The 57671-nt window shown below is 46.6% G+C and carries 38 protein-coding genes (2 of these 38 running past the window's edge); 23 read left to right on the plus strand and 15 right to left on the minus strand.

Annotated elements, in window-relative coordinates; genetic code table 11:
* Window positions 1–216, plus strand: the 3' portion of a protein-coding gene (locus K2Y22_12985) for a TetR/AcrR family transcriptional regulator (protein ID MBX9879368.1). The gene continues 411 nt to the left of window position 1, outside the view; only the last 216 of its 627 coding nucleotides appear in the window; its start codon lies beyond the left edge, outside the window; the stop codon is at window positions 214–216.
* 51 nt (window positions 217–267) lie between these two features.
* Here the strand turns inward: K2Y22_12985 and K2Y22_12990 are convergent, their stop codons facing one another.
* From K2Y22_12990 to K2Y22_13005, 4 genes are all read right to left on the minus strand, one after another.
* Entirely contained in the window at window positions 268–1014 is a 747-nt protein-coding gene (locus K2Y22_12990) for a succinate dehydrogenase/fumarate reductase iron-sulfur subunit (protein ID MBX9879369.1), read from the minus strand.
* Window positions 1007–2827, minus strand: coding sequence for a fumarate reductase/succinate dehydrogenase flavoprotein subunit (locus K2Y22_12995; GenBank protein ID MBX9879370.1), 1821 nt, complete (start codon window positions 2825–2827; stop codon window positions 1007–1009). The genes K2Y22_12990 and K2Y22_12995 overlap by 8 nt, the downstream gene beginning before the upstream one ends.
* A 1-nt stretch (window position 2828) precedes the next feature.
* Window positions 2829–3608 (minus strand): hypothetical protein, encoded by a 780-nt coding sequence (locus K2Y22_13000; GenBank protein ID MBX9879371.1) that lies wholly within the window; start codon window positions 3606–3608, stop codon window positions 2829–2831.
* A 174-nt stretch (window positions 3609–3782) separates the two neighbouring features.
* Complete coding sequence (locus K2Y22_13005) at window positions 3783–4103, minus strand: TMEM14 family protein (GenBank protein ID MBX9879372.1); 321 nt, start codon at window positions 4101–4103, stop codon at window positions 3783–3785.
* A 313-nt stretch (window positions 4104–4416) separates the two neighbouring features.
* Between K2Y22_13005 and K2Y22_13010 the strand changes: the two genes are divergently transcribed.
* Genes K2Y22_13010 through K2Y22_13020 form a run of 3 tightly spaced genes read left to right on the plus strand, consistent with a single transcriptional unit; the run spans window position 4417 to window position 6964 of the window.
* Complete coding sequence (locus tag K2Y22_13010; protein ID MBX9879373.1) at window positions 4417–4932, plus strand: GNAT family N-acetyltransferase; 516 nt, start codon at window positions 4417–4419, stop codon at window positions 4930–4932.
* Window positions 4933–4945: 13 nt separating this feature from the next.
* Entirely contained in the window at window positions 4946–5809 is an 864-nt protein-coding gene (locus tag K2Y22_13015; GenBank protein MBX9879374.1) for an alpha/beta hydrolase, read from the plus strand.
* Between the two features lie 9 nt (window positions 5810–5818).
* Window positions 5819–6964 carry a lysophospholipase gene (locus K2Y22_13020; protein ID MBX9879375.1) on the plus strand — a complete coding sequence of 382 codons (1146 nt, stop codon included), beginning with the start codon at window positions 5819–5821 and terminating at the stop codon, window positions 6962–6964.
* 108 nt (window positions 6965–7072) lie between these two features.
* Here the strand turns inward: K2Y22_13020 and K2Y22_13025 are convergent, their stop codons facing one another.
* Complete coding sequence (locus K2Y22_13025) at window positions 7073–9346, minus strand: aconitate hydratase (protein ID MBX9879376.1); 2274 nt, start codon at window positions 9344–9346, stop codon at window positions 7073–7075.
* Between the two features lie 76 nt (window positions 9347–9422).
* Complete coding sequence (locus K2Y22_13030; protein MBX9879377.1) at window positions 9423–9908, minus strand: dual specificity protein phosphatase family protein; 486 nt, start codon at window positions 9906–9908, stop codon at window positions 9423–9425.
* Window positions 9909–10003: 95 nt separating this feature from the next.
* Here K2Y22_13030 and K2Y22_13035 point away from each other — a divergent pair, with 95 nt between their 5' ends.
* Window positions 10004–10426 carry a GNAT family N-acetyltransferase gene (locus K2Y22_13035; GenBank protein ID MBX9879378.1) on the plus strand — a complete coding sequence of 141 codons (423 nt, stop codon included), beginning with the start codon at window positions 10004–10006 and terminating at the stop codon, window positions 10424–10426.
* A 3-nt stretch (window positions 10427–10429) separates the two neighbouring features.
* Here K2Y22_13035 and K2Y22_13040 read toward each other — a convergent pair whose 3' ends face one another.
* Window positions 10430–11218: a class I SAM-dependent methyltransferase gene (locus tag K2Y22_13040; GenBank protein ID MBX9879379.1), complete on the minus strand. Its 789-nt coding sequence runs from the start codon at window positions 11216–11218 to the stop codon at window positions 10430–10432.
* Window positions 11219–11307: 89 nt separating this feature from the next.
* On the opposite strand from K2Y22_13040, the gene K2Y22_13045 reads away from it, so the two are divergent.
* The 5 genes from K2Y22_13045 (at window position 11308) to K2Y22_13065 (ending at window position 15664) form a co-directional block, all read left to right on the plus strand.
* Complete coding sequence (locus K2Y22_13045; GenBank protein MBX9879380.1) at window positions 11308–12615, plus strand: MFS transporter; 1308 nt, start codon at window positions 11308–11310, stop codon at window positions 12613–12615.
* Window positions 12575–13549, plus strand: coding sequence for an aldo/keto reductase family protein (locus tag K2Y22_13050; protein ID MBX9879381.1), 975 nt, complete (start codon window positions 12575–12577; stop codon window positions 13547–13549). Before K2Y22_13045 ends, K2Y22_13050 begins: the two co-directional genes overlap by 41 nt.
* 17 nt (window positions 13550–13566) lie before the next feature.
* The gene (locus K2Y22_13055; GenBank protein ID MBX9879382.1) at window positions 13567–14187 is read left to right on the plus strand and encodes a hypothetical protein; all 621 of its coding nucleotides are present in this window, start codon (window positions 13567–13569) and stop codon (window positions 14185–14187) included.
* 95 nt (window positions 14188–14282) lie between these two features.
* Window positions 14283–15158 (plus strand): DUF2807 domain-containing protein, encoded by an 876-nt coding sequence (locus tag K2Y22_13060; GenBank protein MBX9879383.1) that lies wholly within the window; start codon window positions 14283–14285, stop codon window positions 15156–15158.
* Complete coding sequence (locus K2Y22_13065) at window positions 15158–15664, plus strand: HEAT repeat domain-containing protein (GenBank protein ID MBX9879384.1); 507 nt, start codon at window positions 15158–15160, stop codon at window positions 15662–15664. The genes K2Y22_13060 and K2Y22_13065 overlap by 1 nt, the downstream gene beginning before the upstream one ends.
* Window positions 15665–15670: 6 nt before the next feature.
* Here the strand turns inward: K2Y22_13065 and K2Y22_13070 are convergent, their stop codons facing one another.
* Entirely contained in the window at window positions 15671–16105 is a 435-nt protein-coding gene (locus K2Y22_13070; GenBank protein MBX9879385.1) for a hypothetical protein, read from the minus strand.
* 15 nt (window positions 16106–16120) lie between these two features.
* On the minus strand, window positions 16121–16330 hold the full coding sequence (locus tag K2Y22_13075) for a ribbon-helix-helix domain-containing protein (GenBank protein ID MBX9879386.1): 210 nt from the start codon (window positions 16328–16330) through the stop codon (window positions 16121–16123).
* Window positions 16331–16815: 485 nt separating this feature from the next.
* On the opposite strand from K2Y22_13075, the gene xth reads away from it, so the two are divergent.
* The gene (xth, locus tag K2Y22_13080; protein ID MBX9879387.1) at window positions 16816–17595 is read left to right on the plus strand and encodes an exodeoxyribonuclease III; all 780 of its coding nucleotides are present in this window, start codon (window positions 16816–16818) and stop codon (window positions 17593–17595) included.
* 114 nt (window positions 17596–17709) lie between these two features.
* Here the strand turns inward: xth and K2Y22_13085 are convergent, their stop codons facing one another.
* Window positions 17710–19635, minus strand: coding sequence for an acyl-CoA/acyl-ACP dehydrogenase (locus K2Y22_13085; GenBank protein ID MBX9879388.1), 1926 nt, complete (start codon window positions 19633–19635; stop codon window positions 17710–17712).
* Between the two features lie 141 nt (window positions 19636–19776).
* On the opposite strand from K2Y22_13085, the gene K2Y22_13090 reads away from it, so the two are divergent.
* Entirely contained in the window at window positions 19777–20208 is a 432-nt protein-coding gene (locus tag K2Y22_13090; protein MBX9879389.1) for a DUF393 domain-containing protein, read from the plus strand.
* The gene (locus K2Y22_13095) at window positions 20201–21043 is read left to right on the plus strand and encodes a tetratricopeptide repeat protein (protein ID MBX9879390.1); all 843 of its coding nucleotides are present in this window, start codon (window positions 20201–20203) and stop codon (window positions 21041–21043) included. Before K2Y22_13090 ends, K2Y22_13095 begins: the two co-directional genes overlap by 8 nt.
* A 73-nt stretch (window positions 21044–21116) precedes the next feature.
* Here K2Y22_13095 and K2Y22_13100 read toward each other — a convergent pair whose 3' ends face one another.
* Entirely contained in the window at window positions 21117–22286 is a 1170-nt protein-coding gene (locus K2Y22_13100) for a tetratricopeptide repeat protein (GenBank protein ID MBX9879391.1), read from the minus strand.
* Window positions 22287–22392: 106 nt separating this feature from the next.
* Between K2Y22_13100 and K2Y22_13105 the strand changes: the two genes are divergently transcribed.
* The 6 genes from K2Y22_13105 to K2Y22_13130 all read left to right on the plus strand — a co-directional run bounded on the left by K2Y22_13105 (window position 22393) and on the right by K2Y22_13130 (window position 29711).
* A complete protein-coding gene (locus K2Y22_13105; GenBank protein MBX9879392.1) occupies window positions 22393–23274 on the plus strand; it encodes a helix-turn-helix transcriptional regulator in 882 nt (293 codons plus the stop codon).
* 34 nt (window positions 23275–23308) lie between these two features.
* Entirely contained in the window at window positions 23309–23728 is a 420-nt protein-coding gene (locus tag K2Y22_13110) for a hypothetical protein (protein ID MBX9879393.1), read from the plus strand.
* Between the two features lie 227 nt (window positions 23729–23955).
* Complete coding sequence (locus K2Y22_13115; protein MBX9879394.1) at window positions 23956–24366, plus strand: hypothetical protein; 411 nt, start codon at window positions 23956–23958, stop codon at window positions 24364–24366.
* An 11-nt stretch (window positions 24367–24377) separates the two neighbouring features.
* Window positions 24378–24620: a hypothetical protein gene (locus K2Y22_13120; GenBank protein MBX9879395.1), complete on the plus strand. Its 243-nt coding sequence runs from the start codon at window positions 24378–24380 to the stop codon at window positions 24618–24620.
* Between the two features lie 216 nt (window positions 24621–24836).
* Window positions 24837–26297, plus strand: coding sequence for a S8 family serine peptidase (locus K2Y22_13125; GenBank protein ID MBX9879396.1), 1461 nt, complete (start codon window positions 24837–24839; stop codon window positions 26295–26297).
* Window positions 26298–26558: 261 nt separating this feature from the next.
* The gene (locus K2Y22_13130; protein ID MBX9879397.1) at window positions 26559–29711 is read left to right on the plus strand and encodes a hypothetical protein; all 3153 of its coding nucleotides are present in this window, start codon (window positions 26559–26561) and stop codon (window positions 29709–29711) included.
* A 96-nt stretch (window positions 29712–29807) separates the two neighbouring features.
* Here the strand turns inward: K2Y22_13130 and K2Y22_13135 are convergent, their stop codons facing one another.
* Window positions 29808–30602 (minus strand): hypothetical protein, encoded by a 795-nt coding sequence (locus K2Y22_13135; protein ID MBX9879398.1) that lies wholly within the window; start codon window positions 30600–30602, stop codon window positions 29808–29810.
* A gap of 355 nt (window positions 30603–30957) precedes the next feature.
* Between K2Y22_13135 and K2Y22_13140 the strand changes: the two genes are divergently transcribed.
* Together K2Y22_13140 and K2Y22_13145 are read left to right on the plus strand one after the other, a co-directional pair.
* On the plus strand, window positions 30958–41664 hold the full coding sequence (locus K2Y22_13140) for a hypothetical protein (protein ID MBX9879399.1): 10707 nt from the start codon (window positions 30958–30960) through the stop codon (window positions 41662–41664).
* Between the two features lie 120 nt (window positions 41665–41784).
* Complete coding sequence (locus tag K2Y22_13145) at window positions 41785–42996, plus strand: hypothetical protein (GenBank protein MBX9879400.1); 1212 nt, start codon at window positions 41785–41787, stop codon at window positions 42994–42996.
* On the opposite strand, the gene K2Y22_13150 is transcribed toward K2Y22_13145, so the two are convergent.
* Window positions 42947–43996 carry a tetratricopeptide repeat protein gene (locus K2Y22_13150; protein ID MBX9879401.1) on the minus strand — a complete coding sequence of 350 codons (1050 nt, stop codon included), beginning with the start codon at window positions 43994–43996 and terminating at the stop codon, window positions 42947–42949. The two genes, K2Y22_13145 and K2Y22_13150, sit on opposite strands and share 50 nt — an antisense overlap.
* Before the next feature lie 153 nt (window positions 43997–44149).
* Here K2Y22_13150 and K2Y22_13155 point away from each other — a divergent pair, with 153 nt between their 5' ends.
* On the plus strand, window positions 44150–45349 hold the full coding sequence (locus tag K2Y22_13155; protein ID MBX9879402.1) for a hypothetical protein: 1200 nt from the start codon (window positions 44150–44152) through the stop codon (window positions 45347–45349).
* 153 nt (window positions 45350–45502) lie between these two features.
* Complete coding sequence (locus tag K2Y22_13160) at window positions 45503–56182, plus strand: hypothetical protein (protein ID MBX9879403.1); 10680 nt, start codon at window positions 45503–45505, stop codon at window positions 56180–56182.
* A 3-nt stretch (window positions 56183–56185) separates the two neighbouring features.
* Here K2Y22_13160 and K2Y22_13165 read toward each other — a convergent pair whose 3' ends face one another.
* Both K2Y22_13165 and K2Y22_13170 read right to left on the minus strand, forming a co-directional pair.
* Entirely contained in the window at window positions 56186–56602 is a 417-nt protein-coding gene (locus tag K2Y22_13165) for a hypothetical protein (protein ID MBX9879404.1), read from the minus strand.
* A 68-nt stretch (window positions 56603–56670) separates the two neighbouring features.
* Window positions 56671–57671 carry the 3' portion of a hypothetical protein gene (locus tag K2Y22_13170; protein ID MBX9879405.1) on the minus strand. Its footprint extends 19 nt past the window's final position, so 1001 of the gene's 1020 nt are visible here — the last part of the coding sequence; the start codon falls outside the window, past its right edge — the gene reads right to left on this strand; it ends in the stop codon at window positions 56671–56673.

A 57671-nucleotide genomic window follows, 5' to 3' on the forward strand; every position in this document is an offset into this window, starting at 1 on the left:
CAACGAGGTGTGGCCAATGGTGAGTTTCGCAAGCTGGATCCGGTACATACTACGGTAAATATCATTGGTGTGTGTTCGTTCTATTTTCTCGTACGCGAGAATATGAAACATCTCTGGCATCCGACAGCAGATCTTTTAGATCCGGAAATGATTCAACAACACATAAGTGAAGCTATAGAATTTATTCTGGCAGGCGTTCGGCAAACTAATAAGTAGAAGCGCCTATTATTGACCAAATCTCACGGCGCTGTATCTATCCAGTTGTCTCTAAACCAGCTGTTTCTTTTTACCAAAGATTTTGTTCCAGATCATCATGACCGGATCATAAAACTCATCAACTACGCGTTCCTTGAGAGGAATGATGGCGTTGTCGGTGATGTGAATTTCTTCCGGACAAACTTCCGAACAACATTTTGTGATATTGCAGAAACCTATTCCTTCTTGGTCTTTGATGAATTCAGCGCGGTTCAATGTATCCATCGGGTGCATTTCGAGTCCGGCTGTTCTAACAAGGAAACGCGGTCCAAAAAACGCATCCTTGCGATCGTGGTCTCTCAGCACGTGACAAACGTCCTGGCAAAGGAAGCATTCAATACATTTGCGGAATTCCTGAACGCGCTCAATATCTTCCTGGTAAAAGGTCCAATCAGCATCAGGCGCCGGAGTAAATCCTGGAATGCGCTTATTTACTTCGTAATTCCAAGATACGTCTGTAACCAAATCTTTGATTACAGGGAATGTATGCAATGGTTCAACCCGAATTTCCTCGCCGTCAGCAAAGTGATCCATACGAGTTTTGCACATAAGACTCGGACGGCCGTTTACTTCAGCGCTGCAAGATCCGCATTTGGCGGCTTTGCAGTTCCAACGCACGGCAAGTTCAGGATCTTCATGGGCTTGGATGTAGTGTATGGCATCGAGAACTACCATGCCTTCTTCGATAGGCACCTTGTAGGTTTTAAATTCGCCCGTGTCCTTATCACCACGAAAAACGGATAGTGTCGCTTCACGCATGTGCAGGCTCCTTCTTAGCAAATAGTTTCTTCAAATCTTCAGGCATCTCATTTAACGGTGATTCTTTAAGAGCCATTTTGCCGCCCTCTAAAGAACTAGAGTAATTGAACTTGCCAAAATCAGCCTCTGTATTTGGATAATCGAGACGACTGTGAGCACCGCGACTTTCCTTTCTTAGCAGTGCAGCTTTAGCAATTGCCTGTGAGCAAATAAGCATCGTCTTCAAGTTCAAGGCAAGGTGCCAACCTGGATTAAACAGTTTGGTGCCTTGCGCTTTGGCATTATCGACTTCTGCTTGCAGTGCTTCCAATTCGGCAATTCCTTGTTTCAAGTCATTCTCTTCACGGAAGATGCCTACATACTTGCTCATGATTTCATGTAGCTTCGTTTGCACATCGTATGGATTCAAGCCGTTTGCGCGCTTGAATGGTGCTTCCAATTCTTCAATAGCTGCGGTGATATCAGCCTCATTGATCTTCGGTTGCCCGCCGATTTTCTTAGCAAATTCCGCGGCACCGGCTCCGGCACGTTGACCAAAGACTATCAAATCGGACAATGAATTTCCGCCCAGCCTATTAGAGCCATGCATGCCACCGGCAACTTCGCCTGCGGCAAATAAGCCCGGAACACGTGTACCGGCAGTGTCAGCATCAACGCGAATGCCACCCATGATGTAGTGCATTGTCGGTCCTACTTCCATAGGTCCGGCAGTGATATCTACATCAGCCAATTCCTTGAACTGGTGATACATACTGGGAAGCTTTTTCTTGACGCGCTCGGAATCTTGATAGCTGATATCCAAGAAAACGCCACCATGTGGTGAACCACGTCCTTCCTTTACTTCCGTGTAGATAGCGCGAGCTACGTTGTCTCTTGTGGATAATTCAGGTGGACGGCGATCATTTGTCTTTTCACCCTTCATTGCCGCATCAACCCAACGTTTCGCTTCTTCCTCGTCAGCAGCGTATTCATTACGCCTGTCTTCAGGCAGATATTTCCACATGAAGCGCTCGCCTTTGTTATTACGCAGAATTCCGCCTTCACCGCGCACAGCTTCTGTTACTAGAATTCCTCTCACGCCTGGCGGCCAGACCATGCCTGTTGGGTGGAATTGCACGAATTCCATGTCAATTAGATCAGCACCGGCCTCGTAAGCCAGACCTTGACCGTCACCTGTGTACTCCCATGAGTTCGACGTCACAGGGAAAGAACGACCAACACCGCCAGTTGCTAAAACTACTGCTTTAGCTTTGAACAATACATATCTGCCGTCTTGACGGAAATAGCCAAATGCTCCGGCAATTGTGTCGCCGTCTTTCAGCAATTTACTGATGGCGCATTCCATATAGACTTTGATACCCTGGTGCACGCCTTGATCTTGCAGAGTGCGGATCATCTCAAGACCGGTACGGTCACCGACGTGACAGAGTCGCTTATATGTATGACCACCAAAGGCGCGCTGCAGAATTTTGCCATTTTTGGTTCTGTCGAAGACAGCACCCCAGTGCTCAAGCTCGCGTACGCGATCAGGAGCTTCTTGCGCATGCAATTGAGCCATGCGCCAATTGTTGAGCATCTTACCGCCCATCATGGTGTCGCGGAAGTGTGTTTCCCAGCCATCAGCCGAGTCCACGTTACCTAGTGCAGCTGCTACACCGCCTTCAGCCATAACAGTATGCGCTTTACCCAAAAGCGACTTACAAACAAGACCTACAGACAAGCCCTTTGCCGAAGCTTCAATTGCCGCTCTCAGTCCGGCGCCACCAGCGCCGATAACCAGAACGTCATGTTCATGTGTTTCGTAATTTGCCATTTTAGAAAAGCCTTATATCAGTAAATAAACCGCTAGCAACAGAGCGCACGTAGAAGTCCGCAAAGCCAACTGAAAATAGCGAGCACCAAGCCCAGAACATGTGGTGTTCATTGAGCTTAGTCACCCTTTCCCAAATCTTGAAGCTTTGCTTAGACGTTGCCGAGCAAGAGAAGCAATCCAACCTTCCGCCTACCAAATGTCTCCATGCATGACAGCCGAAACTGTATAACGAAAGCAACATGACGTTTGCAACCAAAACTAAACTGCCGACGCCGACACCAAAGTGTCCGTCGAAATTGAAAGCAATAATTGCGTCATACCAGAGAAACGCCAGAACAATTGTCGCCAGATAAAAGAAATAGCGATGCAAATTTTGCAGTATGAAAGGGAAAGAGGTTTCACCACAATATTTCTCGCCACCGAAGTGACCGACAGAACATCCCGGCGGATCAGCAAAGTACGCTCTGTAATAAGCCTTGCGATAGTAATAGCAAGTAGCACGAAATCCTGCCGGTATCCAGAGAATAAATGCAGCAGGCGGTACATAAGGAATAATTGCCGCAGGCAACATCTTCACCAAATCAAGCATGAATTTGGGAGAGAAAAATGGCGACAAGTATGGTCCCCATTCGTAGTAGTTATTTTCAAATACACGAAAAGTTGCGTAGACGATAAACAAACCAAAACCAATTGCCACAAGCATTGGTTCAATCCACCACGCGTCACGTCTTGCCGTAACCCCAAAGCCCTCGGGTTTTACGACATCTTTTGTTGCTTCCATATTTCATTTCCCTTCAGCGAACAAATTTCGCGCGCAAAAACCGGAGCACTAAGCCAGTCCGCATTTAAACGCAATCAAATTATAGCTAAATGAAGATGCCAGGTGGGTTCGCTTACTGTTGTCAGCAAGGAACAAATAGGCGAATTCTCGTTAAGGCTTTGCTATCTGCGCAAGCTATGAACCAGTTACCGCCATGGTGATAACGACAACAGCAAGTGAACATAGTAGTATCAAAAGTCCAGCAGGCATAAATTTGCGGCTTTTCGTAAAACGAAAATAGAACATTACTGTAAGTAGAACCGACAAAACATCAGCAGTGATCAATGCTATCTTTGCATCTGTTTGACTCCACGTATAGCAGCCGGCTAACAGACCAGAACTAATTATTCCGGAGATTAGAGATGGCTTACTTTTGGCTTTTATAAAACCGATTATTCCACCTATAAATATGAATACGGCAAGAACGATCACCGTAAGTTTCGCTATCTCAACCACAATTACTCTCCGTTGTATCGAATTACAGTCATCCTGAGGAGCAGCACAGCTGCGACAAAGGATCTCGCTACTTAAGATACGAGATTCTTCGCATCGGCGCCAGCGCCTTTGCTCAGAATGACGTACAGGTGGTTGCAAATATGGTGGCACAATACATGCAAAGGGTGCGTTGCACGAATTTATCTGCAAGACACTATTCATGCCGATTTCGGATTATTTTTGTGTTATCATATGGCGGATTGAAGGTTATAATTCTTCCAAAGCAATATCTTTGGTGCCCCTTCAATATTGCTTCTAGATATAGAGGTGAACCATGACAAATTTAGTCTCAAGAAAAGCCGACCAGATTGTCATAAGAGAAGCAGCTGTAAGTGATTTAGCTGCAATAAATTGGATTTACAACTTCTGGGTTGGTCAATCAACCGCCAGTTTTGATACCAGAGAAATGGCCGAAGCTGAGCGTTGGAATTGGTTCAACGAACACGAAAGACAAGACTTGCCTGTTCTAGTTGCTGAAGCAAAAGGACAAGTCGTCGGCTGGATAAGCCTTTCCTACTATCATGCACGTTGCCGCGATACGGTAGAAGCATCCTTGTATATACATCCGCAGCATCGCAGCCGCGGTACAGGCAAAAAGCTCATGGCTGAACTCATGAAGCGTGCCGAGCAAAACAAGTATCACAGCGTGATAGTATTGATCTGTACTGAAAATTTAGCCAGTCTCAGATTGATTCGTGACTTCGCTTTTGAAAAAGTCGGCACTATTGCCGAAATGGGACGCAAATTTGATCGCTGGCTTGATATCGCAGTCTTCCAGAAAATCATTTAAAAGCGGCAAGATAATGAACCTATTGACCAAAACACCGTTAGCCGGACTAGCACTGGGAGCGTTGTATTTGGCACTATCGCCGCGTGTTGCAGTACCGGTCTATAAACCGGTACTGTTTCGTCCTGATAGATATCCCAACGGCGAATACCATCTTGAATCCTTGAGCGGGATTAAGCGCGAAGATGTATTTTTCCCTTCTACAAACGGCAAAACTTTGCATGGCTGGTTTTTTGAAACACCAGGCGCCGATAAAACTATTCTCTTCAGTCATGGCAACGGTGGTAATCTCGCCACGCGTACAGGCTTAGTGGGCGCACTTCTAGAGACCGGTGCTTCTGTGTTCATCTACGACTATCAAGGCTATGGTCGAAGTGAAGGTACACCAAACGTCAAACGCATTTGCCAGGACGGACTGTCCGCCTATCGCTTTTTGACTAAGGAAGTCGGCATTGATAGCCGCGACATCATCAATTACGGGGAATCACTTGGATCAGGTGTTGCTAGCTATCTAGCGCTGAATGTTCCAACGGCAGCTCTTGTTCTGCAGTCAGGTTTTTGTTCATTAGCTCGCATCGGTAAAGAACACGTTCCTTTGCTGCACGTATATCCGGATTGGCTATTTCCACAGCCGGCACTAAACAATTTAGCCACAGTCAGAGGCAAACACCAACCACTTCTGATTATTCACGGTATGAATGATGAGACGGTACCTTTTGCACACGGGCAAGAGTTGTTTGCTGAGGCAAGCGAGCCAAAACGCTTCGCCGTTTTGCCTAATGCAGGACACATCAACATGTATGAAGTTGATCGTCAGCTCTACATAAATGCAGTCAAAGAATTTCTAAATTCGCTTAGAGCGGCAACCGTTACCGTATAGGAAATAACAATGGATTCAAGTAAGAAAGCATTGATTCAATCAGTGTTGGCATTTTGTTTGGGCGCAGCACTCTGCATAATTGTCATGAATTTCCTTACGCCAAAGACGGCAAAAGACTCGAGCTCCGAAACGAATCGAGTAATAGAGACGACAAAGACCACACAACAAGTAACTCCTGAGAAAAAAACGGCCCCTGCCAAGCCGATTACAAAAGAACAAACCAAAATAACAAGTACAACCAAGGCAGTTAGTTCCGAGAAGACCACGCAAATAGCTTCAGTAACACTTCCGGCAGGTCCCATTGAGCAACCTCCCGCTGCTATTCGCGGTTCGATGAAACAAGTTGACTATGAAATACCAAGTAAATTTAGCTGCTGGATGTCTTCAGGCACCCCTATAAAAGGTGTTCTCATCTGCATACACGGGTTTGGCTTGTACAGCGAAGCCTTTCAGGCACTTGCCGATCGCGTTTGTCCAAAAGGATACGTTGCATATTCTGTCGACGCACGCGGATTCGGGCGATACATAAAGAAAGACAGGACGGCGGACTTTGAGGGTTCAGTTACCGACGTTGCTCAGCTTATACAACTCGTACACAAAACCTATCCTGGCAAACCGATTATCCTCATCGGTGAATCTATGGGCGGCGCAATAGCCATTCAAGCAGGTTCACAGCATCAAAACGAAATAGCGGGCATTATTGCGTCAGCACCAGGTGATGTCCGTTATAAGCAAGTCAAAATGGATTTGAAAGTAGGACCAAAATTACTCTTGAGTCCCAATAAGAAACGCGACTGGGGCGATGAACTGATGGAAATGGCTACATCGAACCCGAAACTTATCGCAAAGTGGCAGGCTGATCCACTTGTACGTCAGAAGCTAGCGCCAAAAGAGCTTCTCGGATTCCAGAAATTCATGGGCAATACGAGCGATTTCGCCAAGCAAATTCACACAACACCGATACTCTTTTTGCATGGCGGACATGACAAATTGACCAAGGTAAAAGGAACTATCGAGCTATACAACGATGTTCCGTCTTCCAAGAAAGACCTGTTCATCCTCGGACAAAAGGACCATGTCATGCTTGAAGAGGGTCAGTTCGACGACACAACAATTCGTCTACTCGAGACCTGGTTAGCCAACGCCCCGAGATAGCATAAGGGCGCATGCAATGCGCCCCTACGTAGAACCAATAAAACAAATTTGTAGATGCGTCGGCGAGTCAAAAGTTGTAGGGGCGCATTGCATGCGCCCGATAAGGTTCTAGACCTTCATCTCTTGGCGTTGACGAATCAAGTTGAGCGCAGAGCCGGCTCTGAACCAGCCTATTTGCTCTTCAGTCATCGTGTGCTTCACATTTATCTTCTTCGTTGAGCCATCAGCCTTTTGAATAATTACTTCGACTAAGCTATTCGGCGCAATTTCTTCAATACCAACAACACTTAAACGATCTTTGGCATCGATTAACTCGTAGTCCTTAGGATCGCTGAACGTGAAAGCAAGGATGCCCTGCTTCTTCAAGTTGGTTTCGTGAATACGAGCGAAACTGCGTGCAATTACAGCCTTACATCCGAGGAATCTCGGCGACATAGCTGCGTGCTCACGGCTTGAGCCTTCACCATAGTTTTGATCACCTATGGCAATCCAACCCATGTGCTCAGCTTTGTAGTGGCGAGCAATGGCTGGAAGTGGTTTTTCCGTGCCATCCAACACATCAAAGCCTGTTCCAGGTTCCTTAGCAAAAGCATTGTTTGCGCCGGTAAACATGTTGTCGGATATCTTGTCCAAATGTCCGCGATAACGCAGCCAGGCTCCTGCCGGTGAGATGTGATCAGTTGTGCACTTGCCCACAGCCTTTAGAATCACCGGCAATTTGTCAAAGTCTTTGCCATCCCATTCAGTGAATGGCTCGAGTAATTGCAAACGCTCACTGTCAGGTTTAACAGCAACACTTAATTTGTCGCCATTGTCTGCAGGCGCGATATAGCCTGAATCTTCACTGATGAATCCGTTACCCGGCAATTCCGGAGCTTCCGGTGGTGTCAATGTGACTTTCTTGCCGCCTGACGCTTCCAATTGATCTTTCAACGGATTGAAAGCAAGCGAACCGGCTAGAGCAAACGCCGTCACAATTTCCGGGCTACCGATGAATGCCAATGTATTGGGATTGGCATCGTTACGACGAGGGAAGTTGCGGTTAAACGATGTGATAATCGAGTTTGTCTCACCTTGTTTGATATCTTCACGCTTCCACTGCCCAATACATGGTCCACATGCATTAGCTAATACTGTTCCACCGATACCGGTCAATGTTTCCAGCTGTCCATCACGCTTGATTGTCAGATTAATCTGCTCAGATCCAGGCGTAATCAGGAATCCACATTTGACCTTAATGCCGGCTTCTCTAGCTTGCTCAGCAACATTGGCTGCTCTACTCATATCCTCGTAAGACGAGTTTGTGCAGCTTCCGATGAGCGCATATGTCAGCTTCTCCGGATAACCTTTCTCTTTTATCTCTTTAGCGAATTCAGAAATTGGTCTAGCCAAATCAGGTGTGTGAGGTCCGACAACATAAGGCTCTAACTTATCCAAATCAATTTCAACAACTTGGTCGTAGAACGCTTTTGGATCTTTTTCCACTTCAGGATCTGCAACGAGAAACTCGGCATACTCTTCAGCGAGCTTAGCCACATCTGCTCTGCGAGTAGCTTTCAGATAGGTGGACATTCTGTCGTCAAATGGGAATAGCGAACAAGTTGCACCAAGCTCAGCACCCATGTTGGTGATTGTGCCCTTACCAGTGCAGCTGATTGATTTTGTTCCTGGTCCGAAGTATTCAATGATTGCCCCAGTTCCGCCGGCAACAGTCAGAATTCCTGCCAATTTCAAAATCACATCTTTCGGTGATGTCCAGCCGTTTAATTTTCCCGTGAGTTTGACACCAATTACTTTTGGCCAACGCACTCCCCAAGGCTCGCCTGCCATCACATCGACAGCGTCAGCTCCGCCGACACCGATGGCGACCATTCCTAAACCACCGGCATTAGGAGTGTGCGAGTCGGTACCAATCATCATGCCGCCAGGGAAAGCGTATTGTTCCAAAACTACTTGGTGAATAATACCTGCACCTGGCTTCCAGAAGCCGATACCATGTTTTTCAGAAGCTGTTCTAAGGAAGTTGTAGACTTCAGCGTTTTCCGAAAGAGCATTTTCCAAATCTTTGTCTGCACCAACACGAGCCAAGATAAGGTGGTCGCAATGCACCGTTGTCGGCACAGCAACTCTTTTCAATTTGGCTTGCATGAATTGCAAGAGAGCCATTTGCGCTGTGGCATCTTGCATAGCAACGCGGTCTGGACGTAAGAAAGTATATGTCTCACCACGCTTGAGACCTTCTTCGGGCCATCTATCAAGGTGAGCTGTAAGAATCTTCTCAGTGAGCGTTAAAGGACGCTTCAAGCGCTTGCGAGCATCTTCATGCTTTGCAGGCAGGCTCTTGTACACATTTTTGATGTCATTGATATTGAAAAACGTCATGATGATCTCTCTACTTACGGTGAGACGTTGGAGCTGCCCAACCGGCAGTTCCACAACAGGTCTATTTTACCGCTAATTACTTGATCCAACCCTTGCGAATGAGCATTCCATAGGCAGAAATAACGAATTCATAATGAAACATCCAGAGCTGATGCCAGCCTCCGGCGCGCATTTCAGCAAATGCATCGTTGACATCCCAGCCTTCCCTGAGCATGCGGAAAATGCCGCATAAGATGCCGGTCCTGTCCGCACCGTGCAAGCAATGCACAAAAATGGGTCTTTTCTCCGGATCATCGACAATTTCCAAAAAGCGCTTCACTTCTTTGTAGGTAGGGCTTTTCATATATGTCATCGGAATACTTTCAAACTGCATGCCGAGCTTTTCTACTATGGCTCTTTCCGTCTCTATTAGTCTTCTAGTTGAACGAAGGTTGATAACCGTCTTAATTCCACGGTCCGCCAGAGACTGGTACTGCGACTCAATAGGCTGCCCGCCTCGGAAGAGCCAGTCATTTACTTGTTTGAAATTCCTGATGTCAATAGCCACTTTATTCGAAATCATGGAAACTCCTGCTTAGACCAACATTCCCAGATTCGGCAATGTCTATATAAAACCGACAAGATTTAAAACTTCCAGGCGCTGGGAAAATAAGACTTATGACTGAAGCAACACTTTCAATTGAAGACAACCCAAGCCCAGCTGATTTGCAGCAAGTTTGGGACATGCTCATCTCCCACAACACAGCGCAAGCAGGTCCGGCTAATTTTCAAAAAATATGCATTTTGGCGCGTGACGCAAACAACCAAATTATCGGTGGAATGAATGGCTATACGTTTTGGAATTGGCTCTTCGTTGAAAACTTGGCAGTTGCGGAAAATCAACGAGGACAAAATCTCGGCAGTAAAATCCTGAAAGCAGCTGAAGCAGAAGCAATACGACGTGGCTGCAAGGCGGCTTATCTGGACACTTTCAGCTTTCAAGCCTTACCATTCTATGAGAAGCAAGGCTATCGTGTCTTTGGCACGCTCTATGATTTTCCTAACGGTCATCACAAGTACTTTGTCACCAAGCAACTTTAGTAATTACTTTCTTTGTGCAAAATACACTGAAGTGATGTACTTCATAACGACTTGTCCGTCTTTCTGACTTTCGCCAAACAAAGCACTCAGGTCTTGATTCAATTTCAAAAAGAGTTCGCCGGCTTTTGGCACGTATGATGCAGAAGCGGCGCGTCCCAATAATCCTGCCTCATCCATCTCTTGTTGATTTTCAAAATCAACCTTGCCTGCTGACTGAAAAAGACTGCTTTCCAGTAAATCAATTCCGGAGTAACCACGCTTCATTTCCACGGATCGAGCATCCGGGATTTGATGCAATACATTGGAATAAAGACGAGTAAATTCATCGCGATCATCTCTTTCGTTCCATACAAGAAAACAAAAGCCCTTTGGTTTCAAGATGCGCACAAATTCCTTTAGCGTAGGTTCGGGTTGAAACCAGTGAAATGCTTGTGCAGCCAAAACAGCATCGGCAACTCCGTCTTCCAAACCCGTATGCTCCGACGATGCATTTATGTACGACAGCCATTCAAATTTGCTTTTGGAATTCTCCTCAATTGCTTGCTCACGCATATCATCGTTTGGATCAACTCCAATTGTCGGTATTTTCCGCTCGGCAAACAAACGCGATGAAATTCCTGTGCCGCAACCGACATCAACCAGAAGAGACTTTTCATTCAAGTGGGACTTTTCAACAATAAAATCAATCGCTTCATCCGGATACGTCGGTCGTGCCTTGGCGTAAATTTGCCCAAGACCTGTAAAGCGTCCTTTGGGATCAAACTTTGAATTAGATAGCTTATCGTCAGACATTGTCACTCCCGCCACAAAAATTGCTCTCACCAGTATTACATATTTGCAGGGGCGCGCCGCACGCGCCTTCTTCCTGTTAAGATGAGCGCGTGAAGGAAAGAAAGCCCAGCATTTATATACCGACTCTCTATCTTGCTGAAGGATTGCCCTACACGATAGTCAACAGCATGTCGGTTGTGTTTTTTAAAAATCTCGGCTTGTCCAATGAGCTAATTGGCTTGACAAGCTGGTTGGCATTGCCTTGGACAATCAAATTATTTTGGGGACCATTTGTTGATTTGATTGGCACTAAACGCAAATGGATTCTTACCTGCCAGCTTATGCTCACTGTACTAACCGGCTTCCTTGCGTCAGACGCATTGACGTCTAACGCAATTCCTTTGGCATTTTTTGTGTTTGCAGTGATGGCATTTGTCTCGGCGACGCAGGATATTGCCATCGATGGTTATTACATGGAGGCTCTGACAGGCAAAGAGCAAGCCTACTTCATAGGTATTCGTAGTGCTGCCTACAAAGTAGCCTGGCTTCTGGGCTCAGGCGGCTTGGTTTTTCTTGCTGGAAAACTCGGTGAATTTTTAGGCGTGCAAAACGGCTGGGCGATATCCTTTGCAACCAGCGCTGTTCTCTTTCTTGTGCTCTTAGCCTTTCACTCTTTCTATTTGCCTCACCCCAAGCAAAAATCAACTGAATCAATCGGCGTCACTCCAAGTGTTTTTGGTCGCGTGTTTTCCACCTACTTCCAACAGCCGGCAATTCTGCCGATAGTTTTGTACATACTTACATTTAGGCTGGGCGATGCGCTCATGTTGAAAATGGCGCAACCGTTTCTTCTTGACCCGATAGAAAAAGGTGGACTGGCTATTTCCACAGCCGATGTCGGAATTATCTACGGCACTGTTGGAATGCTATTTCTAATTGCCGGTGGCATTCTTGGCGGATTTCTTGTTTCAAAAGACGGACTAAAAAAATGGCTGTGGCCGACAGCATTGATTCAAAACTCGGCAATACTTCTATATTGGTTACTTGCGCTCTACAAGCCGGGTTTGACAGGCGTAGCAGTTGTAAATTCAATTGAACAATTCTCTTACGGCCTGGGCGTGTCTGCTTATACGGTATTTTTGCTTACAACAGTGAAGCAAGAATTCAAAGCGGCACATTACGCAATTGCCACAGGCATGATGGCGCTGGGACTGCTCGTACCTCAGTCGATAAGTGGCTATTTGGTAACTTGGCTTGGTTATACAAATTTCTTTTTATTGAGTTTTTGCGCGGCCATTCCTGGTATTATCACGATCTTCTTTTTGCCGCTAAACAAAATTCCGGAAACAACAACTCAATCTGTTGAAGGAGAATCTCATGGAATACAGGAAGTTAGGGAAGTGGGCCCTTCGTGTTAGTGAAATAGGCATTGGCAGCTGGCTAACCTATGGCGGCAGCGTCGACAAAAAACAATCTATTCACTGTTTGCATCATGCCTTTGAGCAAGGCATCAACTTCTTTGACACCGCAAATGTGTACGCTCACGGTGAATCGGAAAAGGTTGTCGGTGAAGCAATAAAACATCTCGATCGCGACGACATTGTGCTTGCCACAAAAGTCTATTTCCCCATGGGCAATGGACCAAATGACGGCGGACTGTCGCGTAAGCATATTTTTGAGCAGTGTCATCACAGCTTGAAGCGTCTGGACACAAGCTACATTGATCTCTATCAGTGTCATCGCTTTGATCCAAACGTGTCGATGGAAGAACTTGTGCGCACGATGGATGATTTAACACGACAAGGAAAAATACTTTACTGGGGAGTCAGTGAATGGCCCGCTGAAAAAATTGTCGAGGCAGTTGAAGTTGCATCGAAACTAAACGCACCGCCACCTGTTTCCAATCAACCTTTCTACAACATGCTGGGAAGATCTATAGAAGAATCAGTTATTCCAACGTGCGAAAAATTAGGTTTGGGACAAGTTGTTTTCTCCCCTCTGGCGCAAGGTGTTCTAACCGGCAAATACAAGCCTGGACACAAACACCCGACAGATAGCCGAGCGGCAGATCCCAGACAAAACGCGTTTATGGTAGGCCGTGACTTAATGTCTGATGCCACACTGGAAAAAGTCCAGCAATTGGCTCTAATTGCCAACCAATTGGGTATTTCGAACGCCCAGTTGGCTCTTGCCTGGTGTTTGCGCCTAGGCAATATCAGCAGCTGCATCATTGGAGCGACAAAAACAAGCCAAATTGATGATAATGTCAAAGCCAGCGGTATCAAATTGTCTCAAGATGTCCTCAAACGAATTGATGATATCGTGAGCGCCAACTATGCTGGAATTAGTTAACTCTTGGAGGAGAAATAATGGCTGTAACAGTAAAACGAGCCTCTATGTGGCGTAAGGAGATAACCAATAAACCAGGAACTCTGGCAGACTCTCTAAAAACGCTATCCAAGTCAGGCGTCAATCTGCAAACAGTTATGGGTTATGTTTATCCAGGACAACCCAAGAAGGCTGCAGTTGAGGTTTACCCGGTTTCCGGTTCCAAGGCAGTGAAAGCGGCCAAATCTTCCCGCTTCAAGGCAGGCGAAGTGCACTGCCTATTAGTCGAAGGCGACGACAAGATTGGTCTTTGTCACAGAATGGCTGAAGCCATCTCGGATGCAGGCATCAATTTGAATTTCGTTGTTATCCAAGTATTCGGCAGAAAATATTCCGGTTGGTTTGGCTTTAAGACAGAAGCAGATGCTGCCAAGGCAGTACCCATCATTAAAGCCATCAACATGGGCACATCTTTGCCAGGTACGAAAAAACCGGCTAAGAGAAAACCATCGAAAGTCAGAAAAGCTGCTAAAAGAGCTGGAGCTAAAGTTATCAAACTAAGTTCGGCTAAGAAGCGCAAAAAAGGTACTACCGCAAAAGCAGCTATGAGACGGACAGCCGGCAAGAAAAAGACCAAGAAAAAGACCAGCAAGCGCAGATAAAGCCAGCTTAGACAATTAAACAAGGGGATGGTTTTGACGACAGCAAATAAATCATCCCCTTGTTATCATTAAGGAAACAATTGGAGGCAGCGGCGATGTTTCGAATTCTACTTATGATCTTAGCTTTCCAGCTATTTCTGCCGGCGTTTGCCGCCAAGTCTGGAATCATGACCGAAACCGAGGCAAAGACAGATAATTTGTTTACTCCACCAGACTTTGTGACATTTGCTCAGATAAGCATGGACGCCCCAGAAATTATTCTGGCAGTCGAAGGGGTCAACGCAACTATCAAGCGCGTACCAAAATTGAGCCAGATAAATGTTTCCAGCAATTGTCCGGGACACTGGAATTGCACAAGAAATGTCATTCGCCAGGTAGCGGCCCTCAATATGCCGAAAGGGGTCGCCATTCGTGCTGACTCAGCAGGCGGCGTCGCCCTGGTTAACGGCAAAGTTTACGGACTTCCAAGCAGCGGTGGTCAGATAAAAGGGCTTAAAATTGAAAACGGACAAGTGATTATCAATGGCCAGCCTATGCAACCTCTACAAGGCTCGGACAAGGCAGGCAGCTGCACAGGACCCGATGTCCTTGAAGTACAAGTCCCTGACACCTATATGGGTGATTTGCGCCTTCTTATCAACGGCAATTCTCAGGTAGCAGTGGACGGGTGGAAAAACGGCGCTGTGCAGGCAAACGTGGCAACAAACGGCACTTTGTCGGCAAACAAATTGGACAAGGTCGCCAAACTGGTTATAGATGTGCAAGGCAAGGGAAAAGCACATGTAGGAAACATGACTGCAAAAACTCTTGTAGTCAATATCGTTGGAGACGGCAACATAACAATTGACCACGGAACGGCAGATGTAAGCAATGCCACCATATCCGGTACCGGAACAATAAGTTTGCACGGCAAGTACAACAATATGCAGAAAGACGTTAAGGGTCAGGGCGTAATCGAAATTCTGGACTAATGGATCTTAATAAACTCGCAGATCTAGTCGAACAAATGTCAATCGAGCATAGCTATCCCGGCTATGACGTTAGATCCACACATTTAGGTATGCCGGACTCGGTAACCAAATCACCTGCACGGTTATTTGGATTAGCTTTAGAACACGAAAGTGTCATGGTCAAATTAGTCGCTCTGCGCTGGTTCTATGACAGACCAGGCGATGCTAAGCGATATCAAAAGACTTTATTGGATCTTCTTGCCAGTCCCGATGAATGGGTACGTCTGGAAACAGCCAAGACAATAAGCCGCATCCACAACGTGGACGAGCAAGTTGCAATTGCCGTATCGAAATTGTTGTCCGATCCAAACATGGAAGTGCGCAAGCACGCAGCCAAAGCACTGGGCAAACTTGGACACAAGAATTCGGAGATTATCGAAAACTTGCAAAAAGCAAGTAGCGACTCTGATCGCGAAGTACGCTGGAAAGCAGAAAAAGCATTGCGCCTTTTAGGTGCTTACCAATAGACTCTGCTAAAGTCCTGGAAATCGCTTAGCGATTTCTTTCAGACGTTCGGCGAATTTATGCTTCTCTTGCAAGCGATTAGCGTAGTCGTACTCGAAGTACTGCTCGAGAAAATTGAGATTGTATCTGACAATCTTCAATAATTCTTCAAGCGTTGAATCAACGTCGCTATTAAACATCTTGAGCTCAGGCAAACAACCGTCAGGTCTGAGTTGTTTGCCTTGAGCCAAGAAGTTATGCGCCTTAGCGCAAAGCGTTGCGTATTCAGAGGCCAACAGATGGAAGTGATGACAAATTATCTTCTCTTCCAGAGTCACTCGTTTGTCGGCCAGGAGCTGAATCACTTCACTTATCTTGTCGATAAGCTTATTGATTGTTCTCAGCTCAGCCAGCCAAGCAACATAGTCACCATCGGCGTATTGAATTTCAGAACTTGCGTTCAAGTCTCAGTAAGTCTTTTAGGAGACGGCTACTGGTTGCTCGGCAACAACGGTAACGGACGATGGGGACATCGACTGTCCGCTGCCTTGCGTGCGTTTGAAATTATCCAAATAGCGACGTAATGCTTCTCTAATCAAATCGGATCTTGTACGGTGCTCACATTGGGCAATGTAGTCAGCCTGTTCGAGCATTGCTTGTGGAATTGCAATCAGCACCTTTTTTGGCATTAGTTAGTCCTCTCAAATTCAAACGGTAAACCAGATCTAGATCCCCGATAGGCAGGAATCTAAAACAACTTATACGAAGGGGTTCCTCAGATAATTCTGATAAATTGCCGCCGCATGTACGATTTATAGTGGTCGGCAACAACAGCTATAAACTCTACACAACAGAATCGATATCGTAAAGGTCTAAAATGCCCCGTAATGTGTATTTGTGGTGTTCAAGACATAAAAAGGATTTCCTGAAACTTACGCGGTATATATGCTGGGTGTCTCTTTGTACAAACAGCCTCTATATTTCCTCGCATTATGAGAGTAGAAATGCATTATCACTCTATGTTTTTTCATTGTCGTTTGATACACGATCTCATTCTCATCTGTAGGGGCGCATTGCATGCGCCCGAATAAAATTTTGAACGCAGATAACGTAAGATCGAAGCTGCTTAAATAACTGAGATTCTCGAGATAGAAAGAGAAAATCGAAAGTAAATGTGAACGACGTGATCATCTCAAGTTGGAATGTCAATTCAATCAATGTACGCCTCCAGCACGTATTAGACTGGCTTGAAAAGACCAAACCAAATGTACTTTGCCTGCAAGAAATAAAGACTGTCGACGAGAAATTTCCGCGACAAGCATTTGAGGACGCAGGTTATCACTGCGAAATTTTCGGCGAAAAGACTTATAACGGAGTGGCGATAATCTCAACGAGCAAACCGGACTCCGTACAGAGGGGATTTCTCGGAGAGAAAGAACCATTTTCCAGACGTTTTCTCGAAGCAACTTTCGGAAATGTCCACGTACTTGATGTCTATATTCCAAATGGACAGGCTGTCGGCAGTGAAAAGTTCTTCTATAAGCTCAATTGGTTAAAAGCACTCAAGAATCATCTTGAGACTGAACACAAACCAAGTGATCTCCTGGCAATCTGCGGTGATTACAACATCGCGCCGGAAGACAGAGATGTCTACGACCCTGTTGAATTGAAAGACCAAATTCTTTTCAGTGGCGAAGAAAAAGATGCTTTGAAAGCTATTCAAAATTGGGGATTAGTTGATTCATTTCGTTTGTTTAATGACGAAGCAGGACACTATTCGTGGTGGGACTATCGAATGAACGCATTTCGACGCAAGATGGGTCTTAGAATTGACCATATTTGGGTCACAGAACCGCTCTCAAAGCGTTGTACGGCGTCTTGGATTGATATGGAGCCACGTAAGCTCGAAAAGCCTTCAGACCACGCTCCTATCGCGGCCACATTCGACCTTTAAGCAATTGGGCGCATGCAATGCGCCCCTACAAAACAAAAGGTCCAGGATTTCTCCTGGACCTTTTCAACTTAACCATTCTCGGAAGCGGGCGCATGCAATGCGCCCCTACAAGTACTACTTCTTCGGATATGGGAAGAGGATATCGAATTGGTGGATACCATTGATGGAATCCATGCCGCCTTCAATAATCATGTCAGCCAACTTGTTGCACTTACGGAAGTAAGAGTCACTCGGTTGACCACCTTCGATTCTGCGCTTCATGTCTTCGCACAGGATGTCAGCAGCAGCGATTGTTACTTCGTTGCCCTGACGGCTTGCATACATGCTTGTCACGATCATGGTGATTGTGTCTTGAACATGCTGCGACATGAGAGCGATGCGGCACTGACGATCAGCAAGTTTCAATTGGTGTTTAACCATTGCACCGCTTAATTCAAGCGGCAGCTTGGTGAGCATTTCAAGCGCATATTCCACATGACCTTTGAGTGTCGAATTGACACTGCTCAAATCAGGCTTGTCTGGTGATGCCAATTCTGCGCCAACACGCCACATGGCGTAATTGGTCAATTCCGGGAAGAGCGCCAGAGCATGTGCCGGATTCATCGGGTTGAAATTCTTGATCTTGTGCTTCTGCAAAGCAAGACCAACTGGTTCAAAGTATTTTTGACCATGGTCTTTAGCCAGCGCTTTGAAGAAAGCCATGCCAAGCATTTCGCCTTCACCTTCAAAGATGCAAGGTGCCAAGAAGTCATGCACATTGTCCCCGAAGAGATGTCCACCCAAGAAGGAGCGTCCACCATGCGTCTTCATGAAGTACTCAATGGCTACTTCTTTTTGTGCTTCCGAACCAAATATCTTGGCAATGATGCACTCGAGTTCACCACGATAGCCGTTATCTAACAGATAAGAGCCCCAGGTGTAGAGAGCATCAGCACCGGTGATAAGAGCAGCTGTACGAGCAATTCTTCTCTTAACCAGTTCACGGGTGTCGATGGCAGCGCCGTAGGTCTCACGGAACTGAGCCCAAGGAAGCATATTACCTAACATGATACGCATCGAGCCGGCGGCTGTTGCGCACAAGGCCAAACGACCCAGGTTCAAGCCGTGATAGGCAACGGTTAGTCCATCACCAATCTTCGGTACCAAGCGATTTTCTTTCGGTACAGCAAGCTTATTGAAGCGCAGTCCATTGTTGTGAATCCGTCTCAATGCCCAGATGTGATAAGGCACTACTTGGAATTGCTCATTTTCTTGAGCCGGCAAATCAACAACCAGTGCTGAAGGCTTGTTATCAATCAAACAAACAACGCCTACTGTGTGTCCGGGGAGCGCATTGGTAATGAAGAGCTTTTCACCGGTCAAAAGATAATGGTCGCCATTGTCAACCGCAACTGTGCGTAAAGCTGTCAAATCCGATCCGGCATTTGGTTCAGTCAGGGCAAATCCCGATTGGGCTTGACCGGAAGCCAAACGCGGCAAGAATCTTTGCTTTTGCTCTTCGTTGCCGTATGTACGAACCGGGTCAACAGCACCGATACATCCGTGAACTGAAGCCAGCCCCGATGTTGTCGGATCAATGGTGGCCATTTGACCCAAGAAGGTCATGAAGTGCTGCACTGAAGCACCTTGTCCGCCATATTGAGGTTCAATCAACATGCCGAAATAGCCGTTAGTCGCCAGGTCTTTTCTAAACGCGGCGGACAGCTTGCCGTTGGCGTCATAAATAGTATTGGCATCACGATGTTTGGCAGCTGCTTCCAAGCAAGCTTTCATTGCCGGTACGCAAGCAGCTTGCGGGTTAATTGGAGCTGAAGAGAAGAGATCCAGAGCAACTTTCTTATCCCAAACAGCTTTGTGAATTGGGCTGTTGATAGTCTTATATTGAGCTGCGAAGCCAGCTTCGACCTGTTCATCAGCACGATCGACAGCACCTGTGCGTTGCGCTTCTTCCTTGCTCTTGCCGGCCAGCGTAAGCGCTGTTTCAGCAAACGTCACCTTGTTGTCGTCTTGAATTTTGTCTTTGTCTTGAGTCACTGTCATATACCGATCTTCCACCGTACTAGGGTTCGAAATAAATCATAAACGATCTAAGTTCATAATTTATTAGTCAGACAGGTTTTATTGAACCTTGACATTGCAATCGGATGAAATGAACTAGAATGCAAGTTAGGATCTATATTGATGGTCGAACCAGGTCAACTACAAAGGACAACAGATATGCAATCGGATATGAAACAGCATAAGATTGCCATTGTCTTTGATGACAGTTGTCAGTTTTGCCGAAACCAAATCAAAAAGATTAAAAGCATGGATCCGGCCAACCAATTTGATTATGTGCCTCGCTCGGCTCCTGATTTAGTAAGTCGCTTTCCCATTCTCAAAGAAATGAATTTCGACTCGGGCATGCGTCTAATTACAACCGACAATCATGTTTACGTCGGCGCTGACGCTATCCATCAAATAGCCAGGCATTTGCCGGCAACTAAGTCTTTTGCCTGGCTTTATCAACTACCGATTATCAATCAAGTCTGCAAATTGGTATATAAATGGATAGCGGCCAATAGAAAGAAGCTCGCTGGAAGTTGTGACACAGGAACCTGCCATTTTGAGTAAGAAGTTGAAATTAGCTTCGATAGTTGTAGCGGCATTACTTTGCTCTTCAATTACTTGCTTACCTTCGGTGGACGCCGAAGTGCCGGGAGTTCGGGATCATATAAACCGTGGCAATATGTTTTTGTCACGCCGTGCTTATGAAGAGGCGATAAAGGAATACGACGAAGCCCTCAAACTTGAGCCGACAAACTCAATAGCCAAGGGAAATATAGTCGTCGCGCACACCAACTGGGGCATAAGCCTTGCTAATCGCAACCAATACAAAGAAGCGATGGAACAGTGGCAACTTTGTCTTACATTGAGTCCCGGCTACAAAGATGCCGTTCGTAATATGGCATTGTTGCGGTCGAAGCTTGAACGCTCTAATCAGCTGGACTTAATTGGCGAAGGCGACGAAGGCGGCGATGTTGTCTGGCAAGGCGACAAAATAAACAAATCCGACAAGGGCAAAAAGGAAAACGCTAAAGCGTCTGCTTCACCGGATAACGCCAATGCCCCATCGTCAATAAAAATCCTCACTCCAGGCATTAAACAAAATCCTGAGTCGGGTTTGCAAAGTTATGACATGAGCACGATGAGCAGCAGCTCGCCGACACCAAGCAAAACCACCGAAACCGTGATGCAAAGCCAATCTTCGCCGCCACCGTCTGCTTCATCAAGCGACACGATGGATGAGCAACTTGGTCAAATTGAAACGAAAGTCTACGGCAGCAGGCAGACAAACATGCCCGTCATTCAACGCTTGCAGAAGCTAGAAACCGACGCCGCCGGACACCCACGCACCGGCACGATAAAAGAACGCATCGACTTCCTACGCCAAACCTGGGGTTTGTAGGGCTGTCACTCTGAGTTCTTATTGTTTGTAGGGGCGCATTGCATGCGCCCTTTGCCTCACAATGACAAACGTGTTACAACGACTGCTCGTTGTTCTTCATCAGCATCTGCCCGCGTGCTTCGTAGCTGTCGGCTTCGGCGTGCCAACCGAGTTCACGCAGCAGTGACGCGTAATAACAAAGCGGCACAGCAAGTTGCTGATCATCAGGACCCAGCCATACTTCTAACGCACTTATGCCGGACAAATACTGTTGCCTGGCTTCCATAAATTTGAGCAGAGCCTCTTCGCGATTACCCGCTTCCAAATGCTTGTAGCCTTCTTGCTCGTTAGCAATCGCCTGCGCAATCTGCAATTGCCCGCGCGCAGCACCAGCTTCTGTATATTGCGTGGCTTTGTCAACTTGCCCACATTCGAAATAGAGTTTGGCCAAATACTGCCGAATCTTACTCGTATATCTGTGATCAGCTCCAAAAGCCTTTTCCAGAATGTTTATCGCCATCTGAAAACTAGCTTCGGCCCTTTCCGGCTGTCCTTGAGCCTGCACATCCATTGCTTGTTTCACCATAGCTTCTGCAGCAGTCAATGAACCAGCTTGTTTCATCATCTCTTCGAAGACTTCTTTTAGCTTCAAATAATCAGGAATCATTTCCGGATCACTTTCCACAAAGAGTTTTGCGCGCTCGAAATTAAGCTTTGCTTCGTCATACTTTTCTTGATAGCCCAACACAATAGCCAGACACATGCGACTTAGATTAACCTGTCCACTGTCTGAACCTAAGGCAGCTTCGGCAATCTTAATGGACTCTTTCATGTTTGATTCGGCGTGTTTATATCTGCCTAGTTTCATCTGGGCATGCGCTAAATTGAAAAGGTTTTCAAAAAGCCTATGGTCAGGAAAAGTAAACAACTGGCGTGCCTCTTCAAGCGTTTCTTCAAAAATATTGGCAGCCGATAAATAGTGTCTATCCTGCAAAAGCGCGCGACCTTCATCGTAACGCGCTTCCCACAACGAAATCTTTTCAGGAGGCGGTACAGGCGGATTCGGCAGTGCCGACGGACCAAATGACGGTGCACTACGTATTACATTTAACAAACCAGTAATTGCTTGATTTACCTGCAATTGTTCACTGTCTGGTAAATCTCGGGCTTCAGCAAGTGCGACATTGCACTCCTGCTCCGCCTCGGCAAAATCGCGGCGGGACATTGCTGCAGTTGCTTTTGCTAAATGCTCATGCCAGCTCACAACAATTCCTCCTCGTAAGCTATACCAAGATTGCCTACGAAATAAACTGCCAAACTCGCTCGGCAACGATTGTTTAACTTTACTGATAATGTAAAATGAAGCTCTCATGAGTAAGCCGAAACCAACGCATCTAGGTCAGTTTTTGCGCAACCTGCGTGAACAGCGGGGTTACGACAGTATTCAGGAATACGCTCGACAATATCAATTGCCCGTCAGTTACGTTTATTACACGGAAATTGAGTCAGGTAAAAAGAAAATTTCACTAGAGACATCAAAAGAACTCTGCGAAGCCTTGGATGTGGATCTGATATCGTTCTACTATCACGTACTGAAGGATGTATTGCCGCAAGATATACAAGATGATTTCCTCAGCCTTGTCCCGCTGCACAAAGTAACCGACCCCGATGAATTAGCAGCCAAAGCGAATCAGATTCAACAAGCGTATCAAAATAATCAACTATCCAGACTTAGCTCAGCGACATCGTCCATGCCAGAAGCTGGGGACACATTTTTCTCCAAGCATCCGGAATTGCATTCATTAGTAGCCTCTATATACTGCGTATCGTGCACAACAGATGTTGAATTAGAAAAAGTAGCTAAGCAAATAGGCATCACCATGCCGATTGAAGAGATTATTGATAAGTTCACAAATTTGGGCATTATCGATGTCACAGAGGGCAAACCGCGGCTAATCAAAAAACTCTACGACATCATAGTCACGAATGACCAACGCGCACTGTCCAATATCGTTAGGACAGAAACCGATAGACTCATCGAAAACAACGACATAAGCTGGACGGCAAGTGCCAACGAGGCTTCTTGCTTCTACGGAATTGTCGGCTTAACCAAAGAGAAACAAAAAGAATTTCGAGCATTGCTTGCCGATCTGGATGCTGAATTTGATTCTTACCATCAGAAAAACTCGGAAGCAGAGCCGCAGTTGATGACCGTAATATTTTCGCCTGCTAAGCAGTATATGCAAAGCTAAACGACTTCTACCGGTTTGGCAGAATACTGTCCGCGTGGAGCAAAAACAACTGAATAGAACACCGGCTCACTTTCGTTTTCGCCTGCATGGAAAAAGACATCTGCAGACTCGCGTCAGCTTAGAGACCGAGGAGGCAACCCTGCACATTCTTTTTGATCAAGGAACTCCAGTTCCACTGCGAACTAGACTGCTTTCTCATAAGGTATCAACAGCATTTGAATTAGGTTGGTCTGAGTTAAAAAATAGCGAGCTTTTACAAGCGGCAGAACAACAATTTGACGTTTTAGTAACTGCAGACAAACATTTGCAGTGCCAACAAAATTTTACTGATCGTAAAATCGCCATTCTCGTCTTACCATTTGAATGTTGTTCAAAACTACAGCAATATCTACCGATAATAGTGTCAACTATTGATCAACTAAAGTTAGGCGACTATGTCGAGATTGAACTATGAGCTAAAGCTTGAGCTAATGCCTGCGTCATCAATGAACGTCGCAGTCCTAGACTCGGGCAGCCTTGCAGCGTCTTATATTCTCTTATATGCTCAAAGTATACTCATTTGAGGCGCCAATGACAGCATCAAAAGACTTCAAGTAGGAAAATTTTCACGTAAATCCTGAGCAAGAAGCTCAGATTGACTATTTGCAGGACTTGCTACATGCACCTACGCGCAAGGATGCAGTGCTGCTCGCCGTAGATTTAGCAATTCAGCTTGTATGTGAAATTCAATCTGGAGGTCAACTGTATATTCAAAACGAGAAAAAAGCTGAGCCAGTACGGCTTCTTCTGCCCGGCATCGGCAAACCTGCCACGAACAAATGGAAATATCTTGTAGAAATACCTCATGCCTGGAAGCGCCAGTTATTTGTCAAAGGAAGGCGCCTTCCAGCCGCTAGTATTTGGACCAGATCACTCGTGAACAAACTCATGAGGCAAGAAGCAGCCGACAATTGGGATCTTCCATTGGAAGCCATAGAAGAAATCATGGAGTACTGTGATGCCAATAAGGAATTTCTACAAATGGAAGCAGATGAGGAGCGACGATTACTTCTTCTCGAAGGGATAAAAGTTGAGCTTCAAACTTCTCCTTGATGAAGACTCGCATGATCAAGGGAATTACAGAACGACGCATCCTTCTTACTTCCAACTGCAATGATTTCAGCAGCCTCTCCAAACAAATAGTTAAATCCGGCAAGCAACATTCAGGCATCCTTTTGGTGTACGAATACAACAATCCTATTAAGGACATGAGCTATGAGGACATATTCACAGCAATAAACAACCTTGAAAAAACAAAGCTGAACCTTCGCAATCAAGTGATACCACTCAACTCGTACAAGTATTGATTTCAAAGACCCCAGTCGGACCGGCAAGCGTCCAGAATATTTCGATAACACCGTCAGTAACGCACCAGCCTGACTAATAACTGGAAGTTTTATCAGGATGGTCTTTAATGTGAAATAGCCCTGTCCAGACTGACTTAACACGTCATTGTTGCTAAAAGCTGTTAATCAAGGGGTATAATAGATCCCCTGCACCGCAGCATTTTGAAGGTAACGTCGATGAAAAATTACAGGTTATACCATGGCACATTTTGTTTGATTCTTCTTCTGATGATGATACTCATGGCTCCTGCTGCAAGAAGCCAGAATCCCTGCAGATGCCAGGCTCTCAGTACATCGGCGTCATCGAGAATCGGTTCTTATGCACCCATTGTGGCAATCGTTAATGCAAATACGGACATGCAATTGGTCGAATCTAGACTTACAAAATTTGGTGCAAGTTATGAAGCAGGACCATGTGACGTAAAGGATTGCATAAGCTATAAGGTTTTAGGCATAAGAGTGCCTAAAGAGAAGATTCAGGACATGCTAAATGCTCTATCAAAAGACTCGACATTTGCAGGTGCGCAATTAAATACACTCTCGTCGTACTATTTTTGCGCAGGTGCTGCTACGACAGCCACTGCCAATGACCCATACTATCCTCAGCAATGGAATCTCAAATACATGAATATTCCCAAAGCTTGGGCGGCGCGTGCGCCGGTGAGTTTGTTTCCCTGTGATGTCGCTGTTCTGGATACTTTTGTTTTTCCTCAATTGAACTTGGAGTTGAAAAATAGTTTCGACCCAGCAGGCGATCATTTTAGGACCGCTGAGCTAAATAGCTACTCGGACAATCACTCGCTCTTTCATGGCACTCGAATTAGTAGTATCGTAGCGGCAGAAGCCAATAACCGTAATGGAATTGCCGGCGTAACCAAGCCAATATCGGGTGGAACAAACTCCAAAGTACTGGCGATTAGTATTGGGAATTCTGACTTCTCGGTCATCGCTGGACTATGCAGGCTATTAGCCTCTGGGAAGAAGGTGGCTGTTATCGGGGTAGCACCAGAAGCTCCCAACACATTACTTTCTAGTCCAATTGTGGCTAAGCTCTTGAGGCAATACCGCAATCAAGGTGGATTGCTGTTTGCCCCCGCCGGAAACTGGGGACAGGCACTTGGTGGACAACTGGATAATTCACTTATCCTCGTTGCAGCTGTGGACAAATTAGGTAAACCGCTTTCTGTCAATAACGCTAAATCAAACTATGGTGCCCCAGTCTGGTTTGCAGCGCCTGGAGAAGACGTTTTGGCCATTGGTAGTAACCCGGAAATTGCTGGAATGCGTGGCACTTCACCTGCTGCTGCCATGATGGCGGGAGTGGCTAGTTTAGTCTGGTCAGTCTATCCCACTTTGTCGAACTATGATGTTCTAGAAATACTTAGACGCTCAACTTCAGGACAAAATACTGGTGTGCTTGGGTTCGGTGTGCCTGACGCTAACAAAGCTATCGCAGAGACAGTTAAATTGCGTAAGGCGGCAACGAGTACTCTTAGGCAGGTAACTCCGCAAACCCAAGTGTCCCCTACCCTCAATGTGGCACCTATTCCCCAGAGATCGGCTCCTGTCCCAAAAGCGCCCGAATCTCTTATCCCGTCGCCATCTAGGACTCCTGTCGCACCGAATCCTACGAGATAGCCTCACAATTACGCCGCACCTCCAACGAGCTGACCTATCGCCAACGATTAACTTAACGCGAATCGTCAAGCCGAACTTACTTCTGTTCGCCACTGCCTGCTGCAGTTACGTCCTAGCTAAACTATCAACTGGAAGTTTTATCAGGATGGTCTTTAATGTGAAATAGCTCTGTACAGACTGACTTAACACGTCATTGTTGTTAAAAGCCGTTAATCAAGGGGTATAAATCCCCTACACCGCAGCATTTTGAAGGCAACGTCGATGAAAAAATACAGATTGTACCACGGTAACACCCTAGCGCTCACAGTCGCATTGGTCGGCATAGCTGTCGTAGCCGTAACTATTTTCATTTTGTACTACATCCAGACGCTAGGAGCCCATAAACAGGCTCAAAATGCCATTGATGCCGCAGCTCTACAGGCGGCAAAAGACATCGGTGAAATTTATATAGATACAAATGAGGGTAGCCACTTCGGACCGGTAGGCGTTAGCGACAATTTGCCACCCGGTAACGACACCAATAAAAGACCCATCGTAGGCATCAATACCTTAATGGCAACAATTAGATTGGATGCTCTCATCGCCGAGCAACTTGGAAGCTCAACAATGCTTGTTTTGGCAAGAGAAGACTACGAAAAGGCAAGAAGCACTTCATTTAAATTGCAGCAAAAGATCATCCGTGCGTGCGCCGGTGAAGTCGCTAAAGATCGCAATGGACATGAGATAAACATTCAAGCAAATGCCACGAAAGTCTACGACGACAACCCGGTAAAACTGGGAAAAGGGAAACGCTCAGGCAGTCTCATGATTCACCCAGGAATTCTACAGCCAAACAAAACCTACAATTCTACAGGCACTCCAATTCCCCAACCCGCCAACCTTGCACGCCTAGCCTCCGGGCACAAATATTCTGCCAACGGCATAGATTTCTATGCGGCCGGAGTTGAAATAAAGGACAATTTTGCTAATGACGGCGGTAACGACTGGTCCTTTAAATTCGTACCACTATCTCAACAGTCGGCCACGTTAATTGAGTCCGATCTTTGGCAAGGCATTTCCGCAGCGGATAATTTGGTTCCAACGCTGGTAAAAGTAGAGGCAGACCAAGAGATTAATCCGATAGCTGACACCAGATCGGAAGAGGAAAAGAAGGAGAACAAGACACAAAAGTTGCGCTCATCGGCCACGGCTCTGTGTGCTTTCTATGGCGCTCTACCATCTACTGACGGTGCCCTGAAGGTGTCCTTCCCTCAGACTAAGCCGCCATCCGGATACAACATAGACTTTACCTCTGTCCAATCAATAATGACCTCTGGTGGGTCAGGCGGTAAAACAAATCAAATTATGCTCAGAAAACTGGCAGCAGATCCCTCGTTTAATTCTGTGCATACAGCTAAAGATTTGGGTACTGCCAGTAACTATTTAGGCACCGCCGGTGGAGGTAAGGGGTGGAATGATGAGGATCACGGTTATTGGGTAACGGCAATTGGCGGAGCATTTCCTGATGAGCCTGGTTCCTCCATAGGTGAGCCCAAGCATTTTCACTCACGAACTGAAGATAATCCCAGCGTTGTCTTATCATTTTTGGTCTATGACTGGCTGAAATGCATGTACGTCAAACCAAATATCAGCGAGGTGGTGAAAGCATTACAAACACCGCTTACAGGCTCCAGTGTCGCTACGAGTATGTTCAGCGATGGTTTTCCTCAACCCGCTTACGCTGAAATCAATACCAAGTTACCAGTTACTTTCGCCATAGCTAATGTGCCGAGTTCAGGGGAAGGCGACCCACGAAACTGGAATAACTATTCCAAAGACCCTGAAGGATATCGACGTCAGTTTGCCAATGTCTTTGGCTATGTCCCTGCCGATATCACCTTGCCGGCTTCGTCTCTCGTTGTCTCTATCGACAACAATAAGGTAGTTACAACCAACGGACAACCACCAGATACTCTTACGGATCTGTACAATGCCGTCACAAGCATGAACGATTATTCCGCACAAACACTTCTGGCTTCAGAGAAAGTTCAACAACACTGTATCCTGGAAATTAATAGAACAGAAAAATTCATTGTAGACAACGTTGACAACAAAACCGGGCAGCCGCTCAATCCTAGCATGATACCGACACTGCAAGAGGCGGCTCGACAGCATGAGTCCGCAGTGATGATTTATGGAAGAGCCCTTATTGTTATGCAAAACGCTAAATTCGGACTGCAAATGTCGTATGCACTTTTAAATGACCGCAAGATGCTTACCAGTTTTGGGGCAACCAGAATAAGTGACCGAACATTTGAACTTATGCCGGGCTATCTTTACGTACCAACTCGGGCAGCAACCGAGATGGAGATTTCAGGAACCGGTAAAATCAGTACCGGGCAAGACACGTCCGCTGGTGTCTGTGACTGGGCTGCTGCACCGAGTGATGATGAAAAGGAGACCTTGCAGTTTTTTGTACAAGCAAAAAACACAAAGGTTAGCTACAATCGCGAAAGCTTCCAATTACTGGCACCGGCATTCGCTGCTTCAAGTATTCCACCTAAAGATGCCAACATTTATTCTTTTGCCTTACAAGCAGACGGAAAAATACATTTAGTGCATCAGACTGAGCCAACCGCCGGCGTCAATATTCTTGAAGGGCAGGTTGGCTATCAAAATACAGCCTCACTAATTACCAATGCCGGCAACAATGTCAAATTGAAATGGAATTGTGTAGCACGAGACAATGTGACCAATGTAAATGGAGACTATTTCCGAAATTTGGCGGCACCGGTAAATAATGTAGTTCCCCGCTTTTCGGATAAGCCCCTTGTTTGTGAGTGGTCATTACGTTGTCCGGCCCCGGATTGCCTTGATGAACTTGGAAAACCTAGGGTAATTCAGATAATTCATGGGTCTCCAACTGGATTCGCGACTGGCTCAACTTTTACTATGTCCAACATTAAGCACACTACTGATGCTGCCGGCAATGTTCGATTCACCTATGAGAAGGGAGCCGTAAAAGAGGAAATGAAATTCTTTGATAACCAGGCTGACTGGTCCGACGCTTGGAATAAAGCAAATTACGGCAATATTTCCGGAACAACAACAAATACCTTGAAACAAAAAGGGAACGTGACTACAGTAGCGGGATTATCATCATTTTATCGCGCTGCCAACGGGTATATGACCGGCAACTTCACTGCCTACCTGGAGGATTCCACAAATAAATCAAACTATTTTGAAGCTTTTGCCAGAGGTATGGCTAGTTTAAACGTCAACGACGGATACCTGAAGGAGGTCAATTCAACACTAGCAGAAAAAGGGATTACGTCATCGGAGGATATAGTTTTGAAGTCATTAGTCTACAGTGCGTGGGTATTTTATACACAAGATGAAAATGGCTGTGTAAAGCTTTACAGTTTTGCCAGTTGATTCACCTCACGACAAGTAATGAACTAAGCAAGAGCTTGAGCAAATGGACCGATTGGACTTACACCAGCGCGATCAGCTTCTGCTACAGATACCAGTCTAAATCGCAACGGCATCAACCGGTTTTGCTGAATACTGTTCGCACCGAGCAAAAACTATCGAGTAAAAGACCGGCTCGCTCTCGCTTTCATTGGCATAGAAAGAGACGTCTGCCGATTCACGTAGCTTTCTCATGAGATCCTGGATACGTCTGAATATGATTTTGCGTGATTCCGCCGACGCCGACATAACGCTCAGGATAAGGACAGAATCCTTGAGTTGAGGGTTACGTGGTTGTACATATTGCGCAAGACTCCGGTCGGTTTCATGCTTGAGTATTTTCAAGCCAAGCTCGTGATGACTGAAGCAGATAGACGGCTTCATTCTCACAATTGTACCTTCACCTTCCGTCTTCAATAAAGATATCCGAGAAAGCTGATCGACAACGCTTTGAGCAGAAACGGCAATTTTGTTTTTTTGAATTATCTTTTCAATATCGGCAAGATTTGCCTTCGCAACCGAATAGACAAACCAAATAATCGGCATCAATTCAAAATGCTCTGCCAAATATTCACAAGCTTCGTTGGAAGGAAAAAATACCTGTGAGTCCAAAGACCGCATCACAGCGGCTTGATATTGTTGTTTTAGTAACTTTCTTTCCTTATCGGTATGAGGACTCTCAAGACTAGAAAGCGTCACGAAAAAGTCCATGAACTCTTCTGGAAGGTAGTCCCTGAGTAAATTGCAGTAAAACGCTCTGGCATCAGCTTGAAGCGCTTCGCAAAGTTCCTTAGCCGAATCAATGCTTATCTTGCGATTTCCGCTTTCTAAATGCCTGTAGTGGACATTGCTCATCGCCAGAGGGTATCTGCGCAAATACTCGTTGATATTCGAGAATCCTCTGGATAGCCTCAACTCCCGAAGGAAGTTCCCAAAAGAATTTTGTGCCGCCTCATTGGTACTCATGGCTCAATATTATAGACGCTAGACCTGGACTCGCTTTGTAAGCAATTTGCATAGTCGTTAGCAAGCTGGTTACAAACTGACTTAATTGCCGAAAATACTAACCAGACAACATTTTTAATGATTATCATCGCGAATATCTTATAAAGTTAATGGGTATAAGAAGGTTGTAGTGGATGTGCGGCTTTAGCTGTAGGTTTCGGTTTGGCTGGCGAACTTGACCTTTTAGCCTCCAGGGGAGATTTCGATGCTTCGTCAGCGCTTTTTTGCGTCCTTATCGCTCATTCTATTTGCGTTTACTAGTTACGTGCCCATAGCACGGGCACAAGACGCTTCTGCGGCAGCACCAGCAGAAACTCAACACCATTGCCACGGCGGCGGTGGCTGGGGCGGCCAGACTAACGTCAATTTGGACTTGGGCTCAACGGCGGCAACCGTTACTGCGCCAGCTTGCGCCTCAACTCCTGTAAACATCAATATGGGCGGTGCAATGACAGCAATCGCCCCTGGTAGCCAGGTAACCCCGGCTCAAATGGTAGCTATTCAACAAGTCATGCGGACAGGCAACCAGACCCTCATGCTCAACGCCATGGGCGCCGCCGAATCAGGCACCATGATGCTGGGCGCCAGAATGAGCCAGGTAATTAGCAGCCTGACAATTCCGCAAGGTGTTACTGTTTTGCAAAACGTAGCTCAATCAGGCGGTCTTAGCCTGGTAGGCAATTTGGTCAATTCCGGCAATCTATATGCTTTTACATCCAACCCGGCAGTAACAGCTGCAACCTACGCAGCCCAAAACATCACCAATAACCAGAATGCTGTCTTGTCGACGCTGCTACCGGCTGCCTTACAGGCTAGTCTCAATCCAGCACTGACAAGTCTTACGCTCAATCTGACCGCAATAAACAATATCGTAAACGCAGGCACAATAACCAGCTCTGCCAACTTAAATCTCTACGCAGGTGGCTCAATTGTGAATGCCCTACCTGCAGGCGTTACTGGAATGAATCCAGTTATGCAGGCAATGCAGTCTTTGTCGCTAACTGCGCTATCCGGCTCAATTCAGAATGCCGGAGTTATGGCAGCTAATCTTGGCAATATCAATGTTCAAACAGCTCAAACTGCCAATCTTGCTTTGAACAACGTAAACGGCGTTATGCAGGCAATGAACGGTGCGATTAACATCCGCGACAGCTTGTCATCAGCCAAGGTGAACAGTGAGTTGACTGGTGGTGATTTCATTGCGAAACAACTAAATGTGTTTTCCGGCAATGGCATAGCCAATATATACGCAAACAATATAAGCGGGTTGGTAAATATTACCGCCGGCGAAGCTCATGTTAATACCGTTAGTGAAAATCTCGCTCTTGGTTCAATGAACCTCTCAGGTGATCCAACATTCTTCAACTCCGGCGATATCCAAATTACAGGCAACATCACAGTTGGCGAGAAGTTGGCAATCATTGCCGGTGGTGACATATATATCCCAAATGGATCAGTTGTAACGAAGATAGCTGCGCAAACCACGAATTCCGGCTTCGATATCAATATTATTGCCGGAGCTAATATCACAAGCGGCAACGGTCCCAGCTCAACACTTTCCGGCACTCCGCCATCAGGAGGTGCGACAAGCATAGTCACTATTGACGGTGCATCAGCCAGTGGCGGCGACATCGATTTTTCTGCGGCTCCAGGTCTTGAAATTAATACCCAGGGCGCTTCATTTGGTCCGGGCGGCAACATAACCTTGGCCGCTTATGAAGGCACTGGTGGGGGTGGCGGACACGTCATAGTACCTGGATGGCTACGTTCAAATGGCAGTACAACAGCTGGTGACATAACTGTAATAGCCGGAACAACTTCAACTGCTCCAATTACTGTTCAGTCAGGAGCCAGCGTTAGCGATGCAGTTCTATTGGGCGCAATCAGCACCCAAAATTCAGGCGGTGGTGGCTTTGTGCTCATTGCGACCGGTCAGCCAGTTAGTTCAACAGGAGCTCCGATTCAATTCAACACAGATGGAAGCACAGTAAATAATGCCAGGATTATGGCACCCACTGCGCATAACGCTACAAACATCCGCTTTCAAGGTTCCGTCGTACCTGAGTCTATACTGGCAGTCACGGGCGGAAATATAGTCATAACCACATCAGGCAGCATTTCCAATTTCAGTGCTTCGGCAATAGCTCTTGCTGCTGGAGGAAATATCAGTTTAGGTGGATATCTAGATACGCAGTCTTCTCCAATTACCGTGGTCGCAGGCGGCAATATTCAAACTACCGCTCAAATTAGCATCGAAACAACACCCAACTCAGCTCCCGCTTCTCAGAATGGACATATAAGACTGATTGCCGGGGCTAATTTCTTTACGGATAATTCAAACGCAATCAATATTACCGGCGGTTCGGGAACCGGCGGTAATATTACACTTCAAGTTGGCACTAGTCTTCTTACTGATCGCAACGGCTTCAGTGGGAATGCTGGAGACATTACTTTGATTGCATATTCCAATGGTGCCACCGGCGGGATAATTTCTCTTCCTGGATTTGGTTCACCAGCTTCGGTAATTTCCACAGGCGCTGCGGGCACTGGCATTAATGGTGACATCACTGTAATTGCCGGCTCCAACAGCACTTCGACAACAATCTCATCTTCACCTGGATGCGTCTTCTGCATTACCTACCCATCATTTTGGACAAGTGGAGGCACTGGTGGCAACGGTAACGTAACAGTAGCTTCCGCCGTTCCGGAAATTATTTGTCCTGGTTGCACGAACAACTATTACACAATTGCCGCTAATGGTGTAAGCACTGGATATTTCACGGCCGGTAATTTACTGGCGGGTGACATTGCAATCAACCCGATAACCACCGGCTCTAATAGTTTGGTTCAAATATACTCAACAGGATCAATAAATGTAGCAAGTGGTCCTGTAACTGCTTGTGCAGGATGCGCTCTTGTGGGTGGATCGCCAGCTTCGATAATCACGAATTGTTCAGGCTGCACAGTGGTTAACAACACCAACATCCCTTCATCGGCAATTGCAGCCATCAATGCCGCCGGTGCCTTTACGCTAACAATCATTAGCGCTGCAGACGGCAACATCACACTAGGTTCCGGCTCCGCTCTCAATATATTTGCACCAAATGGCGCCACCCTAATTGCTAACGGAAGCGGAAATATAACACAATTCTCCACGTCAACCATCAACACAAGCAGCATCAATCTTGCTTCAGCTACAGGCAATATAGGATCCTTAACGGAGCCAATCATCATCGGCAACAGCTCCGGAGACAATTTCAATATGCGCGCTTCTACTAGTGGTGGAGATGTCTACGTTCTTCCTTTGGGCATGGTAACTATTGGAGGAGGTACAGCGGGAAGTGGCAAGACATTTTGGGTACATACCATTCCCAACGGTAATGGCTACGGCCGAATTGCCTATACCGGACCAATTGTTGCGTCCGGCGGCACGATTGATTTCCAATCTACATCTATTAATCCAGGACTAGGCGGCATTATTGCTATCGGTCCAAATGCCTACTTAAGTGCATCAAATATTATTTTGAATGACATCGGCAACAGTACAACTGCCGGAGCCGCTGATATTAGTGGTGAGAACGGCACGCAAATGAATATCACTGCCGATCAGTTAACCGTCAGCACAAGCGGCAAAGTAAATATCAACAATAGTGGTACAAATATCACAGTCAATCAATTAGATGGCTCAGAAACCAATTTAACAACCGATGGAGATATAAACCTAGCGGCACTAATTGCCACTAATGGAAGACCATTCTCACTTAGCTCAGCCGGTAATATCGGCTTATCCAATAGCATACTGACCACAGGCGGATCGCTCTCGCTTATTTCCGGAGGTAGCATTCTTACGCAAACCGCAGGTGTATTCATTAGCACCAATAATGGAGCCACAGGTGACTCCGGCGACATCATAATAATCGCCGGAGCTAACTTCACAACAGACGAAGATGGAGCAGTAATTGTCAACGGACAATCAGGCTCAGGCGGCAGCGTAAACCTGGATAATGGCAATCCGTCGCTAGGAATTGACTCTTCTGCCACCGGGTCAGGAAACGCCGGCAATATCACGATACTTGCTTTTGGCGGAGCCGTAGTTCTTCCCAACACTGTATCTATCACTGCCAATGGTGCAGGCGCTACAAAAACCAACGGCAATGTGCTAATTGCTGGAGCCGGCGGTGTTCAACTAGGTGATATTTCCGCTGTCGGCGGAGGCGGTGGCTACGGCAGCATAACAGTTGCTACTGCTCAACCTGCGATCTTGTGCCCATCGTGTTCAACCAATAGTGTCAAAATTGTTGATGCCAAAACCAATATCACCACGGGTATATTTACCGCCGGGGCGATAACTCTGTCACCACTGGATATCGGTGGCAATGTTTTCGGTAGTGGACTAGTTCAAATCATAAGTGCCGACACAATTAATATTGGCGGAAATGTTATAGGAGGTTGCTCCAATTGTGCGTTCGCCGGCATTGGTCCGGTTAACTGTCCTGGATGCACCTCATTAACGATCGTATCCAGTTCAAACATCTCCGTTAATGGCGGCGGTGGCAGTGGCGTGACTGTCGACCTTACAGGAGGCACGACAAAGAAACTCTGGATACAAACTGTCGGATCAACCGCAACGTTAACCGTTGGTGGCGGCGTAACCTTTACAGATGAACTGACACTTGTCTCCAACGGGACAATGCAAATCAACAATGCTGTAACTGGTCCAGTAATAAATATGATTGCCGGCGATATTTTCACCAATGCCAGCAATATTCAAGGAACCGGTCTTGTAACAATAGGCAGCTTGGAAGCAGTAACTAATAATGCCAACATACAAGGAACTGGCGTCCATTTCCTTATTGGTAATCAAGGATTTGAAAATTCCGGCACGGTGACCGCAACAGGACCAGGTGGAACTATTGCAGTCATTTCAATGGCGGCGCCCAACCTTATCATCAACAACACCGGCAACTTAAATAGTGGTGCTAACGGTGATGTGTTCATCATGAACGGCTTCGGTCATGTCTCGTTGGTCTCAGATCTGACTTTAGGTGCCGGCAACGACTTAACCATATTTAGCGCAGGCAATATTGTGGCAACGGGCTCAGCCAGTCAACTTTCCGGAGGCAACATTCGCTTCTTTGCCGGTGCTGAATTACAAGTTCCGGATCTTACTCAAGTTGTGGTGCCAATCTTGAGCACCATTACCGGAAAATCAAGTACGACGGGTGGCAATATCGGTCTCGAGAACTTAAATACTGTCACTGCTGACTTCAGCTATTTTGCCGCTCGCGCATCACAAAATGGAGCCGGCGTAAATGGTTCTATAGCTATAGCGATAAATACAGGCACGATTATCTCCGGTGGATTCCATGTCTTGTCTGAATCCAACACCAACCCCGCTATTACAACTGGCGGTGTAATCAACAATAATCAGTTTTCGCACAATATTTTCGCCAGCATGACTTTCAATAACACGCCAGGGGCACTACCCGTTGCTTCTGCATCAGCCTTTATTGCCAATCAAAAGGCAGGCAGTGTCACGACTGAAAACATGATCGGGACATATTTAGGTGTAGTCGATCACACAAATGGCGTTATCGACCACGGCGATATTGTCGGCGCCCAGACAGTTACCGCAACCACTTTTAATAGCTTTGCCTCCAGCAAGATAGATTTAAAAACAAATGTAGGCGGTGTTACTACCCGCCTAACGATGTTCGGCAACACGGCCAACACCGGACCAATGACCAAAGACGGCGCTACCATGAACAACACTCAGGCTCAGAGTCCGCCAAACAATGTGTCGGTGACGAATTTTAACAACGGCACACCGCCGCCACCACCACCTCCTCCTCCTCCTCCGCCGCCACCACCACCTCCTCCCCCGCCGCCACCACCGCCGCCGGGACCAACGCCACCACCGTCTAATCCGGGAGCAACTCAAGACCAGACTCCAACTAAAAGCAACAATCCACCTACCGATACAACGGGTAATACCCGCAATACTGATGCTGACGGAACTGATGGCAGAACTGCTCAAGACTTGACACCATTTGGTGATCAAGCAGATTTACCTGATGATTGGTGGGATTGGGCCAAAGATCTTGTCCCACGTGGCGACAACGAATCCTACGACGATTGGAAAGCTCGCGCTAAAAACATCGCTCAGACTTTAGTCAATGCCTTTAACGAGCCGGTCACTGCCGACTTGCCTGAAGACTGGTGGGACGACTGGAAAAACCGTGTTCCACGTGGAGATGGAGAATCTTACGACGCCTGGAAGACACGCGCCCAAGGATATGCGCAGCAATACTACAGCGGCGATCTCAAAGGTCTCATGTCCAGCATGCGCAATGGTCAGCAACGCCTGAATCAAGCTGATGGTTCCTTTAACGACATGGGTAACATCGTCGACAATTTGAAAAATGCCATCGGCAAGGACACATGGAATGGTTTGACATCGCAAGAGAAAAACAATCTTATTGCTGGGGAGCAATATGAGCGATACACAGATGCACTAGCCGATCAGGTTGTTCAGATGATGAACAACGGCAATCAGCAATCATCACCACCTGTTGATCGCAATCAGCTTTCTTGGAGAGATGCAACCACCAAGACTTACGGAACCGACCAAGAAGTTGCCAACGCAAATAAACTCTTCAATCAAAAATCTAATGCACTGTCCGCAAATACTGGTGAATGGAAAGATAGTGGCTTACCTGGCGGAGATGTCTTTGATCAAGGAGACATCATTCTTGGAGAAAATTCGTCCAATACAGTAAAGGATTCCGTTAAAAAAGGCGGAGTTCAGACTTTTGTCGATAAGGGCGGCTATCAGCAAGGACAAGCCCAGTTCGACACCTCACTAACTGGTTCGTCTCAAACACAAGCAGACGCAAATCAACTGAAATACAACTCTAATACCGGTAACTTCAGTCCAGCCGAGGCAGAAAGACAGTTCACTGGAACAATGCAGGATCCGTCGCATTATGGAACTTATGGTCCTATCCAAAGCGGCACGCTAGGATCATTGTCGCAACAGTCCGGACTCAGCCTTAATGGAAACAACTCCGGATTCAACCTCTCTAATGCTCCGGCTCTAAGTGGCAACACCACTAACATCAACGACTACGGTCCAACTGGTTATAACGCCCCGACAACCGGTATTATCAACAAATCAATTTTGCCGGAGAATGGTGTACCAAACAGCTGGCAGCCTGGTACTGGTCAATACGCAGGACAATTCGTCCAGACTACAAACAATCAGCATAATGCTGAGGGTCTGGCATTGAGCACAATGCAAAACATCCCCGGACTTGCGCAGTCAACCGGTTGGAGCAGCACCGTCCCAGTTGGTTGCCAGGCTAGCAATTGTCACTTGACCGGTCAGAGTGTTGTTACCGGACAAGACTTGCACATGAACAGCGCTACCGACTTAAATGGAGCAATGCAGCAGCTAGGATTAGCAGCTCAGGGCATTGTCCAAGGTGGCATTGAGCAAGGCAATAAGGGTAATGCAACCTGGTACGCAGAGCACGGTTGGGTACAAACTCCGGTCAACCCCAACTCTCTATCCCAAGTAAACCACCTGGCATCAGTTGTCTATCAAAGTGGTGGCGATGCTAAGACTTCCCACACAGGCACACTAATTGTCGAAGGCAACAATTCAGGCGTTATTGAAAGAGCAGGTGTTGGTCAAACGCCACAACTTATATCAACATCCGACTTCACCAACGTTCACTTAGTGGACAGCAATGGCAAGCAAGTCAGCATGAGCGACGCAATCAAGAATGGCGACCTCAAGTTCTATGTGCCTGATCAGGCAACACAGAATATTCAAGATCCTCAAGCACAGCTTAATCAACAGCAGGCGATAATGGACAACGCTAGAGTCCAAGATCTTGGACAAGGACCATTAGGTCAAGTCACTCAAGACACAGCTAAGAATTTCTTTGATCCTAATCAAATAGGCAGCAACATCACCGAAGGTGCTCAATCACTAGCCAAGGATTTGGGACTGGATACTTTCGCTCAGAACATGCAAAATGGTGCGCAAACCGTACAAAGCGGCGCTCAGCAATTGCTCGACAACTTCCAATCGGGCATGCAAAACATTATGCAAAATAATCCACTTGTTGGACACTTAGTTGCCAGCGAGGGCAGCGATGCGCAGGGAATGCAGCAGCCAAAACTCGATATGAGTAACGGCGGTGTCGGCAGTGAATCGCCAAACTTCGGAGAATCATTATTGCAAAGCCTCAGCAAGTCTATGGTTACAAATAAGATTGATCAAGGCACTCAAGCAATCACCGATACCTTCATGGATACAGACAATCCACTTGTGATGGACGCAGCTAAACTCGGCGGCGCGGCTTTGGCGGTACCAGTCTCCGGTGGCATACATACTGCAGAAGCCTTTAACCCAATGGTTAAGCAATTGGACAATCTTTTGGGTGCAATAAATCAAGCAGGTAATGCCGGAGCAGATTTTGGCGAGCAAATTCACAATAAAGGATTGGGAGCTGCTTTGCAGGACAGTTTCAACAGTCTTTCCCAGAACACTGACCTAAACACATTAGGCAATGCACTTAATCCGATGGAATTTGTCGACAATACCAAAGCCGGATGGGATTCAATTGGCAATGCGGCTAACAATCTTGGTAGTGCTATTCAAAAGGATCCAGGCGGAGCCTTGGGTACCGTCATTGGAGAAACATCCAACATATTGCTTCCTGATCCGCTGATTTTGGGTGGCGCTAAGGTACTAGGCGCACTCAGCGATGCAGGAAAAGCAGCCACCGAAATTAAGGGAGCCGCAACCCTTGCAGACAATATGCCACAAGTCGTGAAGCAAACCGGAGGCAAAGTACCAGGTGACACTCATGCAATCACATTTTCCGATGGCAGTTCCGTTCTGCACGACAGGACAACAGGCAATCTGGTGCGAGATCTGGGCTCTGGAGAAAAGGTATCTCTTGAGGGAGGAGCCTGGAAAAACGAAGGGCTAGACGATTCATCAAAATTCGCAACCAATCTCAAAGAATTACAATCCAACCCTAATGTGCCGATACCACTCATGGATTTGGCAAAGAGCTCATCATTTAAAGAAGTCGTGTCAAACATTCCTGACGGCTTTAAGATGTTCGATGCCGGTGGCGAAGCTCTGGTATTAAAGAATGCCAACAACGACATTTTGAGAATTAGCCCCACCGATAAAGTAAACCGTCCAAATACTCCTTCCGTGCTTCAACCAACAGAAACCAAACAGGTTGGTGGGTACACCATGGAAGTATTACCGTATGCTCCAAGCGATGGTCTAGGAGCGGCCGATTTACAGCAGGTCACAAACCAACTAGCTAAAGAAGGATATCAATTCCAAAATGGACCAGGCAGGTTTGAAGGCATTGTAAGTAATATTGGTAAAACAGCAGACGGCAAACTCGTTGTAACAGATGCCAATGCAGTTGAACCAATCCCAGGATTCAAACCACCAACAAGTGCAGCCAATAAAGAACTTACGCTCGGAAATAATGGCGCAGTCCAAGCCAGCATGTCTGACATCATGAAGATGCTCAAACAAGAAGGAGTCTCGACCAATGATGTCGCCAACGCTGGGCGTATTGGAGAATCAGATGCACAGCCATTTTTATCCGTTCTTCCAGGCAGTAAAAACGACACCGCCTTCATTCAGGGCGCAATGAAAGACGCTTCCCAGGGACAAGTACTCAGATATGACGGTAGCGGCAATCCCTATTCTTCGACTGGTGTTGAAATGGGATGGATTACACCTACAGCTGAACAACTCAAAGGACAAGGGACAAGTCTCACGGCAAAAGCACCAGATGGCGTAACTTCTATCGTGTCAGGCGGTGAAGACCGAATTGCTTTTGGTAGTGAAATCCCCTTGGATATTGGCGGGCATACTCATACTCATGATGGGTTCGCTCCATCGTCATTCGACTGGCAGGCTCTTGCTACGATCAATCAAACCAGAGCTACTGTTGGGCTACCTCCGATTACATCGTCTTTCGTATTGGATGTACCGACAGGATACACACATAATTTTGGAACGCAAACTATGTCGGTTACAGGTGGTACGCATCCTGTTGGAACAGGTTCTCTTTCTACTCAAGCCATTACGCAATCCGGTGCTTCAGGAGTGAATATCCCAACGCAACTGCCTTACGGCTCATTTGCTTTACCGTCAACTTCGGGGACGGTTGATTTGTCGGTAAGCCCCGGCGTCAAGAATGTCAGCTTTGTTCCAGATAACGGACCGACTCCAGCTGCCCGAATGAATCAAAAAGCGTCAGCAAGTTGGGTCAATGAGCACCCTGATTTAAGCAATGATTGCGAGCCCGTTTACCTGGCGTCGGCGACTCCACCAGTGGTGGCACCACATGCAGCAGCCGACACAGTATCGGAAAATGCCGTAGCCGGAGTGGTTGCCGGCACTAAATGCGCATACAATGTTGCCGTATCCAATGGCACCTTGAGCGTTCCAAAGGGAGCTTGCGTATTCATTCGAGATAGAGGTAGAGATGTTGGTGTTTACGTTTTTGAAAGTAGCGGACGAGCAGATGTTATCTATCGTGGCGAGCAAGGACACTTCACTACCCTTAAGCCCGGACGCTTCCTGATCATAACTTCCGGTCACGATATCGATGCAGCTGATGCGAATCCTGTAATGATCTTTGGACTGCGCGGCATTGAAGAAATTCCTTTAGGTAAGGAATACAAAGCCTACACTGGCGACTTTTCAATATTCGCAGCTTGTGCAGAATTGCCCGATTTCAGAAATATGCTCAAGTCCAAGGATGCATCCGAACGTAGGATGGCTCGCGGCATCTTGAAAAACGTGGCAATCTTGGGTCAAATCACCGCAGGTGAAGGACCATTCAAACAAGTTCGGTAAATATAGACTCAGACTGCTAAGGATAGCTAGACGCGGGCGTTCTATAAGTTATAAAATTCAACTGTGAACGGCATCCTTACTACGTCTCCCGTAAATATTGGCAAATTTATTAGCTGTTTGTTGATTACTTCAACAGCTTTGCCTGCTTCGGCACAGACATTTACCAATCAGACTGCAGGACAAGGTTCTACGCAACCCCAAGCCGTTGCCCAGCTGATTGCGCAACCCAGCCTGGATAGTGGCCGCTTTGCGCCTGTAAACCCGACTGTTCTTCCAACGGACATCAATCCACAATTATTCTCATCCGAGCGCTCTATGGTCAATCGCGATTTGCAATTCGCCATATTGAAACGTCTGCCGGAACGCATGTGGTTCAACATGGTTACCGAAGCCAGTCAGCGCTTGGAAACCAACGTATTCTTCACCAACAGTCGCCCGAGACAAGACTACGTTTTCCGTATTTTGCCGAACGTATCTCTTGGATATAACATTTTCAGCAAGACTGCAGTCTACTGCAATTGGTTTTTGATCAAAGACGTCTTCGCCTCACATTGGCAACTCAGCAAGCCAGTGACTCAATCACTCTCACTTGGCTTTCGTCAGGACATCCCGATTTTTAGAAAGACAAACCTTCAATTTGATTTTCAAGCTCGTGAATTATGGCAAGCTCCACATTTGCAACAAGCGGATTTACTGCCGGCAATCAATTTGACCCAAATAGTCAAGCCTAATATTGTTCTTTTCGGCAGCAGTCTTCTCCAGTTAAGAAGCCACTATTACTTCCAGGGCGCCACTCGTGAAATAGATCCCTTCTGGTCAGGTGGACTTCTCTACCGTCGCGGCATGTGGAATTTCACAGCAACTGCAACTTATGTTGCTAACTTCCGCAACCGTAATGCAATTCCCCCTATCAACAACCAATCTATGATCTGCGATTTTGAATTATCACGTCCCGTATCTAAAAAGGTCCCCAGTGTCGTAAGCTTCATTCGTGCAGAACCAGTCTGGAACTGGGGAGCGCCGGGCAACCCACCAGGACTTAGCGGCTTCGATTTTCGTCTCTTTAGTGGCATTCGCGTGGCAATGAACAAGCCGGCATACAATGCCACCGTTGACCAATTGCGCAAGCAATTATTGGAGATGGAAGAAGCACCACCTGCCAATAATACTGAACCGAAAAAGACGAGTTACATGTCTCCTGAGCCTGTATACGATATGCATGGTCTCTTGCCGGGAAATGCAAACTCGGAAAATATGAATATTGCATGTTCCACAAATAGCGTCAATTCAGGTCGTACAGCTTGCGAATCGTCTCTCTATCACGTGAAGTGAGATGACTTTGTACTGTCGGAGATTCTATTAGATAGAACATTATGTCCGCATTGTTCGACGAGTGTCCATTTATTCCTAGAGCATGCCCGACTTCATGTAAACATGTCTTCCTCATAACTTCATCGCTTACTTCGCTGCCAATTAACGACGGCGCCGTCAAAAGTTTAATTGTAGCGTGATTAATTTGCCCTTGATACACCGTCAATGAAGCATTGCCCCGTTCGTTTAAAAGCAAGTCATCATGTCCAATTTTCGGTTGATAAATCCAACGACAAACCAAATCAGCATTACGTTCTAACAACGACTCAGAAAACTGTATCGTTCCATCAAGAGCACGACTCCAATCAGTAAGACTATCGCGCAACACGCCTATGAATTCGTCACGGAAGCCAGGCACTTTGGTATTCCTGTCAAAATAGACGGAGATTGTAGTCTTGTCCCTCGGCCAACGATTCTTTTCTACTGCAATTGCTTCCCGCAAATAGTTGGACCCAAATTTATCACTCTGCGGCAACTTAGACTGCTTAACCACTGTCTCTAAAGTCTGCCGGACGGACAAATCATTCGGACGCAGCTCTAAATATTTTTGATACCACTCAATAGACAAATCAAGTTTGTCTTGCAATCGATAACACTCAGCCAAATCAATCATCGCCTCAGTCATGGTCGGTACAAGTTTTAGACTCAACTGAAACTCCGAAATAGCTTCATCTAAATTTGCTAATTGCATTTGAGAAAGTCCAAGATTGCAATGAATGCCTGCTGAGTCTGGTGCCAACTTACTTGCTTCCATCAACAATTCACGCGCTTCTGCGGGTTTGTTCTGCTTCAGCTTGGAAAGCGATGCATTGAATAGCTTATCGATGCGTTCGTTATTGCTTGACGACTCAATAGCGCCAACTCGTTCAGCACCAAATACAGGTACACAGCCAACACTGATACCGATAATTATCAATGCCAAGCATGACATATAGCGCATAGATATCTTTTGGTTATACATTTCGATTACTAGATTGACTTAACGATCCATCAAATATACAATGCGACGGTGGTTGGTATCAAATAGAAATACTAGTTGCATCATACTAGCTATTTTTCTAGAAAATGACAGTAAGTGCTCCGCCCCCGTCAACGAAGATTCAAATATCTTGCCTTGAGCACTCTACTTGCTTCGTTGAGTTTTAGCTCTGGCGCCTCTGCCCAGCCAGCGCCGCCCAACCAACAAAATAATACAAATCAGCAAAATTCAATTGCGCAACAAAATCTTGATAAGGTTCTAGTTGCAGCAGCGCCTGCTGGTGATGTCGTTCCTTTTAACCCAACTGTACTTCCGACAGACGTCAACCCAGAGATGTTCACCGGCGAGCGCTCCATGATGAGCCGCGATTTGCAGTATGCTATTTTGAAGAGACTGCCGAGTCGCATGTGGTTCAACATGGTGACTGAAGCGAGTCAACGTCTTGAAACCAACGTCTTTTTCACAAGCAACAAACCAAGGCAAGACTATGTCTTTCGTATTCTGCCTAACTTATCCTTAGGCTACAACGTCTTTAGCAAGACTGCCGTCTATTGCAATTGGTTCCTCATCAAAGACGTCTTTGCCGATCACTGGCAGTTGAGCAAACCGGTTACACAGTCACTCTCACTAGGTTTCCGTCAAGATATTCCACTTTTCAAAAAGACAAACTTACAATTCGACTTCCAAGCTCGTGAACTATGGCAAGCTCCACATTTCCAGCAAGCGGACTTATTGCCTGCCATCAACTTAACTCAAATAGTCAAACCAAATTTCGTCCTTTTCGGCAGCAGCTTAATGCAATTGCGCAGTCACTACTATTTTCAGGGTGCCAAAAGAGAAATAGATCCATTCTGGTCATGGGGTTTCCTTTACCGCCGCGGGATGTGGAATTTCACTGCCACCAGCACTTACGTGGCTAACTTCAGAAATAAAACTGCTATTCCACCAATCAATAACCAATCAATGATCTGCGACTTTGAATTATCGCGACCAGTGTCCAAGAAAACGCCCGGCATCGTAACCTTCATCCGCGCAGAACCAGTCTGGAACTGGGGCGCACCAGGCAATCCACCAGGACTAAGTGGTTTTGACTTTCGTTTATTTAGCGGCATTCGAGTAGCCGTCAACAAACCTGCCTATAACTCGACCGTCGAATTTCTGCGCAAACAAATAATGGAGCAAGAGGAAGCAGCACCACCAGAAAGCAAGCCAAAAGAAACAAGCCAGCAACCGGACGTCATCTATCCGGCACCAGTAACAACTCCGCATGGTTTACTATCGCTTGCCACCTCAAAAGGTGACGCAATACATGCAAAATTGCTGCCTGAATCGTAGTATAGGCTTGCCCTAATTAATTAAAAATTTGATATGAACTTACTCTGACAGGGTACGTTAATATTGGCGCGAGGGTACGTGGTTTTAAGAACGCGGAATAACGCTGGCTAAGCCTTATTTTTGTCGTCTTCACATGTTGCATCGGGGAATTATATGAAACGTCTTTGTTTACAGCGGCTATTTGCCGGCGTTGCAGCTTCATTTCTACTATTGACCACTTGCCTTCCGCCAGCCTTGGCTCAAGAAGCCGCCGCACAAGCAGCACAATCGGCTACCGCCGCAGCGGTTAATTTGGACCTATCCTCGACTGAAGCGAGCGTTATGGTCCAATCCGTGGGGCAAGCGGCTGCAGTGCATGTAGATATGGCCGGCACTATGGTCCCGATTACGGCCGGAGCCCAGGTAACGCCTGCCCAATTTGTAGCTCTACAGCAGATAATGCAAACGGGCACCCAGACCTTAATGTTAAATGCCATGGGGGCAGCCCAGTCTGGCACCTTCTCGATGAATTCTGCCCTTACAAGTATGATGGGCAATTTGACCATTCCATCTGGTGTAACAGCTCTCCATGACGCTGCCGGTGCTTCAATGGTCAACCTCACCGGCAACCTAGTAAACTCCGGCGCATATTACGCCTATACGTCTAATGCCGCGGTGACTGCAGCCACTTTGGCGGCACAAAACATAACCAACAATCAAAGCGCCATTATCTCTACCATTCTGCCGGCGGCTCTGCAGGCAAGCTTAAATCCTGCCCTGACAAGCCTCAGTCTCAATTTGAGCGCCATCAACAACATTGTCAACGCCGGTACTATCAGCAGTGCCGCCAACTTAAATCTCTACGCCGGCGGCTCAATAATTAATTCACTCCCACCGGGTGCTACCGGCCCGTCACCAGTCATGATGGCCATGCAAGCACTAAACATGACAGCCTTAAATGGTGCCATCCAAAACTCAGGCGTTATGGCTGCCATGCTGGGCAACATCAATGTACAGGCGGCACAAACAGCCAACATGACACTCAATAACGTCAATGGAGTCCTGCAAGCTTTGAATGGCTCGATAAACATTCGTGATAGTTTGATGACCACCAAGGTAAATACTTCGCTCTATGGAGGAGACTACATCGCCAAGCAACTGAATATTTACTCCGGCGAGGGAGCTGTTGATGTAAATGTTAGAGACATTAGTGGTGTCGCCAGAATCACAGCCGGAATAGCTCATGTGATGACTGCCAACCCAACACTAAAACTTGGTGAGATGAATTTGAGTGGTGATCCGACTTACTTCAACACTGGCGATATTCAAATTACGGGAAACATTCTTGTCGGTGAGGCGCTCTCCATAGTGTCCGGAGGCAGCATCTATATTCCTAACGGCACTACAGTCAACAGAATTCAAGCCAACAGTGCGACAACCGGACAGGGCTTTGACGTCACTATCATTGCTGGTGCAAACATAACTGGCGGCACTGGTTCTACCGGAGCGATCTCTGGAAGCCCACCAAGTGGCGCAGCGACCAGTCCTGTGACCATAAGCGGGCCATCGTTAACCGGCGGAGACATCGACTTTTCCGCCAGTCCCAATATGCAAATCAGCTCCTGCTCCGGCTGCTCACCAGGTCCGGCATGTTTCGGTTGCGTTGGACGCAATATCACATTAGCTGCATATTCCGGCACAGGCGGCGGAGGTGGTCATGTAATAGCGCCAAATGTTTTTGTTGTGTCCGGTTCCAGCGGCAACGGAGATGTAAATGTTATTGCAGGCGCCAATACCGCAGCACCAATTGTCGATCAAACTGGTGCAACAGTAACTGATGCCATTGTATTTGGTAACTCCCTTACATTTGGCAGCAACAACACGGGAAATATTAATCTATACACCGCGCAACCAAGTACAAATCCAATCGTATTCGGAACCAATGGAGCAATTACATCCGGCAGTATCACCCCCCAAACGACACTTAAACCAACCAACATCCAATTCTCCAGATTCATATTTATCACTGGTGGACTCCGTGCTTATGCCGGAGGAAATCTTTCTGTAGCTAACGGTGCCGCTCTCCAAGTCAGCAATAACGGACCCTTGACACTTGCGGCAAAAGGTAATGTCTTTCTCGATGCAAATCTAAGTTCCAGAAGAGGCGGGATGCTTTCCATAATCGCTGGACAAGACATTCAATCACTATCAGAAATCAGCATCGACACAGTTCCCACTACCTTTAGTGGCACACCAGTAAATGCTGGTGCGATGAATTTCATCGCGGGAGCCGACTTTTCAATAAGTCCGACATACGACATTGTCATAGCACCTGGAGCATCAGCCACCGGCGGGAACATCTCTCTGTCAAGCGTAAGGAAAATTGACTCACACGATTCTACCAATTTTTTAGGTAGTGGTGGAGACATCAACTTTGTCGCGCTAGCTAACGGAGTGTCTGGCGGAACCATCACACTGCCGGGATTTGGTGGTAATACCGTCTTCAGTATTACGACGGGAGGCGATACACCAGGACAAAACGGCAATGTCACAATAATCGCAGGATCACCAAGCACAGCAACAACAATAACCTCCCAACCTGGCTGTACCTTCTGCCTCCCAACCGCTTCAATTAACACGGCTGGTGGGACAGCCGGAAATGGCAACATAACGATAGCATCAGCGACTCCTGAAATTGTTTGTCCCGGCTGCCCAACAACAAATATAACTATTAGCTTCAGTGGTGTTCAAACCGGATTCTATTCCGCTGGAGCATTGCAGCCCGGAGACATTCTGCTCAATGCGCTCACGACGCCATCGAAGAGCTTAGTTCAATTATTTACACAGGGTACAGTAACATCTGGAGCAGTGACGGCTTGTGCCGGCTGCGCGCTAGTCGGCGGCGATATTGGTTCGACAGTTGTCGGATGCGCCGGATGCACTGTTGTTGCTGACACCAATATTCCTTCTGCAACATTGGCCGCGATCAATGCAACAAACGTAGCCAACATCACCATCGCCACAGTTAATAGCGGCGATATCATAATCGGCAATGGCTCACCGATTGCTTTGTCCGCCAGTAATAGCCTTAGGCTCATAGCAAATGGCTCAGGCGACATAACCCAATTCCTCACCTCGACGCTGTCGACAGCCAATTTCACGGCAGTTAGTGTCTCCGGCAATGTAGGAACTCCAGCAGCTCCTTTAGTGCTGCTGAGTCCTACTGCTCAACCCATCAATATCTCTGCATCAGCTGGTGGAAATGTTTACCTAGCTCCCACCGGTTCGGTAAATCTAGCAAGTGGTTATGCAGGCGGTACAGGACAGACCTATTATGTCCACACAACAGCAAATGCGGGAGGCAATGGACGCATCTTCGTGGTTGGCTCTCTGACAGCGACAAATGGCACACTGGACCTGCAAGCGTCATCATCAGGAACAGGACAAGGCGGAATAATTGGCGGTCCTTTATCACCGGTCCTCACAGCTAACAATATTTTGTTGTTTGACATTGGCACAAGCACAGCAGTTGGGGCAGGCAATATCAATGGACAGCAGCAAGTACAAGGTGGAACTATCACGTCGCCCCTTCTTATTGATGCTTCAGATCTTTCGATCAACACTTCCGGAGCAGTAATTATTGAGAACCTCAGCAGTTCTATAACTATCAATCAACTAGTATGTTCATCATTTGAATTTGTCGGAGCCGGGGATTTATTAGTCAATACACCAGTGGACAGCGCAGGCGGTCCACTACTATTGTCCACTACAGGTAATTTAGGGTTGGGCGCAAATTTAACAAGCACAGGTGGCAACATTCTGCTAATAGCTGGTGGCGACATCTACACATTCCAACCTAACGTGTCTATTACTTCCACGCCGACAAGCCCTGGCTCGGGAGCACAAATCAACATTATTGCCGGCACTGTTTTCTTTAGAACTGGCAACCAATATGCAGTCGGTGGTGCTTCTGCAACAGGTGGCAATATCAACTTGAATAATGGCAATCCTGTTATTGCATTAAGCTCTGTCGCAAACGGCTCTGGTGACGGCGGCAATATCAACATAATTGCCTATGCATCTAGCGGCGGTTTAGGTGGCAGTATTGTATTGCCACCAACTCTGACCGTTACAGCAGACGCATCTGGTCCTGGATTTGCCAATGGAAATGTCCTCATAGTAGCCGGCGCACTCAGCACTGCCAGCAGCATTGGCAGTGTAAGCGCAGGACTTGGTACCAACTATGGCAGTGTTACCTTTGCCTCAGCAACACCATCTTCGTTTTGTCCAATATGCGCGGGCAACTTTGTCACTATTTCGAACGGGGCAGTTTTTCCAAATAATGGCATCTTTGCGGCAACAACCTTGTTGGGCGCACCAATAACAGTCAGCGGTAACATATCATCCAGTGGAATTGTTCAATTGTTCTCTACCAATTCAGTGACAGTCACAGGCACCGTCACAGCCAATCCAAATTGTACCGGTTGCATTATCGCCGGCACCGGCACAGTTAATTGCCCCTCTTGCGGAGCTGCCGCATCGGGCACAAACCTTGCCATCAATGGACCAGGACCACTTTTAGGACCAGAAAACCTGATAACCTTTACCGGTAGTGTGCCTAGTCTATTCATTCAAGCTGTAGGAGGATTGAACACCTATATCAGTGTTGATAGTCTTCCTGGATTGTCCATAAGCGGCAACCTTACTCTAGCTGCACCGATGGGCAGCATTTTTCATTCCGGCGGCGGTACAACCAGTGCTCAGACAATTTCACTCTATGCACTAAATAATATTTTCAATGATGCCAGTACATTAACATCCACTGGCATGATGACAATTGCGGCACAAAATGCTTTCGTCAATTCCAATTCTGCTACCGTGCAGGGCGACAATGTAGCAATTGTCACCGGACAGTTCTTTAATGACAGTTCAATAACTGCAACTGGAACTGGCCAGATTGCAGTTCTTACTCAAAGAGCGAGTAATTTAGTAATAAATCCAATCGGCGGCACGCTCACTGGCAATACCGTATTTTTCATGAATGCCACTACTACAGGGCTCGGTGGAACAGTCGAATTATTTGGTGATCAACTATATACCGGTGATGCATTTTACGTATTTGCTAGTGGCGATATCAATGCTGATGCCAGTGTCACCCAAATTTCAGCATTCGGCCTAAATTTCTACGCAGGCGCGCAACTAAATATGCCAAGCTTGACTGGTTCTTCGATTGATATTTTAGGTACGATCACCGGCAATTCGAGCTCTAGTGGTGGCAATATCAATTTAGGCAACGTATCAAGCATAACCTCTAACGGGTTTGGTGATTTCTTCGGTGCACGAGCCGGTGGTCCAAATGGCACAAAGGGCCGTATAACAATGGCTACAGCAGGGCTTATGACAGTTGATGACGCAAGACTCCTTGCTGAGGCAAATGGCGGACAAGGCATAACTATTGGTGATGCGGTTGTCACCAGTGACTCTTCATCGTTCAGGCTTATTACGATGGACTTTCCAACAACGGCAGGCATTTTGCCGTCAGCTCCTATAGGACTTTTTAGTCCATTAATTAAGGATGCTGATGTTACGGCAGGCGACATTTCCGGTGGGTTAAACGTAATCGTAAATAGCAAAGGCAACAACGTAATTGCAAATATTCTTGGACCAGTACAACTTCTTGCTGCGACATTTAAGACTTTCAATGTAGACAACATCAATTTAGTTACAAAATTTGGGATACCAACAAGAATAATTGCTTCCGGTACCACCGCGAACATCGGAGCCATCAGAAGCAATGGCATATATCAACCAAATCCACAAAGCACTCCACCAAATCAAATTTCGATCACAAATTTGAATTATCCATCAGGACCAACACCGCCACCTCCACCTCCACCTCCACCATCTCCTCCAGCTCCGTTGCCACCTACTCAGTCGAGACCAGACCCAAACACACCACGCCGAATAGAGACCACATTTCAACCACCGGTCTCTCAAACAAACAACGATAGAACGGGCACGGACGGCAAGACTCCTTTAGACTTCACGCCATTTGGTGATGTCGCCGATATTCCACAAGACCTCATAGACTGGCTCAAAGACGTAATTCCCCGCGACCCGAACCAGACTTATGACGACTGGGCAAAAGACGTAAGACAACTGGCACAAGCCCTAAACAATCTGAACAGTCAGCCGCCCAACGTAAATCTCCCTGAAGATTGGTGGGATGACTGGAAAAATCGTGTGCCGCGTGAACATGACGAAACCTACGATGCCTGGAAAGACCGTGCACAAGGCATGGCTCAGCAATATTTCAATGGTGACATGAAAGGCTTGATGACAAGTCTGCGCAACGGCAAAGAAAGAATAGACGAAAGTAAGATGCCCTGGAATGACATGGGCAACATCATCGACAATCTCAAATCAGCTGTCGGTAAAGATGCCTGGGCAGGCATGTCATCACAGGAAAGAAATGGCTTAATTCAAGGCGAACAGGGTGCTCGATTTCAGCAATACCTGGCAAGTCAGCCACAAACTCCCGTGTTTGACAGAACACAACAGAGCTGGAGAAATGCGACAACCAAGAGCTACTCGCCAGAGAAGATAAATGAGATGCTCCAGAAACAGGGTGTTAAGAGTATCGATCAGCTAAGAGATATCGAAAAAGCGAGAGCCAATTCGCCTGAGCAACATTCGACCTTTGAATTATGGAAAGACAGCTCAGGTACCCAGTTTAAAGTAGATCTCTTTTCTGGTGATATGACACCAGCCTTTTCCTTTGGTCAAGATGGAATTATTTATGGTATTGATACTGCCGGCACTGTGCGTGCGGATGATCCGAATGCAGGCAAATTCCAAGAACACGCCCAACGGTTCGATCTTAGTGTCAGTCATCAAGACTTTGCCAGAGCAGACATTAATGAGATGAAAGGCATAGGCAATGACTTCCGTGCGCAGGGACCGACTTCTGCGTTTGTCGGAAATCCAAATGCGGACGGCTCAGGCATCAACAAGTTTGGAAGCACTTATAATCCAGCAGTTACAGGCAATGCAAACATTAACAACTACGGACCTGGTTATGCCGGATACAATCCACCAACGACTGGCAACGTAGGTAGCATTCTTCCAGGGAAATTATCGAACATCTATAACAAAACCGACGGTGGCGAATATCAATTAGACAACAAAGCTGGAAGCAATTCCGTCAAACAAGCTCTCGGGGTAATGGGTCAGATGCAAGGGACACAAGACTCAATTGGCTGGTCTAGTGCTCAAAGCTGGGGACAACAATGCAGCAATTGTCACCTAACTGCCCAATCAGTCGTCACAGGACAAGATTTGCATGCAGACAGCAAAGAAGCAGCTATAAATGCCAATGGCGGATTTGGGAAAGGCAATATGGCTTCCGCTACAGATATGGCTCAACATGGCTGGGTGCAAACACCAGTCAATTGGGACAACATGTCGCAAATCGATCATATTGGCTCGCTAACTTATCAGTATAAGAACGATGTTCAAACATCTCATAGCGCGACAATTATCAAAGAAGGACAGAACACCGGAATGCTCGAACGATCCGGTGCGGGTTACTCGCCGACGTTAATTAACAAGACGGACTTTGCCAATGTTCACCTTGTCGATTCAAATAACAATCCTGTCTCTCCACAAGATGCACTCGCAAGCGGCATGATGAAAGTGTATGTTCCAGATACAAAGACATCTCAAATTCAAGATCCGGACGCTCGCGCTAGCCAGCAGCAAGCCATTATGGACCATGCGCGTATGACAGATGTTGGACAAGGCGGTATTGCCCAAGACAATCTGGTGAAGAGCTTCATCGATCCGAATACGTTCATTAGCAACAGCAAAGAAGGGCTAAATACAATCCAAAACGAATTCTCTAAGCTCGTCCAAGGAGCCCAACAGAATGCTCAAAATCTAGCCCAAGCCGGTAATCAGTCCGTTCAGCAAATTCAAAAGCAAATGGAACCCTTAGTCGGACATCTTGTTGCCAGCGATAAAACTGACGGTCAAGCTCAAGCAATGATGCAACCAAAATCGGCCCCTGATCCTAACGCTAAGCCGGATGCAATGGATGGACTAATTAAGAGCATGGTCACTGATCCAATTAGTGATCTGACAAAACTTGGCACCCAAGCATTTGCAAATACAAGTGATCCTGATGTTATGGCAGCCGCCAAACAATTCGGTACTATTGCTGGCGTAGCAATGTCCGAGTATAAATTCGCTCAACCGATTATAGAGATGCATACAGATCCAGGCGCTGCTATTGGTCACAGCATTGAAAACACTATAAAAGCAACAGGCAACACACTGTCTGAAATAAACAAAGCCGGTGGCATTGGTCCATACTTAGATACCAAAGTAGATGCTATGACAAACGCCGCACACAAAGGCGTTGACGCAGTCGCTGAAAATCCTGCATACACGCTTACCGAAGCTGCAGGAAAGGGACTCAACTTACTGCTGCCAATTCCAGGAGGCAAACTTGCTGCATCCGGAAAAATTGCCGAAGAAGTTGGCGGCGCAACCAAACTAGCAGGTGAGATTCAAGCCGCAGGTGAAACAACTGGGCTTATCGGCGAAGCTGCAGGAAATCAAATCAGCCACGGAAATACAGGCGCAGTTCAAGCGAGCATGTCCGATATTAAGAAAGCGCTCGAGCAAGGAGGAGTATCGACTCAAGATATAGCAAATGCTGGAAGAATTGCTGATTCAGACGCACAACCATTTTTGTCAGTTCTGCCAGGAAATGAACACGATATGGCATTCGTACAAGGAGCAATGAAAGACGCCTCTCAAAATGGAGTATTAAGATATGACGCTTTTGGTAATCCATATACTGCCACAGGCGTCGAGATGGGATACATCACTCCAAGTGCTGCACAACTGAAGGGACAAGGCACGAGCCTAATGGCTTCTGCTCCTGAAGGCACTAAACTCGTTGTGTCTGGTGGACCAGATCGAATTAATTTCGGCAGCGAACAACCACTAAAACTCGACGGTCACACACATACCAATGACGGTTTTGCTCCGTCATCATTAGATTGGGATGCGCAAGCAACCACAAACCAAGTACGGGAATCGATGGGATTGCCACCATCCAATTCTCAATTCATTGTGGACGTGCCAACAGGATATACTCACACATTCGGCTCACAAACTATGACTGTGCCCGGAAGTCCAATACCAGTTGGACAAACATCGGAAGCTACAAAAGCAATTACACTCTCTGGCAATGCTTCAATTGAAGGTGCAGCTCAGGTACCGTATGGTTCTTTTACAGAAATTGCGTCTTCAGATGCTCAGAAAGCAATTGCAACACGTCCTGAAGCATTTTCATCTGCACAATATCCAACACTATCAGCAAATCCGTCGAGTCAAAACAGTGGTCTCAGTCTTGGGAATAGTTCCAACGATCGACGAACACCCATCAATCAAAATAGATTCGTTGGAAGAGGTCAGCAAGCAAGTACAGACGGACAAGCATCTAAATTTGTTGGAAATCGCCAAGGTCAAACTGTCCAGCCATCGACTCAATCGGCAAACAGTAATTCAATTCCAATGCAGGGAATTAATCAAGCAGCAATGCCGGATTTTCTGACAAACCCCGAGACCTCCAAATATTGGGCGCCCCTCAAAAATAGTGTTGAGCAATTTGGCTCCGGACCAGCTGTAATTTCAAAACCTATTAGCGAACTTGTTGCAAGCGGTCAAGAAAAAGCGGTACTCAATTTGATAGAACAGGCTCCAGGAAACTATACCTACTACGCTTCCGGCACTGAGGGTATTGTATTCAAGAATGAAACCAACGACATTATTAGAGTCGGTCCACGGGAGACTATAAATCGTCCGCAATCAGATCTTGTGTTGCAACCGAACAGGACGGCAAACGTGGGCAACTACACATTGGAGCAGCTTCCTTTTGCTCCAAGTCAAGGTTTATCAACTTTTGACGTCAAAACCATGGCAAATGCATTAGCCGAGAAGGGATTGTCATTTAAGCCTCGTGAAGCCATACCCCAAAATATCGGACGAGTTCAATCTGGACCTTCTGCCGGAAAAATTGTAGTTACAGATCCCAACGCGGTTTATCAAATTCCAAAAGGTGCGGTTTACAATCCCGAATTGATGGCTTGGGAAAAACCAAGCACTGGTCCGATAGCTGTAGATTTCAGAGCAAATCCCAATTCTCAACATGCCGACAAACTCCATCAAAGAGTTGCTCTAACCTGGAACGCTTCCGATGGTCAATCTGCACTTATGAATGACTTTGAACCAATTTATATTGCAACTGCAGATCTACCGGCCCCCAACATTAGTAGTGAAGACACCATATCTGAAAACGCAGTAGCTGGATTGATAGCAGCCTCCAATACCGAGTATTCCGTAACAGTGACAAGTGGAAATGTGAAATGTCCAAAGGGCTCTTGTGTATTCATTCGTGACAGAGGACGTGATGTCGGAATTTACGTATTCGAGAAAAGTTCAAATGGCGATGTTGTATTCAAAGGACGAGATGGTCACTATACAAAATTGCAACCAGGTAGATTCCTTTTCATCAGTACCGGGCATAACGTCACGGCTGAAGATGTAAATCCTGTTTCTATCATTGGTTTACGTGGCATCGAGGAAATTAAGCTAAGCAAGGAATTTAAAGCATTCACTGGTGACTTCTCCATAATGGCTGCATGCATGCAACTTCCACATTTTAAGAATATGCTTTCATCAAAAACTGCAGCTGAGCGGAAAATGGCTGAAGGCATTCTCAAGAATGTCGCGATTCTTGGACAAATCACAGCAGGCGATGGTCCGTTCAAACAACTCAGGTAGCATTCAATACCGCAACCTCGACAGAATCACACTGCCATCAATGTCAACGATGGAGAACAGTCCAACCTCTCCAGGACCCATTTCATCCTTGAATCCACGAGATGCTGTATTGATTACAATGCGCATTTTGCTGCCTCGTTTCTCTAATTCGTCATTGACCTTTTTGGCATAGCCAACCTGTCCTGACCAATTATCTCCTCGTAGTTGATAAGCCTCAAACAAATGCTCAGCTAGAGTGCTTACAGCTTCTCTATCCGGCGGATTTGATTTGGCAATTGCCTCAGCATCTTTTCTGCTTTGAGCATCCCCAACATTATCGTTAGCCTGAGTTTGCTCAAGCAGCTTCTCTCTTGCTGATTGCGCCACCACAGACTCAGCCTGGTTGGTTCGACCCCAACCTGCTTCTATTGAATTCGACATAACCGTACCTCCACATCCACTACTTTATGGATGTGTATACACGCACGGTCAAAAACTTAGACGTAACGTTAGGCTAAAGCTTGAGCTAAAGGACCTGGCGGACGAACACGAATGCGTTCGGCTTCTGCCACTGTTTCAGCATCAAGGGCCCACACATATAAGCAAGTATAGAAAGCTGCGCGAATGTAAATTGAAAGTGCTGTCACGAAGACAACGGCAACAGCCCAGGTCAATGCGCCAAGCACAAACATCGGCGAAAGGAAATTGACGTGCTGATACCAGGCATAACCAAATCCAGCTAAACCACCGAGATAGACAATGTAAGAAGTGACGCGGCATATCAAATCAACACCAACTTCACCCAAGCCTATCGTAAGCAAATTGCCTTGAGCAATTTTGTCGGCACGCTTCAAAGCACCCCAGAAAGACGTACCTTCAATAACAATTGCCGGCAAAATTAAATGCCCGGCTAGCGTCCAGAATATTTCGATAACACCTGCGAGGAAATTGAAGCCAAAACCGAATATGCCGACAGAACGTCTGTTGCGCATCCAGCCTGTCAGGCGTCTGGCTACAAAAGTTACAAGCCCCAAAACAATAATTGCCGGCAGGCTTAAAAAGACTGCCTTAGTAGCATCAGAGAATTTGCCTGAGCCAGGACCTTCGGTTAGGTGCGTATAGACAAGACCAGTTGTAACCCCTTCCAGAAAGCGGTTGGTCAGCCACCAGACAGCCGAAATGCCGAAAAACATCAATACTGCTTGGGTATCTACATAGTGCGCTAATTGGCCAAAATCACTGCCAAAGCCGCTTGGATCAAGCGGTCCATTTAATCCGGTCAGCCCGGCAAGCCCCGAAGCACCCTGATGTTTGGCTCCTTCCAGCAAATTGGCTGCCTCGCCGGCTTTTTCCGGTATCAGGTGCTGCCCTTGCTTAAATTCGCCGACAGCGAAATAGCCCATTACGACGCCAAAAAAGATGTTGGTTAAAACGGTCAGAATAGACGGCAAAAGCAAACGCTTATCCTGCCAGCCCATCTTAATGCTGGCCATTACCATTCTGTATCCAC

It is taken from the genome of Candidatus Obscuribacterales bacterium, from assembly GCA_019744775.1.
In the GTDB taxonomy this organism is placed as follows: domain Bacteria; phylum Cyanobacteriota; class Vampirovibrionia; order Obscuribacterales; family Obscuribacteraceae; genus SBAT01.

Coding starts and splice junctions, on each gene's coding strand:
- K2Y22_12990 (MBX9879369.1), bottom strand. CDS start 1,014: ATGCGTGAAGCGACACTATCCGTTTTTCGTGGTGATAAGGACACGGGC.
- K2Y22_12995 (MBX9879370.1), bottom strand. CDS start 2,827: ATGGCAAATTACGAAACACATGAACATGACGTTCTGGTTATCGGCGCT.
- K2Y22_13000 (MBX9879371.1), bottom strand. CDS start 3,608: ATGGAAGCAACAAAAGATGTCGTAAAACCCGAGGGCTTTGGGGTTACG.
- K2Y22_13010 (MBX9879373.1), top strand. CDS start 4,417: ATGACAAATTTAGTCTCAAGAAAAGCCGACCAGATTGTCATAAGAGAA.
- K2Y22_13015 (MBX9879374.1), top strand. CDS start 4,946: ATGAACCTATTGACCAAAACACCGTTAGCCGGACTAGCACTGGGAGCG.
- K2Y22_13020 (MBX9879375.1), top strand. CDS start 5,819: ATGGATTCAAGTAAGAAAGCATTGATTCAATCAGTGTTGGCATTTTGT.
- K2Y22_13025 (MBX9879376.1), bottom strand. CDS start 9,346: ATGACGTTTTTCAATATCAATGACATCAAAAATGTGTACAAGAGCCTG.
- K2Y22_13030 (MBX9879377.1), bottom strand. CDS start 9,908: ATGATTTCGAATAAAGTGGCTATTGACATCAGGAATTTCAAACAAGTA.
- K2Y22_13035 (MBX9879378.1), top strand. CDS start 10,004: ATGACTGAAGCAACACTTTCAATTGAAGACAACCCAAGCCCAGCTGAT.
- K2Y22_13040 (MBX9879379.1), bottom strand. CDS start 11,218: ATGTCTGACGATAAGCTATCTAATTCAAAGTTTGATCCCAAAGGACGC.
- K2Y22_13050 (MBX9879381.1), top strand. CDS start 12,575: ATGGAATACAGGAAGTTAGGGAAGTGGGCCCTTCGTGTTAGTGAAATA.
- K2Y22_13055 (MBX9879382.1), top strand. CDS start 13,567: ATGGCTGTAACAGTAAAACGAGCCTCTATGTGGCGTAAGGAGATAACC.
- K2Y22_13060 (MBX9879383.1), top strand. CDS start 14,283: ATGTTTCGAATTCTACTTATGATCTTAGCTTTCCAGCTATTTCTGCCG.
- K2Y22_13065 (MBX9879384.1), top strand. CDS start 15,158: ATGGATCTTAATAAACTCGCAGATCTAGTCGAACAAATGTCAATCGAG.
- K2Y22_13075 (MBX9879386.1), bottom strand. CDS start 16,330: ATGCCAAAAAAGGTGCTGATTGCAATTCCACAAGCAATGCTCGAACAG.
- K2Y22_13085 (MBX9879388.1), bottom strand. CDS start 19,635: ATGACAGTGACTCAAGACAAAGACAAAATTCAAGACGACAACAAGGTG.
- K2Y22_13090 (MBX9879389.1), top strand. CDS start 19,777: ATGGTCGAACCAGGTCAACTACAAAGGACAACAGATATGCAATCGGAT.
- K2Y22_13105 (MBX9879392.1), top strand. CDS start 22,393: ATGAGTAAGCCGAAACCAACGCATCTAGGTCAGTTTTTGCGCAACCTG.
- K2Y22_13120 (MBX9879395.1), top strand. CDS start 24,378: ATGATCAAGGGAATTACAGAACGACGCATCCTTCTTACTTCCAACTGC.
- K2Y22_13125 (MBX9879396.1), top strand. CDS start 24,837: ATGAAAAATTACAGGTTATACCATGGCACATTTTGTTTGATTCTTCTT.
- K2Y22_13130 (MBX9879397.1), top strand. CDS start 26,559: ATGAAAAAATACAGATTGTACCACGGTAACACCCTAGCGCTCACAGTC.
- K2Y22_13135 (MBX9879398.1), bottom strand. CDS start 30,602: ATGAGCAATGTCCACTACAGGCATTTAGAAAGCGGAAATCGCAAGATA.
- K2Y22_13140 (MBX9879399.1), top strand. CDS start 30,958: ATGCTTCGTCAGCGCTTTTTTGCGTCCTTATCGCTCATTCTATTTGCG.
- K2Y22_13150 (MBX9879401.1), bottom strand. CDS start 43,996: ATGTATAACCAAAAGATATCTATGCGCTATATGTCATGCTTGGCATTG.
- K2Y22_13160 (MBX9879403.1), top strand. CDS start 45,503: ATGAAACGTCTTTGTTTACAGCGGCTATTTGCCGGCGTTGCAGCTTCA.
- K2Y22_13165 (MBX9879404.1), bottom strand. CDS start 56,602: ATGTCGAATTCAATAGAAGCAGGTTGGGGTCGAACCAACCAGGCTGAG.